We start from the raw sequence: 57,671 nt of genomic DNA, 5'->3' as shown, positions 1-57,671 counted from the left end.
AAGACCAATACTATGAACTGATGAAAGAGGCCAATTCGAAGATGAATGTAGCCTATCAAGAGGTTCTGAAAAAAGCTGATGAAGTGCTGGATGAACTTAATGAGTATGCTGAATACAATGAGTCGAAAATAGCGAAGACCAAAAGGATTAAGAAAAAGGCCTCTAATAAAATTATCGATTCCATAAATCTGGAATTCAGTATTTCAGATACCAATTCACACTATTCTCTTTCTGAAATTCAAAAGGAGACGAGACTTGCTCCCGGTGATATTTCGGATCTGGATATGCTGTTGGCACAAATGGCTACTGAGCCAGAGCCTGAACCAGAACCCGGAGGAGGTGACCCTGATCCAAAACCCAAACCGGCAAAGAAAATTACCCTATCCGTACCTGCAAATGAGGTGACGGCGAATGATTATCGACAGCTGTTACTGGATCAAATGAAGAATTTGCGCGGGCTGCCTGATGACGCTAAAGTTGAAATTATCATTGAAGAGACTACTAAAGCATGAAATTAGCGGAACACGTACAGCACATTAAGGGTGTTACCTATCAATCCTTTGACAATTTGTTCGCCCGATTGGGAATTCGCGCTAAAGAGTTGGCTGGGCAAGACCTGATTCCTAATCAGCAGCTTTCAAAGAGAGCTAAAATCCTGGAACTGATTGATAACCACAAAGAAGAAAAGGATGATTATGCTGGTGCCCGTGAGAGAGCTCTGGAAGAGCTGACCTTTACGCTGTTTAACCGCATTGCGGCGGTAAAGGTTATGGAAGCGAAAACCCTCTTCCCGGAAATCATTACTAAACGGCCGGAAAATGGAGATCGCTCGTTCCAGCATAAGGCATGGTTGGAGCAGAACCCGGACATGCGTTCAGAGGAGCTGGAGGGCTTGCGCGAATTCATCAAGCATGCTTTTAATAACCTTGGTGAAGAGTTGGCTTTATACCACAAAAGCTATCCCTATGCTCTGCTTCCCGATACCATTGATTTAAATGATATTATTGAAGCCTTTAATGCCGTTGAGAAAGACAAGGACATAGAAGACCGTATTTGGGCCAGTGATGATGTTTTGGGCTGGCTGTATGAAAGCTACAATAACGATAAGAAGGAGGCTTTTAAAGAGGACGGAGGCAAGACCGAATACGATAAAGTCTCACTCCAATCCCAGGTGTACACCCCCCGGTGGGTGGTGGAGTTTTTGGTAAATAATTCCCTGGGTAAGCTCTATTTGGAAATGTACCCCACCTCCGACATTAAAAACCGGAAGAAGATTGCCAATGCACCAAAGGAACAGCTTAGAGAACCGAAGCCACTGCATGAAGTTACCTTGGTAGATCCCGCTCTCGGTTCCGGTAACTTTTTGCTGTATGCCTTTGATCTGTTTTATGAGCTCTACATGGACCAGATTGATTTCTTTGGAGCGGATTATGAGGAAGAGGACATTCCCAAGCTCATTATTGAGAATAATCTCTTTGGCATTGACCTAGACGACCGTGCCGTGCAGCTGGCCCAGTTAGGTCTGTACATTAAAGCTAAAGGTAAGAACCGGAATACGCCGATACCCAGCTTTCATGTGGTCTCTTCGGATTTTTATCTACCGGATTTTGAAACGGTACGCCCATTATTTGAAGATGGCGGTGGGCTGGAAAGCGGCGTAACCGATCTGCTGAAAGAGATTTGGGACGACCTGCAAAACGCCCACAAGTTCGGATCTCTGCTTAAGATTGAAGACCGGGTAAACCGCCGTTTGGAGAAATTCAAGGAAGAGCCGATGGACCTGTTTGTGCAGGAAGAGATGGCTAAATACGGTGAATTCGAAGAGAAATTCTTTCCCCGCATTCGTAAAGCCGTGAAACAGCATGCTAACGGGAGTACTACTGCTTTTGTAAAGGAGAAAACTTTAGATGCTCTTACTTACCTGGAAGTCATTACTCAAAAATATGACGTAGCTGTAGCTAATCCACCTTATACTGATAGCAGTGACTTTGGACCAGATTTGAAAAAGTTCATTGAAGATAATTATAAGGAACCGCAAAAATTTCACACAAATCTCTATGCAGCTTTTATAAAGAGATGTAGCGAGTTAGCAAAAACAAACGGAAAAATTGCTCAAATACATCCGCTTACATTCATGTACATCTCAAGTTTTGAGGATGTAAGGAAATATATACTTGAGCAATTATATATTGATTTAATGGTAGAATTTGGATTGGGAGGCGTTTTCTTAACTACCAAGGTAGATGTAGATGTTGTTGGGTACGTACTTGATAAAGAACCTAAAGGTACTTATTCATTTTTTATGAACTTAAAATCATACAAAGGAGTAAGCAGGAAAAAAGAAATATTTCTAGATGCCTATGATGATCTTGGTAACGGAGTTAAAAATTCGCATAACTATAAACTTAGGCAAGAAAAACTTAAGGAGATTGAAGGGTACCCCTTTATTTATTGGATAAGTGATGGGTTTCGGCAAAAGTTTAGAGAGAAGACACTACAACATTTTTATAAAGTAGCGCAAGGTTTAGCTACAGCAAATAATGATAGATTCTTAAGGTTTTGGTGGGAGGTAGATCAATCAAAAATTTCAAATGATTATTATGAGGATCAAAAAAAATGGGTTCCTTATGCTAAAGGAGGCCCTTATCAAAAATGGTTTGGTAATGATTGGTTAGTTGTGAATTGGGCGAAAGACGGAAAAGAAATTAAAAATATGACTGATGAGGATGGAAACCAAAGGTCCAGACCTCAAAATAAAGAATTTTATTTTAGAGAAGGTATTACGTATTCCGCTTCAGGTTCAAAAGGTGTCTCTTTTAGACACCTGGAAGAGAATCATATTTTTGATGTAGGTGGGTCCTCAATATTTCCATTAAAGGAGAATGACATAAGTTATACTTTAGCACTTCTCAATTCTAGTTTAGCTTTTTATGCTGCTAATTGCCTTAATCCTACTGTTAATACACAAGTAGGAGATTTGAAAAGGGTTCCTTTTGTAAAACCATCCTCAAATCTAGAATCCAAAGTAGTTAAGCTCACAGAAAATAATATAGCCATAAATAAAGAAGTTCTAAGCTATAATCTTACTGAGAAGAACTATAATGGATCTCCAATTATGGAGTTTTCAAATAAAAAGGATTTAAAGGATCGTATTAAAGCATTCATAAGCTATAAGAATAAATTATTTACAATACAACTTCTTAGTGAAGCAGTAATTGATGAATTGATCTTTAAGATTTATGATTTATCAGAACAAGACATTGAACAAGTTCTTCAAAGTGAAGGAAAAAATGTCAGTGATTACCCTTTATTACCTGAAGCATTAGAATCTTTTACGGATTCTGTAAAAGATTCTAAATTCATCACGTATGAATTGAAGGAGAAGTTGAATCGGTTAAAAGTTGATGAATCTATTGAGAAGAAGGAGTCTAAAATTTCTAAAGATCTATCAAAACTCTATCAGAGTGGTTCATCATTAGAATCTTTTTGCATTAAAAATGAGATAAATCCTATAAATGTCTGGTTTTGGTTTAAAAAGAATAATGTGTTACCAGGAAGCCAGACAGAAAAAATTGCATTAGATTTTCTGATTGAACATGTCAGCGAAATCTTAATGAAAGATCAAGATGGCATAATACCGCTTGTTCGTCATGCTGGAGAGGATACATTGATTAATCGTCTTGAAAACCATATGAGAAACAAAGGTCTTAGCAATACTCAAATTTCTCAACTCGATATTTTGCTGAATGATTCAATAAATAACTATCTCAAAAATGATTTCTTTAGCGATTTGAGTGATAATTTGAACTTATTTCGACATTTACCTAAAACACCCTTTATATGGCACTTGAGCAGTGGCCCTCATAAAGGTTTTGAATGTTATCTGAGCATCTATAAATGGAGTAGGGACAACTTACATTCCCTCAAGTCGGTCTATATAGAAAAGCGTGAGCGGGCCTTAAAGAACCGATTAACCGATTTAGGCGACCGCTCCGATGCGGCTTCCCAAAACGAGCGGGATACCATCCAAAAGCAGCTCGAAGAGATCGAGGAGTTTAAGGAAAAAATAGATGACCTGATCGCTTCTGGCTATGATCCAATTCTAGATGACGGGGTAGGTAAAAATATCGCCCCGCTCCAAAAGCGAGGTCTGATTCCGTATGATGTGCTAACCAAGTCTCAACTCAAAAAATACCTAAACGCAGACTGGTAAATGATCCTTGCATTTAATATAGATGAATATTATCCCTACTTCATATCAGTTCATAATTGTCAACAGCATGAAAAGTTACGATGGAGTGACCAAGTTAATGACCAAGATGTGACCAAGCTACTGACCAAGATGAACGATCAGATAAAACAGTTAATATGATAGAAACCTGGTTTAAAGAAGACATTCAAAAAGCATTTGATGAATCCGGTGATCGGTTTGTAGTCTGTGATCCGAATAGGCTGGGTAAATACTTGCTGAAAAGCCTGCCATCAAACTGGAAGGTGTATGAGGCATCATCTAAGATAGAAGAGCTGAAGGCCAAGTATAAGATTGAAAAATCAGATAAGGGTAAAAAGGTTGTTGTTTATTCTACTATTCCTGCTGATGAGCTCACCTTTTTGATGGAGTATGCACAAATTAACGGATATTTGGATCTGGCACAGCTCCATCACTACATCAAGAAAAAAGTACACCAAAAAATTGGTCTAAACCTTGATCTGGAAAAAGATAAGTTATTGACAGCAGCTAAAGTCTCTGTTGGTGAAAAGAAAGATTACTGGCTGAATTTGAGCCGAAAAGGATCGGGAGAAATCTTTGATCTTTCTACGATGCTGGTCGAATTTCTGGATAATCCGGAGTCGTATGTAGGTGGAATGGACCCAGAGGTAGAAGAAGCCTTTTTGGAGAAGGTTCAGAAAGCAATTGGCCAGCAACCAATGTCGAAACCTGCAGAAACAGTTGCTGAAGAGACAGTTCTGTATATGCTTAACGGATTAGCCAATCATGACATTGATGACCTGATGCTGAATATTTACCGGCAATGGATCGACAGCACGACCTATAGGAAATCTTTCAATAGGTATTTAGACCATTTTTCACAGAAAGATATTACAGACATTTGGCCAGTTCATCCAGATCATCCGTTTGATAGGGTGGATAGAGAGCAGCTCAGACAAATCGTGTCGAATTTGGGAGACGAGGATTTCCTCGAAGAAAAAATTCCATACATTAAACGAAGAGCTAAGAACCAATATGCCCATCTATGTGGCATAGATTGGTGGTCAAGTGTACTTGGAGTTATCGACTTTGATTATTCTGGCATTAAGACTATCAACTCATTTGAAGAGGCTAAAGCATACTATACGGAAACCTTCTATAAATTAGACCGTTCGGTTCGCAACCTTTACGCAGAATTCTTGCACGATGAGGCTTTAATGCAGCCTTTGCAAGAACGTTATACCTCAATGGTCAACGAGCTGTTGGACAAATGGTTTAACTATTTTGAGGGCTATGAAGAAGAGCAAACGGGACTTTTCAAACAGCTGGTTGAGAAACATTCAGAATCTCTGGCAATTATTGTTGGAGATGGTATTACCTATGAAATTGCAGAGGATATTGTTGAAAGCGTAGATCACAGGCTAAAGGTTGAAAAGGATACGATGTTGGCTGATCTACCCTCAGTGACCGACAATAATATGAGCAGAATGTATATGTCGGACGGGAGCTGGACTAAAGAAAAAAGTAAAAGAGAAAAGTTCTTAAAGGAACAATTTTCTGATAAGCGTATTACCTTCGTTGATCTTGAGCATATCACCCTCAGCATATCAGATTTTGATGTAGCTGTTTGCAGTTACAAAGATATTGATGATATCGGTGAGAAAATGCAGCAAAAAGCCCTGAAGTATCTGGAAACAATTAAAGATACGCTTGCAGAAAAGATTGTAGAATTAGAAAAACTGGGTTTTCAAAACATCTACCTGGTATCGGATCATGGCTTTGTTTTGACAGGCATCTTAAAAGAATCTGATAAGATCGAGTACAATGCAAATGGAGACCATTCAAAAGGAGAACGTTATGTGTCGTTAAAAGAAAAGCCTCAGGAATCAAATAATCTGTTTACCATTGAAAAATCCTATTTAGAATACGATCACCTGGTAGTATCTAAAAACTTGCGATCTTTCAAAACAACCGGTGTATATGGCTTTGCTCATGGTGGGGCTTCCCCTCAAGAACTGATCGTACCCTGCTTTAAATTTTCGAGTGGTACCACAGTTGAGAAGCTAAAGGTTGAGATTACTAACAAAGCAGACCTTGACCAAGTTGAAGGCGAATACTTTGAGATTAAGTTAAGAACACCAAAAGGTGGACAGGATCTGTTTTCACTCGAAAGAAAATACAGAGTACTCATATATGCAGGTGAGGAAGAAATTGCTTCCAGTGATGTCATCAGTTTGGAATCTGGAGACAGTGCAAAACGAGAGTTTTCATTTGATGGGAATAAGGAAGTGCATGCCCAAGTTATTGATGATGAAACCAAAGAGTATCTAGATAAAGTAAAAGTAAAGAAATCATCTAGCCGAGATTTAGGCGGTTTATTATAAACGAAATACTATGATCACATTAGACAGTTTAGACGAAAAATTATTAGATCACTTTCGGGGATTTGTAGTTAAGAAAGATCTTGTCAGGCGGGTTAAAGTAGGTGCGAATGTTCCCGTTTTTGTATTGGAATACCTGATTGCCAACTCTTGCTCCACCAACGATGAAGAGAAGATCAAAGAGGGAATGGAGAATGTGAAAAACATTCTTTCTCAGCATTATGTGAACCCTGAGGAGAGCGATCTGATTCATTCCAAAATTCGGGAAGCTGGTAGCTACAAGATCATCGATAAGATTGAGGTGAAATTAGACCCCAAGAAAGATAAATATTGGGCGTATTTACATAACAGCAACATTAAGGACGCTGTAATTCGAGATTCGTTGGTCTTAGATCACGACAAGATGCTGATGGGTGGTATATGGGCCATTATGGATGTCGAATACGATCCAAATATTAAAGTGGGTAATACTATCTATCCCTTTGTAATCAGAGACATTAAGCCAATTCAGCTATCCTCATTTGACGTCTCAAAAGTAAATAATAAGCGAAAAGAGTTTAGCAAAGAGGAGTGGATGAATGTCTTGCTCAGGAGTAGTGGCTATGAGCCTTCTTCTGAAGGGATGACACATAGAATTAAGATGTTATTGTTATCCCGTCTATTGCCTCTTGTAGAGTCCAATTTTAACTTAGTGGAGTTGGGGCCAAGATCAACTGGTAAATCCTTTGTTTACAAAGAGCTTACCCCTTATGCAGTGCTTATATCAGGTGGCCAAGGTACTGTGGCTAAACTTTTTGTCCATGGTAATACAGGTAGAGTTGGCGCGGTAGGGCAATGGGATGCTATCTGTTTTGATGAAGCTACAGACCAATTATTTAAAGATAAGGATGCTACACCGTTAATGAAGGATTACATGGAATCAGGTTCCTTCTCAAGAGCTGGAGCAGGCGGTGAAATTACAGGTAATGCATCTGTAATACTTAATGGAAATATTAATCAGCCTGTTCAAACGGTTTTACAAACCTCTCACTTATTTAGCCCCCTTTCAGAGGAAGTGAACTCTGATACTGCATTCTTAGATAGAATCCATTTTTACTTGCCTGGCTGGGAGATCATGAAGTTTTCAAATAAGAACTTCACTTCTAACTTTGGATTTAGCACTGATTTCTTTTCCGAGGTACTTAAAAGCAAAAGGAGAGAAAACTATACCGATGCGCTTGAAGAATACTTTTCTTTGGGCTCCCATTTAAAGCAACGAGACACCAAGCCGGTTAAGAAAACTGTTTCTGGGTTTATAAAGTTGCTACATCCTGACGGTAATTATACGAAAGAAGATATTAGAGAATACGTAACCTTTGCTATAGAAATGCGGAGAAGGGTTAAGGAACAGCTTAAAAGGATTGGGGGAATGGAGTTCTGGGATACAAATTTCTCTTTCATAGACAAAGATAACCAAGAGGAGACGTTTGTTGGCTTGCCTGAACAAAAGGGAACTCAGCTCATAGAAAATACCCCACTAAAGCCTGGTATATGCTATACATGTACAGGAGATGGAGTAAATTTCTCCGTAGTAAGATTAGAAGTAGTAACAACTGAGGGGTCTGGCAAATTAAATATTTCAGGTACCTCAGATAGAGATGTAAAAGAGAATATTAAGAATACCTATCAATATATTAAGGCTAATGAGGATCAGATATTAAACGAACAGCATAGCCTTTCAAACTTCGATATTCATGTACAGATAACCAATTTGCTGGGTGATAAAATTAATTCTGGGGTTGGATCTGCAACTTATATTGCAGTCCTTTCAGATCTATACAATCAAAACCTTAAGGCTGGTTTAGCGGTGCTTGGTAATATTTCTATCGGTGGTGCTATCGAACGGTCAAATAATTTCACAGATAAAGTAACCATGCTTTCTGAAAATGGAGCAAAAACGGTGATTTCTCCAATGGATAATTTATCTGAGATGGCCTCTATTCCCCAAAGTGTAGTTGGCTCTACTGATGTGCCTTTCTACTCCAACAGTCAGATGTTGATGCAGAAAGCTATTTTGATAGATTAGTTCTAATTACTATGGGTTAAGTGGTTCAAAGTAAAAGTCTATACCAAACAAATCACCTGGGGAAGAATAATTTTGAACATTTGCATCGGTTGAATAAACCAGTAAACAAGAAGATGGGTCTGCGGGTACATTTTTTCTTGGCCATTTGCTAAATTTTGTTTGTTGAGGAGTGCTTCTTAAGAGACTCAATTCTCTTCTTATTCCAAGAATTTCTTTTAACAATCCTTTTTCATAACTGGTATTCTTGCATTCAACTCCTAACCAGATTTGATCATAGCCTGGGCGGCCTGATAAGTTTGGATCGAGAACAACAATATCAAGCTCATGATATTGACCTGGATCCGGTGAAGTGAAGCTTGAATCCTTAGCATAGCTAAGGGTTGTAAATTCAATATCAGTCCAAATCTCAGCTATACAATTACCTGACTTATATACATTAAATCTTGGTTTAGTACGATCAATTTTACCAGCTGAGGTTTTTAGCTTTAAATATTTGCTGTTTACTAATTTTAATTTTAATCCTTCTTTTTTTACTAGCTGCTCAGCGACACGACTAAGTATAAATGCTTCATAAAGCTTACCTGAGGTAAGTGAGTTAGTTATAACATCCGCTGCCTTTGTATTATTGGCCTTAGTATATTTTTGAAAGGTGCTAGTTATTTTCTTTTTAATATCTTCCTTGTCCATGTTAGGTGGCTACTATTTATTTGACCTTATTTCTTCTATTATTTCATTCAATTCTGAAATCATAGTTTCTTGACTTTTCATCTCTGACAGGTCAATGTAATCTTGTTGATATAGTTTTTTTTGTTTAGGAGATAACTCAACATGTATCCCATCAATTTTTTGACCTTCCTCAGTTTCTACAAAATTGTTCAAGTTTGTTAATACATTTTCGTAGGTATTTGAGGACTCTTGCTCTAACAACTCTATTAGCCTTTCCAGACTGTGGATAAGTATTTTGCGGGGATCTTCGTATTCTTCAATTATATTATTAGATATCTCTAGAAAGTTATTTGCCAATTGTGGTTCATTACCTGCCACTTCCTCTTGCAAGTGATACAATATTTCAAAATAATCTTGTTCGTTAAGAGCCATCTTTAACGTTATTTACTCAGAAGTTTAAAAATTATAAGGTTATAATCTATGGGTGCTACACACTACTTTCAAAGATATTCAAAACCAGAAAATTGGCTTACTAATAGTACACTCCTACTTTTTCAATATCTATATAACCATGATTCCAAGAGGTTCGAAGATTTTTTGGAAGGTCTTATAGGATCAGAAGAGAATATATCCATTTCTATCGGTCCTGATTTCGAACAACAAGTTAGGGAATATAGTAGTGTGCCTGATGGGCATATATATCAAAAGGGATTTAGAATATTAATTGAGGCTAAACCACATGGAGAACTTAGGGAAGGGCAATTATTAGATCATATTGAAGCTTTTACAGATAATAATAGTGAGAGAATTTTGCTGGCTCTTACAAAAGAAAAAGTGTCTGAGGCTAGTTCAAAAACGATAAAAAGTAAAATTAAAGAAAGGTATCCACAAAAATCTACCAACGTAAACTTTGCCACTGTAACCTACGAGGAGATTATATTAAACTTTGAAGAAGTCCTGCATGAGCATGAATTGACAATGAAAGAAATCATAGCAGATTATGATAGTCTATGCCAAGAAAAGGGAGTTATCTCTTTAGAAAAATATAGAATGTTGGTAGCTCCTACTGGTGATTCGTACCAAGAAAACCGAAAATATGATGTGTACTACGATCCAATTGATAGAACTCATACAAGGAATTTTAAATATTTAGGTTTATACAAAAATAAAGCTATCAGAGGAGTCGGAGAAGTAAAATATATTGTGGCCTGTAATTTAATTAATGGGAAACTAACCGCAGCAGAAGGCTACGAGGAAGTATTTGAGAACTTATCAGATGAAAATAAAATGGCTATCATTGGTATTATTAGAAATACAGATTATTATGATTTAAGTAGGGGGAAAAGATTTTTTGTAGTTGATAAATTTCATGATACTAATTTTCTAAAAGTCTCTCATGGGGGATTGAGAAAGAAAAAGTATATGCTACTTAAAGAAATTGATGGATTTGATGTTGAAATAAGTAGCCAAAAGCTTGCAGACTTGTTAGGTGGGAAACAGTGGAATTAATAAATCAATATCACTTTGTATTTGGTAGGACTAACGACGAAACCAGCTTACTAAGAGGTGGTTTATAGTGAATTTCCTAATATTGGTTTTCTTTTGGAGGCATTGATTAATAATTCCTTACCATAATCTATATTTCCATTAAATTTTGAGATAACTTCATGAGCTTTATCCCATTTTGGTGTTACATCTAATGGGTGATCAGTTCCAAGTGAAAAATTAATTACTTCAGGCATAGAGACCTTGATTTGAGCATCCGTCAAAAAATACCCTTGAACCATTAACAAATCAGTTACTTCTCGTTGATAAGCATCTAAATCAGTTCTAACCCGAGCTAATTCCTTAACTAGAGGTACACTTAAGCCACGAAAATTCTCGGGAACGTCATATGGTGGATCAAACTCTGCATATCTATTGGTTGCTAAATCTGTTTTAATGAGTTGGATAGGAGCATATTTCTTAAATTGATGCCCTCGTGGCGGAAATCCAACCTTGGATAGCTCGTTGATCGATTTGGACACTTTATCCAGTTCAGAGTCATGATGTTCTGTTGCTTTTTCTGAGAGAATCTTTGATATATCTTTAAGTTTTTTATTGGCTTTAGATGGGTCATAGGCGTGGGTCATTTCGTGAATATGTTGCTTAGAAACATTTCCAAGCCGTTCGTGAACGACTCCTATCTCTCTTAATAATTCAGTTATTAGATTACTTGGTCCATAATACTTTTGTAAAGTTGAAGAGGAAGAATAAATAGCATGTGTAACTCGAGAAGATTGTAAACTATTGAGACCTAGGTTATCATATAATCCACCATCAACAATTGGAAGTGTAAGTTTTCCTTTTGCTTTTCCAAATCTCTTCCTCCATTGGCTGGTATTTGTTTTTTTATTCTTTGGGGGCTGTCTCCATCGATTATCCAATAAGCTGAATTTCAAATCCTCCCAGTTTGTTTTAAATGGGTAAGGATCAACCATAATCGGATATGCCGCTGAAGAAGCTACAGCCTCAGCAAGTTGGATTTTTCCAGTCTTATCAGTTGCACCAATTAAGTAATCTCCAACTCGATCAGAGAAAAATTTCCAATTTTTCCCGGTCGTTAAGTTGGTGGCATTTATTAGGATCCAATCTGGAAGTTTGTCGAGTGTTTCGTAATTGAATAACTGATTATTGAGTTCATTAACGAAATTAGTATTTCGATAAGTGTTTTTTGAAACAAATGATTTAAGAGTTTTTAAAGTTCGCCCTGTTGAACCCCATAAAAAACTCCTCCTTAAATTCATTTCAAAAACTGGCCTCAAATCTCGAATCAGATTGTTTATAGGATAACTTCCGGGATGCCCATTACCATGATTTGCACATTTTAAAGCGTATAAACCACCTGTTATTGCTCCTCCCGATACTACAGAAACATTACTGAGATGAGGTAATATCTTCAATTCCTCAAGTCTTTTTAAGACTCCGAGATGAAAAGCTGAGGCCCGAAAACCACCACCCGAAAGAGCTAGGCCAATTTTAATATCCTTATTAGGCATATAGTATTTCTGAGTTTGTCACTTCTTCTACTAAAAAATTTAGTCTATTATCATCACCGACTATAAGCATAACAGGCGGAAGGGAATCGATCTCCCGGTATGTTTTTAACCATTCGAAAAGTTTTTTGTCATCTGGACTTGGGTCCACGCTGCAATTATCTGGATGTGAATGCCATTCACCAATGTAAGTAATCTGATTTGCCGTAACCTTATCATACTTTTCTAATTCCTCTAAAAGGTTGTTTTTTCCCCGAGTATATGAGTCAGGATATTCAATGCTGTCAGAAGGTGATTTTAGACTATCAGATATATAAATGATTTCATCCTTAGTATTTATATACCCAACTAGTACTCCACCGGTCTCATTTGGTAATTTATTACTTCGTTCATCATAGATTTTTTCAAGGATTGATGACGAAATCTTAATTTCCCAATTTCTATGGTTTATAGTTTGGTATTTATGGCATGCTAAATCAAATCGGTTAGTTTCCCCCTTTTGGTTAGTTCGCCATATCGATATTAATGGGCAGTTTTTATTATAAGAGTTAATTATGGATCTAGATAATATTGCTGAATGTTGAGCAACATTAATTTGAGGCATTTGTGAAGATACATCCCGACAATTATATGCATAGCCAATTCGAGATTGAGAGATATCTAAATGATTGTGAAGTTCTGAACGCCTGTAGATTCCCCTATAGTAATCTAATTCTAATGTATCTAATTGATAATGCCTGTCTAAATCTTCTTTTATCAGTATAGAATCTTTTCCATTTGGGTTCAAAAAACAGGAAATTCTGGGAGCGTTACTTACTATATTATTGGATATATATTTTGAAACAATATTAGAAGCTGAAAAGTCTAAAATTAGGTCAGAGTTTTCTAACTCTTGTTTTAGATCATCCGACAATTGATGTAAAACATTTTCAGTAAAAGTTCTCAATTTATTATTCTCAAATATTGATGATAAAGTATTCTTCATACCTTTTACTTTGAACTCACCTAGATGAGTCCCATCTAAAGTGTGTCTAGCTAAGTTATGAGGTAACAATTTATCATGATCAATTAAACTTAGTTTATTAAAGCCTGATCTATAAATGTTATCTGCAATTTGAGAACCAAGTGCGCCTAAACCAATTAGTGATATTCTTTGCTCAATATCTTTTTCTAATCCGTTATGTTCTAATGCTTTACTAGGTGTTAAGTACGGGGTAGGATTTAATGGTAATAAACTCAAATCTAAAAGATTATTAGGGTCATAATCTCCTAAAACGATGTTACCATGATTTGTTTTCAATCCAAGAATTTTGATTGTTTCTTTAAGGTTCTTTTCCAAGAAAAACGCTTGGAGCTCATATTCTTCAATTTCACTATCTATATCTCTTTTCTTTGGTATTCTTACAAGAAGAATAAGTCCATTTCCAGGATTTAGTTTTTCAAGCTCAGCGTAGGCAAAAAGTTTAGTAGCTAATTTTGAGGCAAGGTTAAAGTTTATCTTTTGTAATTCTTGATGAAGAGATCCTAACTTGTAGGAAGGAATTTGTGGAATAGAATGTACTACTGGTGGGGTCTCAAATATGAAAATATTTAGTAGCTTTTGATCAGGGTTTTTATCAGGATTATCTAGTAAAGCAATTGTCTGATTTTTTTCTTGATACAGTTTTCGACAAATGAAACCCTTATCAATTTCATCTACGTTATTATCGAAAAATAAATTGGGCAGCAATATCCTGTGGGGAGATTCAAAATAGAATTCTTCTAAAGGTTGATCTTCTTCATGGAGAATACCCTTTGAAGTTTTGCTCAACCAATTAAATATGGATTTTAAGAAACCAGAAGCTGTCCAATAGTACTTTTCCTCGATATATGGTTCAATAGTTAAGCATAATTGTTTGGCGCTGTCTCCTTTTGGATTATAAATATGTTTGACTTCTGGAAAATCTTTTCTGAGTACGTAGGCTCCAGGACGCTCTTTATCTTGCTTGTGAAAATGTGTAGCTATTCTTTCTACACTTCTTATATCATTTGATGGTTTCTGCGGAACTTGGGGAAATATATCAAATACTATTACATCGAAATCATCATTTGCCTTAACCTCTACCAGAAAAAAATTATCCAAATTAGGATTTTTAATTAACTCTAATACAGCTTTTGCTTTAGCACTGGACAACTCCTCTTCTGATATACTATTACCATCAGTTGTATAATATTCCTGTTCCATATTTTAATTACCAGCTCTTCGAGCTTTACTTCCCGCTATTGTCGCAGCCCCCGTAGTAACTTCTTTTTTGATCTCATAGCCATGATCTGAAATTTCAATTTCTATAGGTTCGGGAGATGAAATATTGGGATGCTCCATTGTAACTAAGAACTTACCACTATTATCAGATACGATTTCTCGATAATAGTTCGCAGCTTCTTTATGTGGAGGCTGATCTGAATCATTTTTTTCAGTGGGTTCACTTGAAGAAATGATCAATGGATTTATTTCATAATAATCCTCAAACAATTTTTGCACTTTTTCAGTAGGCGTTGTCTTCTCGTCTCCCTTTTCTTCATTCAGGGCTTTATAACTACAGTGATGGGGTAGATGGAAGATGTCCCATTCTAAGCGATCTTCATTCTCATGATATTCAGAAATATTGATTATTCGCTCGATATCATCATACTCTAAATCCGAAAACAAGTTGACAGAAGTTGTAGATTGATTTTCTGTATAAAATCGAGCGTTTATCGCTATAGAATCCTTATTTCGATTAATTAGCTCTCCTTCTTCATTCCGAGAAGCAAAAGGGGAATGAGTAAAAAACTCTATTAAATCATCTTGTTTATTAAATGTTTTAACTATGGTTCCCGCATCCACAAATAAATTGGAGTATTCATCTAAATCAACGTTCTCTTCTTCTGCCCATTCTTTTAAATATTTTGGGTTCGAGAAGATCTTTATACCAAATTTATTTTTTAGTCGGTGTCTAGCTTCCTGTCGTACTATTCTAGCATCACCTGTCAAACCTTCTTCAGTAAGGGCAGCTGCTGGGACCCAGAGTTCATTGATATGAATTCTATCTTCATCCTGATATTTATCAGCATACTCCAAATAAAAGAAATCTGAAAAACCATAAACATGATCTTCATCAAGGTGAGTAAGTGTAACAACAGTTATTTCATTTTTGTCCCCTAATTTTTCCCTTATCTCTTTTGATAAGTCCGAGTATTTGTTGTCCTCATCATCTTGATCACCCCGATTGGCAAAATCGACAAGTATTGTTTTATCATTATCTAATTGAATAAAAGAAGTGTCAGCATTTCCTAGCGGAAAACATGAGATATTGTGAACAGCCATAAGTACATTGGTTTAATTTGTAATTAATTAAATCTCTCCAGAAAGAATCTTACTAGAAGCCTCACAAAAGACCAAAAATAAACCTGTGAAAAATTTGGCTTACAGAAAACTTCTAAGACTTTTCTAAATAAAAAGTACTTCTGACAACATCATGTCACCCCTTTCTCAAATCTCCTTTCTAAGAGCTTTAAAAGTCAGAAAATTCCTCTATCATCCTTAATTTGGTCGCTAAAGTCAGACCAAATTAGACTAAAGTCCAAGTATATGAACATTGAAACCTATTTAAGGGAAACTATTGAGGAAGCGGTAAGGAAAGTCATTCGAGAAGAGCTTAAAGACTTCAAAGAAGAAATTTCGAATTCTATTACATCTAAATCTAAAAATCGTAATGTCACCAAAGATAGGAGGCAATCACAAAGCAAAATAATCAGGCCTAAGGAGTTGGCCAATATGCTTTCGATAAGCATATCGACTTTATATAAGATGCAATCTGATGATCAACTCCCGGATAAGGTTAAGATCTCAAGTCATGCAGTCGGTTGGCTTAGGTCAGATATAGAGGAATGGTTGGTGAGTAGAAAACAAGATAAATAGTAAACTTTCTCCCAGTTAAGGCCATCATATATTTACAAACCTTCCTCTAAGGATGGCTTTTCCAAGTGAATATTAATCCGATGGACCCCATTTTCAATTTCATGGGTTACACTTTCTACCCTTAAATACCTAGCATCCCATAGTTCGCAAATAAATTCAAGGGTGAAATCATCGCCTTTACTGGGGATAAATTCTAAGCCTTTGATTCCAATAGGCCAATAATCATCACGGGTATTAATAAATAGCCAAACCTCAGTATCGAAAATTGGATAAGCATTAGGGTCAAATAATCTTTTGTGAAAGTCCTCATATAATTCTTCCATTAAATTCATGAGTTTCGCTCGAGACACTCCCAAGTTCTCTAAGAGATCTTTTTGAAGAGGTAAAGGTTCGTCATCATTCATATGATATTTCATCAGTTCTCGTAGCAGCTTGGTGTATCTTTTATTTCCCTCAAAAAGTTTATGAAGTACTTTATTCTCCCATATCAGATTCATTAGCAAATCCCGGTACTTTAATTTCTTTGCAGGTTCCATAATGATTGGTATTTAACTTAGGAGTAAGAGAAGCAATAAATTACCTATCATCGATTACTCGGTTGAAATAAATGATAGTTAAATCCAGACTCTAAAAACTTGCTAAAAGGTCTAGAAAAAAACCTCATAACAGGAATAGATAGCTTCTTAGAATCAATATTTAAGAATGGCTCTGAAAAGCAAAGGTGAAAGCGATTAATCGGTGCAAAGATTTATATCGGGAAAGCTTAAAAGGATTTTTATTTAAGAATAGTCCTTGAATCTTAAATAAAGCATTACTTATTAAAGGTTTTTCTCCGTTGCTTAATTTGTTCATTTATTATCTATGTTCACGTTCCGTGAACAGCAAGTATTAGTGAACAAATGGTTTAAAAAAATCAATTTAAGTCAATGTTTAATTGACTTATCTGCGAAAATTTAAACCCGCATGCTGCAAGAGTGTCCAAATTATTGTCAAATTATTCTTATATTTGACAATAATTTGAAAATAACTATGGCTGAAACATTCTATATAGAAGAATTAGAAAATCGATTTAGGGACCAAAAAACGGTCTCAATAGAAGAGTTATATCAATTTTATAAAGAAAAAGAGCCAGACCTACCCCGAAGCACATTAAGATGGCGTATTTACGAATTAAATAACAAAGCTATTCTTAGCAGGGTAAAAAGAGGTGTGTATAAGCTTGGATCAGAAGTTAGGGAATGGAAGCCAGATATATCTAAAGAGTTAAAAACTATTACTTCCAAGCTCCAAAATGAGTTCCTATACCTCACGTTTTGTATTTGGTCAACAAAGTGGCTTTTAAACTTTACGCAGCATCTGCCCACGAAATATTTTACTCTCGTCGATACTGAGCGAGATACTGAAGAGTCCGTTTTTTATTGCCTGCAAGATATTCGAAAAGATTCCGGGGTGTTTCTTAATCCCAGCAAAGATGAAGTACATAAATATTTAGGTAGTTCAGAAAATCCTTTGGTAGTCCGGTCGCTAATCAGTCAGTCTCCCTTAATGACGGTAAATGAAATCCAGGTCCCTAAGTTGGAAAAAATAATGGTTGATCTGGTAGCGGACGAGGTTTTATTTAATGCCTTTCAGGGAAAAGAGCTTAAAAACATCTACAGTAATATAGTTAACAAATATGATGTAAATCTAAGTACCCTGAAAAGATATAGCCTACGCCGTAATAAATGGGATGAAGTAAAAGAATTTTTAAAAGAGACTAATGAACAGATTTTAGGTTGATAATGATTTCAGAAAAATGTTACCAGGAAGATTGGATTCAAAATGAAGGGGCTTGTTAATATCAATCAATAACTCTTATTGCTTAATTCCTTGTGCCACTTCTCTCAATATTTTTTTGGATTGCTCAACAGTAAGCTTTGCATTTTGGGCCATTAATTCGGGAATTCTGTGATGATACTTTTCAGATAGCGATAGAATATCTAGTACTCGGTTTCTCAAAGTTTCATTATCAGAAATAATAGCATTCAATTCTCGGCCAATCACGTAAGCTGCAATATCGATCAATTCAAAATCTCCCTGGGTAAACAAATCGTTATGTTTGTCATATATCAGCCTACTCTCTATATGAAAATAGTGGTGGATTATAATGCCAACATCTTTAATATCTTGAGTGCGTTTTTCCGGGCGGTCATCAAAGGCGATTAATTTTAGTAAAATAATGGATGCAAGGGAGGCAACTTTAAAAGTAAGGCCCTCATCAGTTAAGATAGGTGCCAGGCCTTGTTGGTAAATTTCCTTAAAGCCATTAACGTGAACCTTTGTTAGTCCGCCTCCCTCTACTTCGACTGCTTCATCAATTTCTACGGATCCAAATGGGAGCAGATCAACGGGATAACCATAAGGTGTCAGTAAGGCAAAGGCATTCGTTGAGACTTCTTTAAAATCATGTTCTTTAATTAGTGTAGACTTGATTTCTTCATAATCTCGCGACTCCGAAATAAATATTGCTAAATCGACATCTCTCGTAGCTCTGGTTTGAACTTTCTCTTTTGACAGCCACATATCTTTAGCTAATGCTCCAATGACATAAAAATCTACATCAAATTTTTGAAAAACTGTTTCAAGTATTTGTATAACATCCTTTAGCCCTTCTTGGTTAAAACTAGATAACTTAATCTTGTATGAACTCGCCATATATTTTTTCAGCTATTTTAAAATTGCGTTCATCGCCCGTTAAGATTAAGTCTGCATAGATTGCCAAAGGAGGAGCAGTTTCTTTTCCCACTTCAATTTTCCAGAATGGCTCGTAAACTTGAACGGTACCATCAGGGTCAGGCTTTAGCCTAAATTTCTTCATTATATTACCTTTAGTGTGAGTTGTAAAAAGAGTCAGAGTCTGTGGCTTTAACATTCCAGTAAGTAAATCTGCACCAGCCTCTCCACCCCATACTGTTTGGGCATCAAGTTCCATCTTTTTCCAATTAGTAGCCTCTTCTTTATCAATGAAGGCAAATGTACCTTTGTGTAGCTTAGGTTTTAACTCTTGTTCATAAGCACCGATCCATTCATCAATTAATGCATCTTTACCGACTAACTGATAGTTCTTTTCGTTCTTTTTAACCAGATACTTTCTTTTCTTAAGTCCATTAATGACATAACCAATGGTACCCAATGCTACATCTGCAGCTTTGGCAATTTCTCTATACGTTTTTTGAATCCACTCTTCATCGAGAAGAAATAAAAAGACTACTTTTAATCCCGTTTTAGTAAAGGCTCGATCTCTCTCAGTTTTAAGATGGAATGTCTCGTTGTGATCTACCAAGAGGAAGTGATCTTTGGTTCTGATGTACATATTACCAGCACCATCAATCCAGTTGATCCCTTTGTTTTTCAGCTTATCTTTTATATTCGGGAAAATTTGTCCTCCAATTAACAGAAATGGCTTATTGGTTTTGGCCAACTCATAAATTTTGGGTAGCTGGTGGGTTCGGACTTCTTTCTTTATTTCTGTAAAAAACTCCAATGTCTCATCTGGAAGGTGTAGCTTCACCTTCGCATCTACTTGATGTCCATCCTGGATATACTTCTCTCGTCCCTCAATTTCTAGCTTAAATTGAGTAAGCTTTTTAAGATTTTCTTGTGCTATGGGAAGTATATCGGCTTCCATTTGTTCATTTTTTATTTATGTTCACGTCCCGTGAACAAATTAAATTAATGAACAATAAGGGGTTTTCCAATTAAATAGGGCGGTATCATTGTAGTGCACCAAGGCTTTGTAGAGTGAGATCGGTTTATTCAAGGTTCAAGTCTCTGGGCAATGAAATATATTATGTAGTTGATCTGCCAGTTCACATTTTTTTCTTTCCAAGCCCTCCCTTACCATGAAATTATGCAGCGTTATTAAATCTTACCTGGAGACCATTGCACATAGTTTACCATGGATACCTAAAACAGAGAAATTAGAAAATGAGCCTCAGACAATTCAAAAATGCATTTTTGTATAATTCCAGCTGTTCAAAAGTCAAATGTATATTACATATAAACCGGCAACAGTATCGGTCAATAAGCTGGTCATATATCTACCTTTTTGGAATGAAATGATTTTTATAAGTATCTGAATAAGCTAAAGTTAGTGTAAAAAAATAACCGGTGAAAAGAGTCAAAGTATATTTTAACAGAAGTGATTGTACTCAACCATAATAGAACAATTATTAATAGTTGAGGAAATCCTTTTTAGTTAATGAGTAAATTATCAGCAAATTTTAATCAAAGATTTATTCTTGATACTTCAACTAAAAAACGGGTTATTTCTCATCAGGCATTCACTATGGCAATTGCTTTTTTGTTGTTGATACTGCAACAAGCTTAAATAAGCTTACTTTTATACGCTTTGCAACTTAACTTTAATGTTTTAGTTGTGTCCGTTTGAGTAATATCCATTGGATATTATATTAGAGCGCGATAAGTAGAATTGCCAAGTGGGTGCCTTTTTTATGGATGTAGAATTAAATTATTCAAATAGAGAGTTAAAACAGAAGTTTGCTAATCTTAAGAGTCTCAGGGAAGTTTCTGATTTACTTGAGATTTCTTCTGATAAGCTTAAGTACTATTTATACATACTGGATGATGAAAAGAAATACAACGAGTTTAAAATACCCAAGAGATCAGGTGGTACTCGTAGTATTTCAGCACCTAATGATTCTTTAAAAATATTACAGCAAAAACTTAATCATATACTAAGACTTTTTTATAACCCTAGAGTTTGTGTCTATGGTTTTGTTAATGATCGGGATATAGTAGAAGGCGCCTCTAAGCATACTGATAAAAAGTATGTTTTAAATGTAGATATTAAAGACTTTTTTCCTTCCATCAACTTTGGAAGAGTTTGGGGATTATTTCAGGCTAAACCATTTAATCTTCCTGAAGAAGCAGCAACAGTTTTAGCCCAGATTTGCATTTTTAAAAATTCATTACCTCAAGGTGCCCCAACCTCACCAGTTATTTCTAATTTTATTTGTGCAAAATTGGATTCTGAACTGACTCGCTTAGCAAAGAAACATAAGGTGACCTATACTAGGTATGCTGATGATCTAACTTTCTCAACTACAATACCTGTATTTCCCAAATCTTTAGCTAAAATAAATGATGCTGGGCAAACAATAGTTGGCAGTGAATTGGAAGAAATTATTAATGACAATGGTTTTGAAGTAAATCATGATAAGGTCAAGTTGATGAATTCTTCTCAAAGGCAAGAAGTCACGGGTATAACAGTAAATGAATTTACAAATGTCAATCGTTCATATGTACGAAAGATTCGAGCTATGTTACACGCATGGGAAAAATTCGGCTATGAAAATGCTGAAGATACGTTTCACAGAGAATACTGTAATCCAGGCATAAACCCAGAAAGAAGTAAGCCACCACTGGACAAAGTTATAAAGGGAAAGCTTGAGCACTTAGGCAAGGTAAAAGGTAAGCATGATCCAGTTTTTTTGAAGTACTATCATAAGCTCGTCAAACTTGATGATAAATATGAAAGAGAACATTACAATAAAAAATATCAACTCTTAGATCATAATGAGTATCCATTTATTTTAGATCGGCTCAATGATAGATTTCAGGACATAAAGAAACTTAAGCCACATCCTAGAGGATATGCTTTTGAGGACTTTCTTAATGAATTATTTAAGACCTATAGCTTAGAGCCTAGAAAGCCATTTAAAAACGTAGGCGAACAAATTGATGGAAGCCTTAATTTTGAAGGTAATGCGTATCTCATTGAAGCTAAATGGCAGGATAAAAATATTGAAGCAAAACACCTCAATAATTTCCAAGTTAAAGTAGACAGCAAGGCCTCTTGGGCAAGAGGAATATTTATTTCAATATCACCATTTACTGATGGTTGTCTAAAAAATTTTCGAGAAGGTAAGAGCACCAAATTATTAGGTATTTTGGGAGATGAAATTGAAAGTATGCTCAAGCATAAAATTGATCTTAGAGAAGTATTAAAATATAAGGCTAGAAAATCAGTAGAAACAGGAGATTTTTTCACTCGCATAGAAAATGAGCTCAAATAGCAAGTATGATTAGTTATGAATTTCTTTCACCAGTGATACTTAAAGTTGGTACATTAGTGGGTACACAGTCGTCATAAATCGGCCTATATAACCCATATAGTTAATTCTAAACTACACTCATAATCGATTGGTCGCAGGTTCAAGTCCTGCCGGGCCCACTTTTTTAATACTGTTCATTTAAAAAGTTTGTAAGCTTTTCAAAATAGTAGTTAATATAGCTCCCAACTACTTATGCTGCACTTTGGTCGACAAGCTTTCCTTCGTTCTTTTTAGGCAGAAATTCTTTATGATTCCCTCCCATCGATTGCACCAAGAATCTCCACAATTCTATTATAAATTGGTTAAAACCGGTGAATTGGCAAGCGTAAGTCATTTCCAGGTTTTTATTTCGAGGGAAGGGGCAAATCGATGTTCATAGATTTTAAAAATGATGAACAAGAATCTTTAATTTGAGCTGATGAGCCAAAAAATGCTATCATTTTTTTGCTCTTACTTTAGTATCATAAAGAAAACTGAGGGATGTAATCCAAATCAGTCTTCATTATTTCGTAAAAATTGATATTGCATGATTACTATTCGTGAATTAAGTGCTCATGATGAGCTTTACGATTTTGTTCACTTCCCATTTTTGTTATTTGGTGATAGTCCATACTGGGCACCGCCTATCATAAGTGATGAGCTGCAAAATATGAATTCCCAAAAGAATCCGGTATTCAACCATGTGGAGGCAAGGTATTTTATAGCCTATCGCGATGAACAGCCGGTGGGGAGAATAGCAGGAATTATAAACTGGCTTGAAGTACGCGAGTTAAATATCCCCAAAATCCGTTTCGGATATTTTGATTGTATCGATGATCCGGAAGTTTCCAAAGCACTCTTGGGGAAAGTCCGCCAGATGGGAAAAGAAAAGGAGTTGGAATTTATGGAAGGTCCTCTTGGCTTTTCCAATATGGATAAGGCAGGTATGCTTGTGGAAGGATTTGACGAGCCGAATACAATGATTACGTGGTATGGGTTGCCTCATTACGCAGCTCATTTGGAACAGCTTGGTTATAAAAAAGAGAAAGAGTGGGTAGAGTATGAGATACAGATCCCTGATCGTTCGCCACCCAAAGTTAAACGGTTTTCAAAGCTCATAAGAGAACGATATAACCTTCGGAATGTCCGATTTTCGAATACGAAAGAGCTTCTTAAACATACTGATGAAATGTTTGATCTCATCAACAAAACCTATAGCGATTTAAGTACTTATATTCCTATAAAACCTGATCAGATTACCCATTATAAGGATCGCTATGTGAAATATCTTCATCCCGATTTTATAAATTGTGTGGCAGATGAAAAAGGTGATCTGATTGCCTTTGCCATTACGATGCCCTCTTTCTCCAAAGCGTTGCGGAAAGCTAACGGCAAGCTCTTTCCTTTTGGATGGTATCATCTTTTGAAAGCACGATACTTTCCCCAAAAAGCAGCGTTCTATCTTATTGGGATAAAACCCGAGTACCAGAATAAAGGGGTAACTTCCATTATTTTTGACGAGATGAATGAAGTATTTAATCAGAATGGAATTACAACCGTTGAGACTAATCCTGAACTCGAAGATAATGAAGCCATACAGGCGCTTTGGGAAAAGTATGAAAATAGGCTTCATAAAAGACGCCGAACCTACCGAGATAGTTTATAAGTAAAACCCACGGTTGTTATTTTCGACCGACCAGTAGGGAGCGGAAAAATCCATCACACTATCTAACACGGGTAAGCTTCTGTAGATCTCTCCGCTCCATCTACCTGTCGGCAGATTCCGGTCGAGATGACGCCACCTGTGATATAATAACCCCATGACGTCATTTCGAGGGAAGTAATGTGGTGTTCATTGCGCAGTCGAGAAATCTATCATGCTTAATAATAAGATGCTCTGATAGTTCTCTCTACTCTCTCCCAAATAGTCGAGATTATGGGAGAGATGATGTTCTTCTATAGCTTTCAATTTAATTACTTCTATCAAAATACAGCTCTTTAGATAAATCTTTCCACCCCGGATTAATAGATTCAATTAATGTGACCTTCTTTTCTCGTCGCCAACGTTTGAGCTGTTTTTCTCGCTTGATAGCTTTTTGAATACCTTTAAAATCTTCAAAATAAACCAATCGATTCACATTGTATTTTGCTGTAAATGATTTGGGATTATTGGCTTTTTTGTGTTCTTGAATGCGTTTGTACAAATTTCCTGTGACCCCAACATAAAGTACTCGGGATAAACTGGATAAAATATAAATATGATACATTGTTTAAATGAGTAGTGGCAGATGTACTTTATAAGTAAGAGTATAAAAAAGGAATCTATTGTGGCAGTAGATTACTTTGTGAGGTATGATAGATCCCTCGGCTACGCTCGGGATGACACCTTAAAGAGAATTGGAATAATTACGTCATTTCGAATGAAGCGTAGCGAAAGCGAGAAATTTATCTTTTCTACTTCAAAAACAAGGATCTCTCCCTGGCGGTCGAGATGACAGGTTAGGATTGTGGTATTTGGATTACGAGTCAAGAAAGCTCACCAATGTTGTCATTTCGAACGGAACATCGTGAAGTGAGGAATCTGTGTTTTGTGTTGTTCGGGATAATAACAAGGTTCTCTCCCTTGCGCCTGCCAACCGTAGCCTTGTGTGGGGGTAGGTTGGGTCGAGATGACGCCAGAAAGAGAATCAGTCACTACCAACGAGAGACGGCTGTTTGGGGCTCTGATTCACCCCATCCTCTTTTATTTTCTGCTCGTTATCTTTAAACCATACTTCCACATCCGTATCGAAAGTTACAGCTAAATGATGAGCCCGAAGGTTTGTTATAGGCAAGTCGCCCTCCATAATACCGTGGACTTCTGTTTCAGGCATGCCCGATATTTGAGAAAATTCCTGAGGGCTGATATCCTTCTTGCGAAGGTATTTCTTAAAAAGTTGAATTGGGGATTGATGCATAGTTCGTTATAACAAAGAATTTCGGTTGCGTCGATGTCTCAATGATTATTAGATCGTACTATCAAAAGTAATTTCAGAAAATATAGATACCGTGTCGTCTATCTTAAACTCGAAATGGGGGTTATTGTTTCCATGATATCATCAGCAATAAGAGCACAGAAAATAGAAAGGATTTTCAATTTGTTTTCTTTAAGCCAATAAAAAAGCCCGCTAAAAAGCGGGCTCTAATATACCAAAAAATATTGGCTAAAACTTACTTATAATCAAGGCTGCGTACTTCGATAGCACTCAAGCCTTTGTCGGTTTCTTCAACGTCGAATTCTACATTTTCTCCGTCTTCAAGACCTTGATTATAGTCCAAATTTTCTACGTTATTGCGGTGGACGAAAACATCTTTCGTTCCGTCCTCAGGTTCGATAAATCCATATCCTTTTTCAACATCGAACCATTTAACTTTACCTTGTTGTGTCATGTATACTAAGTATTGTGTTTTATACACCTTAGGGTAGGATCGTCAAAGAAATGTATCGTAAGATAGTTCTATCTTGGATCTCAATTCTAAGGTGGGAATTAAAATTATGTCTAAAGATACAATTCTGTTTTTGGAATGTCCATACCCAGCACGCATTTTAAGTTTTTCTGATTTCAGTAGTATTACAATATTATTGTTTTATTGACTCCACATAATCACAGCAATTTGGATTATTTAACCACAGTAATCAGGGGATTTTGAACTATTCCAAAATGGCAATAATCGGTTCAGTCTATTTCTGTTGGCACTCGGATGGTATCTGTTGTCGAAAGATTCAAACCACAGTCTATATCTGTTTACAGTGATAGTATTTCTACTCCAGAAAGACCAACATTTACAGCACAAGAGGATACTATTGAAGAAAATACAGCCGAAGAGTATAGAACTCCTTCTGCCACACCAGAGGATTTAGCTCCCGGGACGGTGTTGGTAAAAGCAGTAGTTATTTCTGCTGATCTTGATAGGGAAGCAAATAAGGAACTTACCATAAAATCAGAAGAAATACTTGGATATGCGTCTGCAACATCTCCGATTGCTGTTGAACAAGAATTAACGGTTAGTGCTGATTGGTTTTGAAAAATTATCCGGACCGTAAAAAGACACTGAAAGAGGGAAATACCATTCAAATTGTAATAACCTCCCAGAAAAGATTAAGTGTTGGCGAATCCCAAGGCACAAAAAAGTTGAGGGAACCTTTAAATTGCAGAAAATGACTCTTATAAAATAATACTCGGCATTCAGAGATATTGTCTCATCTGGTTTGATATTATCTGATTTTAAGCAGATAAAAGGTCTTGTTTATAAATCTAAAAAAAACTGATTTCAGCGGACGGATACATCACAGGCCTGCCGCATTTGTCAGTTATCGACTAATACTGCAACTCATCGAAAATAGTCATTAAAATAGGATGCAGTCTTTTACTTTTTGGAGTCACATTAAAGTAAAAAGTAAGAATAGCGTCCGATGACTCATTTGCAATGTCATATTAAAAGAGCAGTTTCGTTTATCATTTGTGGAATAGTTGTTATTGCAGCCGTTATTCCCATGCAGGCGCAGCAAAGGGGACAAACGGTGATCAAAGGCATTGTCCTTAATGAAAAGGGCAAGCCGTTGCACTTGGCTCATGTTATGGTTGAGGGAACTTCGAATGGAGATGTGTCCAACCGAGAGGGACGATTTCAAATAGAGATGCCTTCTTCGGGTTCCGTTGTTATCGTTGTTTCAATGGTTGGGTATGCTCCTGCTAAAGAGGAAGTAAATGTAGAGGCCGCGAAAACAGTTGAAATCAATTTTCAGTTACAGCGGAAGCAGGCTAAACTGGATGAGACAACAGTAACGGCCGATGCTTTTACCACTGGTGATACTGAAGGGGTTACCCTGTCTCCAACTGAAGTGGTCACAACACCGGGCGCCGCCGCAGATATTTTTCGATCATTACAGACTTTTCCTGGGGTCTCTAATATGGATGAGGGATCGGGTTTATTTGTCCGTGGCGGTGATGTGAGTGAGGTTTCATTTGTGCTGGATCAGGCTCCGGTTATACATCCTTATAAATATGAGAGGCCGACTGGCGGAGTGTTTGGAACGATTCCGCCTTTCTTGGTTTCGGGAACCTATTTTTCGACCGGCGGATTTTCAGCTAAATATGGTAATGCGATGTCGGCAGTGCTGGCGATGGAATCGAAGGGAATGCCCGATGCCAACCAGTTCGATGCGAATATTGGCATGGCGGCGCTGTCGGCCGGGGGCGCCGTTCCGATTGTGCCGGATAAGCTGGGGGTCCGATTTTCGGGGAATCGAAGCTTATCTCAGTTTATGTTTAAAGTTAATGGCTTGGCCGATGACTTTGAGCAAGCACCAATGGGCGCCGATGGGAATTTCAGTATTATTGCCAAGCCATACCAGGGGACTACCATCAAGTTCTTTAATTATGTAAATAGTAGTCGGGTTGGCGTTCCAGTGCCCCAGCCGTCGTTCGATGCAACTTATCGGAGTAAGGAGCAAAATCGTCTCCATAATTTGCAGTGGAAACAGCTTTGGAGCAATTGGCTTGTGAAAACCAGCGCTTCGGTAAATCGCTACCAGAACGACCGGCAGCTGGGCGGCCTCGACCTGAATGAAGCAGACCGAGCATACAAACTACGCTCAGACCTGGAGTTCTCTGGATTTGAAAATATGATATGGTATGCCGGTATGGAATGGGGGCGCTTTGGTAACGAATTTACGGGCCAGTTACCTGGCGACGAAGATATTTTAGATCCCACTGCAGATTTTTATACGATCGATGAACAATACTTTACCAAGCGGTTAGGAGGATATCTGGAGTCGGAATATCAGTTGCTTCCTCAATGGAAGCTCCGCTTGGGCGTACGTATGGATTATGAGAATCATGCTAAGGAATGGACGATTGATCCACGAATATCATTGCAGTATCAGGTAGCAAATCACAGCAACATTCGTCTGGCCAGCGGACGCTACCATCAGTATGCCGAACCTTTTCAATATAATTCTGCAACAGGCAATAGAAATCTGGGCGTTCAGCAAGCTTGGCACTACATAGCTGGATATGAATTCAAAAAAAGTCTATTTCATGTCCGAATGGAAGGCTATTATAAGTCGTATGATGATTTAATTATTGAGGATGAACAGCAAAACCTCAGTAATACCGGGTATGGTGAAGCGTATGGGGCTGACTTCTTTTTCAAGTATTCTGATTTTATGCGTACGCCTTTCAATGGATGGATTTCGTACAGCTTTCTGCGATCCAAGCGATTGCATCCCCGCCAAAAATCCGGAAGCATTGACTATGAATATGCTCCTTCGGCTTTTGATATCACACATAATCTAAATGTGGTTGCCAAAGCTCGTCTGGTTGATATGTTAACCGGCGGGTTTACCTACCGGTATTCTACGGGACGTCCTTTTACACCTGTCATAAGTGCCGAACCGGCTTCCGGAGGATACTATCTACCGGTAGAGGGATCCGTACACTCGCAGCGGTTGCCACATTTTCATCGCCTGGATTTGAATTTGAGCTATTACTGGGTTCCGAAGCAGAACTGGTCGGTCATATTTTATACTTCCGTTTCAAATGTACTCGACCGAAAGAACGTAACAGATTACACTTATAACAACGATTATTCACAACGCAGACCTATTTATAGCGATTATAGCCGGTTTGTTTACGCCGGTGTCACCATTAATCTTGAACTCTAAATCACCAACAAAATGAAATATTTAATAACGTTATTTTTCTGGTTGTTGCTGATCCCTATGTCGCAACAGGTATCGGCGCAGGATTCTACTCAATTTGATGAGATTCGCCAATCTATTGAAACAGCGGTGGATTCTCTCCAGCCTGAAAGGTTAATTGGGGTGAATACAAAGCTAAAAACATTGATTCAAACAGGTGATCCTGAGATAAAAAAATTCGCCTATTATTATCGTGGTTACAGCAACTATCGGCTGCAAAATTCCTTTCCTAAAATCAATGAAGATCAGCAAGAAGAATATCTCGACGAAGCTACGATAATGTTTGAGAAAGCTGTGGAGATGGATCCGAAGTTTGCTGAGGGCTACGCCATGCTGGGAAGTTGCTATGGGATGAAAGCCAGTGGATTCTTTTCTGGGATGAAATACGGTCCTAAATCAGATAATGCCATGGGTAAGGCCAAGGAACTGGCTCCCGAAAATCCCCGGGTAGTGATGCTTGATGCCATTGGGAAACTATATAAGCCTTCGATGTTTGGTGGAAGTACTGAAGGGGCGATTGAAGGTTTTAAGCGGGCAGCTGAGTTATTTGAAGACTGGCAGACGCCAAATAGATATGCTCCCCGGTGGGGTGAGGCTGAAGTTTATGCATGGCTTGGACAGGGATACGTACAAGCCGAGAAATACGAAGAGGCTCGGCAAGCATACGAAAAGGCGCTTAAAGTTAAACCCGGTTATCCGTGGGTTGAAAATGTGTTGATTCCCGAATTAAAAGAAAAATCCCAGTAGCGATATGGATAAGATGAGTCTCTCACCCTTAACGGAAGGAGTACGGTTAAGATATCGCAATAAGATATTGGCCATTAGCGAGGTAATACTGGCGTATATCAGTATTATTGGGCTTATGTGGATAACAGAGTTGATACCGGGATTTGAATCTTGGCAGCAGACCTTTTTAGGTCGGTCAATCTTGAGTGCCATAATATATATGGTATTACCGGCTGTACTGCTCGTTTATTGGCATGGTCGGGCGGGATCGAAACGGGAAGACAAGCTGGTTTTCGAGGAAAAAAAAGATTTAAAAGTCGGTTATTTTAGGCGCAAAAGCCCTTGGCATTATGTTTCCCGCCACTTTTGCTTTCCCCATTGCCGAGATGTTTGGCTTTGGATTTACGGACTGGGGTGGGGCCGGAATCATAGCTTCTTTTTATCTGGTAGCCATATTGGTATTGCTCTGGTTCTTTAAGGAAAACAAGGTAGTCGAAGAAAAAGGGTTTTCGAGCAGTGATGCTCGCATATCAGGATGGGTTTTTGCGGTTGGGCTGTTTCTGGTTGGACTTTTCTATGCTCTGTATCCTCCGGTATCCAATGTTGTAATTGCACTTGTGTTTATAGGATTTATGGAAGAGTTCTTTTTTAGAGGTTATATGCAGCCAAGACTGAATTTTGCTTTTGAAAAACGGTTTAACTTTCTGAATTTTCGATTCGGATGGGGACTCATTATAACTTCGGCATTTTTTGGACTCATCCATGTGATTAGTCCGGGAGAGAACCCAATGGAGTGGGCATGGGGATTCTGGACCTTTGTCGCCGGAATCAGCTTTGGCGTGATTCACGAAAAAGGCGGCTCATTTTTGGCTCCGGCCATAGTGCACGGTGTTACGATGATACTACCACTAATTTTTTCCTAAATACAGCCGACCATGAGTACGGATTTTGATAGCTTGGAATTGCGATTAGAAAAACCACAGTTATCGACACGTGGCGTTGGCCTGGCTCTGTTTGTAGCATTCTTATATCTACTGTTTTATACCGCAATTATATCCAATGTAGAGGAGGTACCTTTGTTGGCCGCTTTCCTAAGCTCTACATTAAGTACCTCCATTAAAGTGCTGCTGCTATTTGGAAGCTGGTATCTTATAATCCGTGAATTATATGAAGTTAGCGGTTGGGTTAAGCTGATGATTCATGTATTTACCGGATTAGTTTTTACAGTGGGATGGTTTTATAGCTATTTATGGATTTTTGACCTGTTATTCGGGTTAGAGTTTCTGGAAGGCAGTGGCTTTTTGGAGGAAAAGGTGTGGATTATGTCTTCTGCCTACTTTGAATATGCCATTACGTTTTCGGTAATCCACATCATGGATTCCATGAAAAAGCTGCGGCTGCGGGAGCAACAGGCTGCAGAGCTACGTGAACTTTCCAACCGGCAGCAGATTGCCAATTTAAAAGCACAGCTAAATCCTCACTTTTTATTTAATACACTTAACAGCATTAACGCAATGGTCTCGAAAGATGTGGACCAAACGCGTGATATGATTACCGGACTTTCGGATATGCTGCGCTATTCTATCCGAAGTTTTGAAAAAGATCGCGTGGCATTATCCGAAGAGCTGGATTTTGTGAGGCAGTATCTGGAGCTCGAAAAACATCGTTATGGTGATCGCCTGAAATATTCAATTGCATTAGATGAGGATTTGTCGAATGTAGAAATTCCGCCGATGATTATACAGCCTATTGTTGAAAATGCGGTAAAACATGGGATTGCTCCCACCGAGGAGGGTGGGGAGGTAAACATCAGTATTAGTCATGATGGTAAAGAAATGATGATTTCGGTAGAAGATACCGGTCGGGGATTGGATGATCCCGAGGAGATAAGATCCTCGGATGGTATCGGCGTTCGAAATACCGACGAACATTTGCAAAAACGATATGGCCACCAATCGAAATTACAGTTTAAATCTCTGAATCCACATGGTACAAAAGTGTGGTTTAAAATACCGTTGGGGGGACAGCATTCATGAAAACGTATCAGGCAGTTATTGTAGATGATGAACCTCCGGCTCGAGAGGTGGTGGCAGAGTACCTCGAAGATGTGGATTGGATATCAGTTTCAGGATCATTTGGGAATCCCCGAAAAGCACTCACATTCTTGGAAGAAAATCAGACCGATTTGCTCTTCTTGGATATACAGATGCCACAGATGTCGGGTTTTGATTTAGTGGATCAGCTTGATACCCTTCCTCATATTGTTTTTTCGACTGCTTATGATGAATATGCTATTCGGGCTTTTGACATCAATGCGGTTGATTACCTGCTCAAACCATATACCCAGAAGCGATTTTTGGAAGCCTTGCAACGGGTTCGTCAAATTGCGGGTGATGAAAATCAACAGAAACGAATTCGTGCTTTGTTGCAGCAGGTTAAAGAGCAAGAAGATTATCCAAAGCAGCTGTTTGTCCGCAGTCGTGATCGTATTGTCCCGGTTTTCGTAGATGATATTCTCTGGATTGAGGCGGAAGGGGACTATGCGCGCATTCATCTTGAAGATGAGACCGTATTTTGTGGCATCGGATTGGGTAAGCTAATGGCAAGAGTTGATCCGGAGCACTTTGTCCGGGTGCATCGGTCGCACGCTATTGCATTTTCAGCTTTGAAAAATTTAGAGCCGGACGGTTATGGGGGCTTTACGGCTACATTATTTGATAACACCGAGGTTAAAGTTAGTCGACATTATGCAGAACGAATCAAGAATTTTATTATTTAATAAATAGTAGATGGTTATCTGTGGACTTATAGCTTTTTTAATATTGTACTAATTCAGGCTCATAAATCTATCTTTTAAAAATATTCCAAAACTCTTATTTGCATAAAGTTTTTTACTATCTTACTCTAAGTCCATGACACAAAAGTTAGAATCAATAATAAGTAAGAGGAAACGATTATGAAGGTTAAAAGAATATTAGCTGTACTTGCTACTTTTGCGTTGATGTTTAGTATGATCCCCGAAAAGGCGTCAGCCCAGTGGAGCTTAGGCGCTTCCTATGAAATAAGAGATGAGGATCCCCAGAATGGTTTTGGTGTTCGTCTTGAACGGGAAATTTTGAATAAGATTCCAGTGGTAAATTTTAAACTTCGAGGCCATTTCAGCTACTTCAGTGAAGATAATTATGTAGGAGAAAACCAGGCAACATACGGACAAATTGAAAATTATGATTATGGTTTAGCTGCTGTAGGTGGAATCCCATTAGGTTTGTTGTCGCCATATGTAGGTACAGGGCTTGGTTCAACAACTACTGATTTGCAAAATCCGGAGGGTGCATTTGAGGAGGGATCCGAAAGTAGCGTTTTCTGGAATGGTTTTGTGGGAGCAGAAGTGAGTCCAGTTCCTGCTTTAAAACCTTTTGTAGAATATCGTTTTCAATCAGCCGAAAGTTTTGATGAATTAGAGAATTCTGTAAGTACCAGCAACGGACGGCTTATTTTTGGAGTTTCACTGTCATTCTAAAAGATATAACTTGGTACAAAAGGCGGACGTTATTAAGGCGTCCGCTTTTTTACTTTAAATCATTTTAGCGATTGCTAAATAAGCTTACAGTTCCTTTTTTGAATGTAAAGAGGCTTTGTCTTGTTTTGCTATCAATGAAAATGCTTCAATATTTCTTCATGTAACCATATGGCAGATACAAAAACGACATACGATATCGATCTGGACGGCTATGTTCTGGATCCCCCTCAGCAAGAGGATCTTGATGAGCTGTTGAGAGTATGCCGTAAAAACCTGGAAGAGGTTGACGAGAACCTTGTTTCACGTGCATTTAAGCTCTGCTATGTGTCGCACGAGGGTATTGAGCGTGCCTCCGGTGAACCCTACTATTATCATCCGGTGGCCGTGGCTAAAATTGTGGCATCAGAAATTAATATTGATGACGTTTCAGTAGTTGCTTCGCTACTCCATGATACGGTCGAAGATACAGAGGTTACGCTCGATGATATAAAAGAAAAATTTGGCGATACGGTTTCACATCTCATTGACGGGGTAACCAAAATTTCGGGCGTATTTAAGAGTCGCAACACCAAACAGGCCGAAACCTTTATGAAGATGCTTCTGTCGATGGCAGAAGATATCCGCGTGGTGTTGATAAAGTTTGCCGATCGCCTGCATAATATGCGTACGATACAGCACCTGCCGCGCGAAAAGCAGATGCAAAAGGCGACCGAGACCATGGAGCTGTATGCCCCATTGGCTCATCGGTTTGGGCTTTTCAATATCAAAAGCGAGTTGGAAGACCTCTGTTTTAAAGTGATTGACCCCAATTCCTATAAATTTATTGCCCGCAAACTTCGGGAAAAGAAAGAGGCTCGTGAGGCTTTTATTGAGGAGTTTATGGACCCTATTGATGAGGAATTGGACAAGCAGGGTTTTACGTTTGAGATGAAGGGGCGCCCCAAGCATATTTATTCGATTTTTCGAAAAATGCAGCGTCAGCAAAAGCCGTTCGAAGAGATTTACGACCTTTTTGCTATTCGCATCATCCTTGAAGAACCCCATACAAAAGAAGACTGCTGGCGGGTATATTCGATTATTACGGATTGGTATACGCCTATTCCCAAGCGGTTTCGCGATTTTATTTCAGTTCCCAAAGCCAATGGATATCAGTCGCTGCATACGACGGTAATTACGAAGAAGGGACGCAAGGTGGAGGTGCAAATACGTACACGGCACATGGATGATATCGCTGAAAAAGGGGTGGCTGCACACTGGAAGTATAAGGAAGGCAAAGAGGGGGGCTCCGAAACGCTGGAAAAATTTGTCCACTGGGTACGCGATGTGCTGGATAACCCACGTCCCGATGCGGCTACCGAATTTGTTAAAGATTTTCAGCTTAACCTGTATCAGGATGAAATTTACGTATTCACCCCCGATGGTGAACTGCGGACGCTTCCACAGGGGGCAACACCTATCGATTTTGCTTTTGATATCCACAGCGAGATTGGGGAACGAGCTATTGCTGCAAAAATAAATGGTAAAATGGCACCGCTTCGCCAAAAATTGGATATCGGTGATCAGGTAGAGATTATTACGGGAAATAAAATAAATCTTAATCCCGACTGGATTAACGATGTCGTTACTCACAAGGCCAAGTCGCGCATTCGGCAGTACATCAAGCAAAAAGAACGTCAGACGGCTGATGAGGGACGAGAGATCTGGGAGAAACGAGCTAAGCGTGGAAATATTGAAATTTCGGAGCAAGACCTTACCCGCATAGCTCAAAAGCTAAAATTCGATTCCACCCAGGATCTGTTTTACGATATTGGTAAAGGCAGTTTTGATGTTAATGAGCTTTATGATGTTGTTAAGCAGTTTACCAGTAAGGGGCGTATTGATGAGAAAGAAGATGAAGATAAACCGGCACCCGTAACGGAAGAGGAAATTCAGGAAACGTATATCAATGCTGCGCGTTCGATTAGTGATGATAAAGCGCTGGTTATAAATGGTGAGCTTACCAACGTTAAATACAGCTATGCCAATTGTTGTAATCCCATTCCCGGTGATGATGTGATGGGATTTATTAGCCGAACCGGTGATGTGAAAGTACATCGGTCAAACTGTAAGAATATTCATCACTTGATACAAACCGACGGCGAACGTATAGTGGATGTCTCCTGGGCGAAAAATATTGATTCTAAATTCCTTGGTGCTGTTAAGGTTATTGGTGAAGACCGCGTGGGTATGATTAATGATATTACTGATATTCTTTCAAAATCGCTTGAGACAAATATGAAGAGCATCAACGTAAACAGTGACAGTGGTATGTTTGAGGGAATTCTCACGGTCTACGTTGATGACATTGATCACCTGGGACGTATTGTTAATAAATTACAAAATGTGGGAGGCGTAAAAAGCGTATTCAGGTACGAATAAGTTGTTGTTTTCATTATTACTTATCGAATAAGATTATTTTTATCTCTGGGATAAAAGTAATATCATCAACCAGATAAAAAGTTAGGGCTTTTCACTATTACAACCCCAGGACACTGTAAGAATAGTGTTGAAATACAGAGTTAAAAGATCATTTACAGATTTATATTTATGATAACCTATACAAAAAGAGACATAATAAGACGTGTTGCTGAGGAGATGGATGAACCCATGGTTCAGGCTGATCCATGGGTAAATGCAGTATTGGTTGCATTGCGCGAAACGATGATGGACGCAGATCCTACATGTCGGATTGAATTACGCGATTTTGGTGTTTTTGAAGTGAAGAAGACCAAGGCGAAGCCGAAAGCAAGAAATCCGCGCACAAATGAAGAGATTTATGTGCCGGCTCATCGCAAAACTCATTTTAAACCCAGTAAATTGTTAAAAGAATTTTTAAAGCAACCTCTTGATGAAGAGGAAGTAGAAGAAATGGAAGATTAGCCGTGGCAGAATATGGAAGAATAATCGGTATCGATGTAGGAACAAAATGGATTGGTTTAGCCCGTACCGACTTATTAAAAACAGTAGCCAATCCTATCGGAACCTACTATGTTGACGACGTTTTTGAAGCGCTTGAAGAGCAGGTAGAAAATGAAAACGTCGAGAAAATTGTAGTAGGCTGGCCCCTTACTCCCGAAGGCGAAGAGGGGAGAGCCATCAAGATGGTAGAGGAATTTCTGGCTAAACTTGAGGCAAGATTTCCCGATATCGAAGTCGCTAAAATTGATGAGCGGTATACTACGAAAGAGGCTGTTCGGGCAATGGTTGAAGCAGGAGTTCCCAAAATGAAACGCCGTGAATCTGATCGCGTTAACCAAGCCGCTGCCGCTATAATCCTTCAGAAATATATTGAACTTGTAAAAGCAGATAATGTCCGTATTACCGATCGTTACATATGATGATGAGGTGCTTCACAAAGAAGCAGAACCCGTCAAAGAAAAAACCCCCGAAATTCAGCAGCTTATCGACGATATGTTCGACACCATGTATAATTCTGATGGAGTCGGACTTGCTGCCCCGCAAATAGGGGAGCTGCTTCGAATTTTTGTAGCTGATGCCGGTCCCCTGACAGAAGAAGAGGGAGGGAGTAAATATGGTCCCTTGGTACTTATCAATCCCGAAATTACCTTTGAAAGTGAAGAAAAGGTTGACATGGAGGAAGGCTGTCTGAGTATTCCGGGCGTTAACGCATCAGTAACTCGTCCCGAAAAAATTGTAGTACATTACCTGGACCGGGATTTTAATGAGCAGGAGTTGGAAATAGGCGGCTGGCTGTCAAGAGTGATACAGCATGAAACCGATCATCTCGACGGCATTTTGTTTTTGGATTACCTGTCTATGTTTAAGCGCAAATTGTTGAGTTCTAAGCTCAAAGATATTGCCAAAGGACGTACCGAAATAGATTACCCTATCGTTCCCAAAAAGCAAGAGACCAAGTAAGAGGTTCTTATGCGTATTGTATTCATGGGATCTCCGGATTTTGCCATTCCCAGCCTGGAGAAACTGCACCAGTCTGATCATGAAATTGTATCGGTTGTAAGTAATGTTGATAAACGGCGCGGTCGACGTGCGAAACCATCGCCGACAGCTGTTAAAAAGAAAGCGCTTGAATTAGACTTACCGGTCATTGGGGTTGAGGAACTTGATGATTCCGATTTTTATGATAAGCTCAAGGCATTGAATGCTGACCTGTTCGTTGTTGTTGCCTTTCGAATTTTGCCGCCGGAGATTTTGGACCTGCCTGAGAAAGGATCTATCAATCTTCATGCCTCGCTACTCCCCAAGTATCGGGGGGCTGCTCCTATCCATTGGGCTATTATGAATGGAGAAGAAAAGACAGGGTGTACGGTTTTCTTTCTGGATGAAAAAGTTGATACCGGGAATATTATTGAGCAGCGGGAAACAGATATTGGTCCCAATGAAACGACCGGTGATCTGTACAAGCGTCTTAAAAAGATGGGCAGTAAATTGTTGATAGATGCCGTCGATCAGATTGAACAGGACTCGTATGAGCTGCAGCAACAGGATCACGATAAAGCGACCCCGGCCCCTAAATTATTTACCGAGGATTGTAAAATCGATTTTAGTGAAACAGCTGAACGGGTTCATAATAAAATACGTGGTCTTAGTCCGTTTCCCACAGCTTGGGCAATGCTCGATGATCTGAAATTTAACATGTACCGGTCAGAGGTTGGACTTTCCAACGATTTGGCTCCGGGACGCCTTCAAATGCATAACGATGATCTTATTGTGGGATGTAAAGACGGGGCTGTTGTATTGAAAAAAGTGCAGCTGCAAGGTAAAAAGAGAATGAGCGGGAAAGATTTTATGAACGGTTATACTGGTCATGGCATGCTTCATTAAAATATCCCAAAAGGAAATTTGTATTGACAAATAATCAGATAATTGTCATATAATCACTTTCATTTATATCCTATAAAAAACGAATTGTTGATATGGAGTTATCACCACTGTTGGATGCTGCCAAAAAAGGAGATTTGCCTCAATTAAAAAAGTTTAGTGAGGAGGATCATGATATCAATGAGACTGCTAAAAATGGGTTGACGGCTCTAATTCTGGCAGCTGAAAATAATCACAAAGATGTTGTTGACTTTCTGTTGGATGAGGGTGCTGATGCCAATGCTGCAACGGCTATGGGAGGCACCGCTATCAGCCGGGCGGCCGAAAATGGACATGTTAATATTATCCGGAAGCTGCTCGACCACGGTGCGAAGGCCAACGATGTAGCTCTGATTGCCGCTTCTCGGGAAGGAGAGTTAGAGGTCGTTAAAGTGTTGGTTGAAAATGGTGCTAATGTCAATGCGGAGCAGAGATGGGGGGTAACTCCCTTAATGCTTGCTGCCAGAGAAGGTCATTCTGATATTGTCAGTTATTTGTTGGCAAACAAGGCAAAGATAAAAGTAAAAGATAAAGATGGTCATTCCGCCTTGTCACTTGCTCTGGATAACGATAATGCTGGAATTGCGAGTCAATTACGGCGAGCCGGGGCAAAGGCTGATGCTGTTCGGAAAGAACAATCTGATTTGGATGATGAAGAGGATGATGTTCTGGATACGGATGATTTTGATGATCTGATTGATGAAGAAGAAATCCCGGAAGATATTGATTTGGATGAAGATTAGCGGCAAATTAATTCAGGAATTGTTTACAAAAGAGCGTTTGAACTCTTATTTTTAGCTGAAAGAAAATAACACGCGGTTTTATATCGTGAGAACTTTAACGAAGTAACTAAAAAGGTTACAATTTATGAGTAAAATTAATATTGGAATTAATGGTTTTGGACGCATTGGAAGATTGGTTACCCGATCTATTATGGCGTATCACAAAGACGACATTAATATTGTTGGCGTAAATGATTTAATGGATGCGGAGACGCTTGCCTACCTCTTTAAACGTGATTCGGTACACGGTACTTATCAGGGTGATGTAAGTTATACTGATAACAGTATTACGATTGATGGAATGGAAATTGGAATTTCATCCGAAAAAGATCCTGCAGATTTAAAATGGGGTGAACGCGGAGCTGATATTATTGTTGAATCAACCGGTTTATTTCGAACAAAGGAAGCTGCTTCCAAACACCTCGAAGCCGGTGCTGAAAAGGTGATTATCTCAGCTCCCGCTAAAGGAGACGGTGATGTAAAAACTGTTGTGTTGGGCGTTAATGAAGAAATAATTGATGACAGTGCACAGATCTATTCCAACGCAAGTTGTACGACCAACTGTCTGGCTCCCATGGTGAAAGTGTTGAATGACGCTTTTGGTCTTGAAAAAGGATTTATGACGACGACCCACGCTTATACAGGCAGCCAAAATATTCTGGATGGTCCGCATAAGGATCCTCGTCGTGGACGTACGGCAGCTCAAAACCTGGTTCCAACCACTACGGGAGCTGCACAAGCGGTTGAGCTTGTATTACCGGAAATGGAAGGAAAACTGGACGGAAGTGCTATTCGCGTTCCGGTACCAGATGGATCACTTACTGATCTGACTGCTACACTTAGTAAAGATGTTACGGTGGAAGAGGTTGATCAGGCGTTCAAGGATGCTGCCAATGGTGTTATGAAAGGGGTATTGGGCTACTCAGAAGAAGAGTTGGTCTCGACCGACATTTTAGGCGATCCTCACTCCTGTATTTATGATAGCGGCTTTACCAAAGCAAATGGTAACCTTGTTAAAATTCTTGCTTGGTACGATAACGAAGCAGGATATTCTGCTCGTACCGCCGATTTAATCAAGAAAATCGCATAACGTTATTTTTGCTGATGGAATCATTTTATATGATTCCATCGGTATTTTTTTAATTTAAGAAATAGGGGGCGATTCTTGGAAATTGTCCCAATAACCAAGGTCAGATTAAATCTCTGGCCTTTTTCTTTTTAATGGAATAAGAGGAAGCCTATGATTGATTGGAAACAGGTAAATGAATATGCGGGAAAAGAGAATCCTGAACCACCGAAAAGAATTGAAAAGTCTGACAAAGAGTGGAAGAAACAGCTCACTGACGAACAGTTTTATGTGACGCGAAAACATGGGACGGAGCGACCGGGAACGGGTGAATATTGTGAAAGTCACAAACCGGGTTTGTATGCTTGCGTCTGTTGTGGAACAGAATTATTTGATTCTACCGAGAAGTTTGAATCAGGATCCGGATGGCCCAGTTTTGGAGAGCCGGTAAAAAATAATGTAGTGAAATACGAGGAAGACTATAGCCACGGTATGCAGCGTATTGAGGTGTTATGTAATGTCTGTGATGCCCATCTTGGTCACGTCTTTCCGGATGGTCCTGGGCCCACAGGATTACGATATTGCGTTAACTCTGCTTCTTTAGAATTGGTGGAAAACGCATAGAAACCGTAAACTATTTACATAAATATTTTGGTTACACCTACAATTTTATCCATTTAAAGCTTGTTCAATATCGGCTTGAATATCTTCAATGGCTTCAAGACCCACGGCGATTCGTATCATACCCGGCGTAATGTTTACAGTTTCTCGTTCTTCTTTGGTTAATTTTGAATGAGTGGTAGAGGCTGGATGCGTGGCAATGGTCCGGGAATCTCCCAGATTGGCCGACAGTGATAACATTTCCAATTTATCAAGGAATTCGGTAGCCGCTTCGTATCCGCCAGTGATATTAAAAGCAACTACTCCACCGCCTTGACGCATCTGTTTTTTTGCCAGCTCGTACTGCGGATGACTTTTAAGAAATGGATATTTAACCCATGCTGTATTTTGTTGTTCTTCTAAGAATTGGGCTAAGGATAGTGCATTTTGGCAATGACGATCCATGCGTGCCGGAAGGGTTTCCAGGCTTTTAGAGAACATCCACGCATTAAAAGGAGACATTGCGGGTCCCGAGTGACGCGTGAAAGTACTGATTTCATCGATATAGTTTTCTTTGCCAACGATCACGCCGCCAATGCCGCGTCCCTGTCCGTCGATAAATTTCGTAGCCGAATGCAACACAATATCTGCGCCGTATTCCATAGGCTTCTGGAGGTATGGAGTGGCAAAACAATTATCCACAATCATAATTAAATTGTGAGAATCAGCGAGTTCTCCGGCCCATTCGAGGTCGATGAGATCGAGTCCCGGGTTCGAGGGCGTCTCCAAAAATAATACTTTAGTTTTATCCTTAATAAGGGATTCCCATTGTTCCGGCTTGTCAATATCCCCATAAGAATAATCAATACCCCACTTGGGTAAGATGTTATTTAGAATCTGATGGGATGATCCAAAAAGCGAGCGACAAGCCAAAATATGATCGCCTTGCTCCAGCAGCCCCGCCAAACTTGAGAATATAGCAGACATCCCCGAAGCGGTGGCAATGCCCGCATCAGCCCCTTCAAGCCGACACATTTTTTCTTCAAACTCGTTGGTATTTGGATTAGAATAGCGGCTGTACACATTCCCTTCTACTTCTTTGGCAAAAAGGGCGCGTGCGTGTTCGGCCGAGTCGAACACAAAACTCGAGGTCATAAACAATGGAGTGGAGTGTTCGTGTTCTTCCGTGCGTTTTGTTTGCGTGCGTATGGCTTTCGTTTCTGACTTTTTGTTACTCACAATATCAGTTGGATTTTATTTCGTAACTGTGGGTGATTTTGGAGGTTTTTTCCAGCGTTTTTGTTACCGAGCAATATTTATCGAGCGAAAGGTTGATAGCACGTTCTACCTTCTTTTCATCTAAATCGCCTGTAAAAATATAATTGATGTGGATGGTAGTGAACTCCGAATAGGTGCCTTTGCTTTGGCGGTCTCCGTCAACTTCTACTTTTAGATCTTGCAAATCTTGCTTCTGCTTTTTAAGGATACCAATAATATCGATGGCACTGCATCCGCCAACACCTGCCAGCAGAAGCTGCATGGGACTAAATCCGCCTTCAAGTCCGCCAATTTCGGTGGTGCCGTCCATTCTAATAAGCCCTCCCTCATCATTTTGGGCTTCCATGTGCAGGTCATCAAGATGGTCGATAGTGATTTTCATAAAAAGTCTTTTTTACCTAAAATTTGCTGCTAAAAGTACAAAAACACCGTTAGTTAACAAAGCATGGGATACAATTTAAGATGATAATCTGCGACTTGCTTTCTTCTTTAGTTCTTTTAATTTGAAGCGAATCAATCTAAAGCAACGGGGAATATTTTGAGTGACGAAACCAAGCAATTTGTGCCGTATGTTCGAGCGGAGGACGATTATCCGCAAATAACATTTAAAGCTGTAATTCTGGGAATTTTATTGTCGGCCATTTTAGCCGGGGCCAATGCCTATCTGGGATTAAAAGTAGGGATGACTGTCTCCGCCTCTATTCCGGCGGCCGTAATTTCGATGGCGGTATTGCGACTTTTTAAGGAGTCAAATATACTGGAAAATAATATTGTTCAGACCGCCGCTTCGGCGGGAGAATCGTTGGCCGCAGGGGTTATCTTTACGCTTCCCGCTTTGATTTTACTCCGTTATTGGTCAGACTTCCCTTTCCTCGATACCATGGCTATTGCGATGTTTGGCGGGGTGCTCGGAGTGCTGTTTACCATTCCGTTACGCCGCGCATTAATCATAGAAAAAAAGCTAAAATTTCCGGAAGGAGTTGCTACCGGTGAGGTACTAAAAGCCGGAACCGAAGGTGGAAAGGGTATCAAATATATTGGTCTGGCCGGTATTGCTGCTGCTCTGTATAAATTAGGGCAAACGGGGTTAAAGATTTTTTCGGGATCGGTAAGCGGTTCTGTCACAACAGGCAGATCCATTTTTGGAATGGGAACAGAGTTGTCGGTTGCCCTGCTTGGGGTCGGTTATATAGTAGGATTAAATATTGCAGTACTTGTGTTTGCCGGTGGCCTTATTTCGTGGCTGTTTGGCATTCCGTTGTATATGGCTTTTACCGATCCGGCTGAATTGTCTCAAGTGGTCGGAAATATGAGCGGCTATGATGCAGCTCTTGAAGTGTGGAGTCAGAAAATTCGCTACATGGGGGTTGGAGCCATGGTTGTCGGTGGCATATGGGCACTGATATCATTGGCCAAGCCGCTTAAGGATGGTATCGTTTCGTCTTGGGAAGCAGTTCAGAAAGCACGATCGGGCAATAGTGCAGACATCCCGCGTACCGAACGGGATATGCCTATCAATTATGTCTTATGGGGAATATTGGGTTTAGGTATTCCGATTTTTATTGTTTTTACGCAGGTTATTGATATGGCTCACCTGCCGGTGAGCAGTGGACTCTATTGGACAACAATGAGTATTGGAGCTGTATTTTCTCTGGTGGCCGGTTTTCTGTTTGCCTCAGTAGCCGGATATATGGCCGGTCTTGTGGGATCCTCCAATAATCCCATATCAGGAGTAACAATTGCAACGATATTAGCAACTTCCCTGATTTTATTAGCACTGCTGGGGACGCAGATCGACTTTTCTGTTGATACCGAACGCGCCCAGGCGGCGGCAGCTGCAGCCATTGTAGTGGGAGCGATGGTTGCCTGTGCAGCGGCTATTGCCGGTGATAATATGCAAGATTTAAAAGCAGGTCAGCTGGTGGGAGCAACGCCCTACAAGCAGCAAATTATGCAGATTGTAGGAGTCGTTTCGGCCGCGCTGGTTATTGCTCCCATTCTAAGTTTGCTATTTAATGCTTACGGATTGGGTGGCGTGCTACCGCGGGAGGGAATGAGTTCGTCCGAAATGTTGAGTGCTCCGCAGGCAACGCTGATGCAGTCGGTGGCCGAAGGCGTATTTGCCCGTAACCTGGAGTGGAACATGATCTGGATCGGTGCAGTGATTGCCGTAGCTATTATCATTTTGGATAAAGTATTAGAGGCTAAAGATTTCGAATTTCGCACTCCGGTGCTGGCAGTAGCAGTAGGCATCTATCTGCCTCTGGAATTAACGGTACCAATTTTTATTGGAGGAGTACTTGCATGGTATGTGGGACGAAAAGTTGTAAATCGTGCAAAAAATGAAGGGGCCGATCCTGAAGAAGCAAAAACGAATGCCGAACGCAAGGGACTTCTATTTTCATCGGGTCTTATTACTGGTGAAGCCTTGATTGGTATAGTGTTAGCCATTCCGTTTGCCATCCAGGAAAGTACAGATGCTCTCCGATTAGTTCCGGAATCATTTGCTCCCTATGCCGATTGGCTCGGAGCACTGGCCGGTGTATTCTTTATCATTTGGCTGTATAAAGTTGCGGTAAGAAAGTAAAAACAATGATTATTTCTTAATCAAAACAAAAGGGGATACAGGTATGAAAAAAGTAGCAGTTTTATTCGGATTGACAATTTTGTTCATCCTGTTGGGGTGTGAGCAGAATGCAGAAGAAAATGAGGAATTAACTTCAGTTCCCGAGCCCGGCTATACGCTTTCGGCTGACCAGACACATAGTTATTGGAGCAGTACGATTGAACCGTTAATTCGAGTAGAATCGGGATCGGTCATTGAGGTGAATACCGAGGAAGCATCCGATAAACAGTTGAACCATAAATCGACGGTAGAGGATATTAAAAATCTGAGTTTTGATCCTATTCACCCACTTACGGGACCGGTTTATGTTGAAAATGCTGAGCCCGGGGATATCTTGAAAGTGAAGCTCCACAAAATTGAATTGGGCAGTTGGGGATGGACGGGAATTATCCCGGGATTCGGGTTCCTGTCTGATGAGTTTGATGAGCCGTGGATTAAGACCTTTGAGTTTGATGAAAATTCGAATACTGCTGCCTTTTCTGAGGATATCAATATACCGCTCAAACCATTCCCGGGTGTGATGGGCGTAGCACCGGATACCGAAGAAGAACTTTCAACGGTACCACCCCGAGCTAATGGCGGTAATATGGATGATCCCAATATGACGGAAGGCACTACGGTCTACTTTCCTGTGCAGGTAGAGGGAGCACTGTTTTCAATAGGCGATGCACATGCTGCGCAGGGTCACGGTGAGGTTTGTGGGACGGCTATTGAAGCTCCTATGCGGATTGTATATGAAGTGGAAGTGATTAAGGACGGTCACGAAATCCAGGAGCCGCAGTACGAAACCGATGATTATTATGCCGTTACCGGTTACGGAGAAACTATCGACGAAGCGGCAAAGAAAGCGACCCGCTATATGATTGATTATCTGGAAACCGAGCACGATATGGATCGTAATGATGCGTATGCCTTGGCTTCTTTGGCTGGAGATTTGAAAATTGCCGAGGTCGTTGATGTGCCGCACATGCTGGTTTCTATGCACATGTCAAAAGAGGTGTTAGGCGTTAAGTGATTTTTTTATTTCATCGGATGGCTGGTTGGTTTTGCTATCCGATGAATAATTTAAAATCCTGAAACAAGTTCAGGATGACATCCCGTCCTTTTTTAAATGAATCGACCATACCCTGAAGATAAATCATCAGGCACTAAAGAGTTTATAAAGAAGACTAAAACGGCAATAGTTTGAGCGTCCGCTCGGGCTATTATTTACTTCTTACTTACCGTGACGCTCTTCAAGATTTTGGACTATTGTTTGTAACGGCACACCTTTAGCAACTAACAATACCAATAGGTGATAAATCAGATCGGATACTTCGTCAACTAAGTTGTGATCTTCATTTTTGGCTTCAATAACCGTTTCTACAGCTTCTTCGCCTACTTTCTGGGCAATTTTATCGATTCCATCCTCAAAAAGAGAGGTAGTATAAGAACCTTCCGGCATCTGTTCTTTTCGACTGATGATAAGCTCTTCCAAATTATTAAGAAAATTCAGGTTTTTTTGTGGCTTAAAATCCTTTCGGTAAAAACAGGATTGCTCACCGGTGTGACAGGTGGGGCCGTGCGGTTTAGTTAAGATCAATAAGGTGTCATCATCGCAATCCTTTTGTAGGTCAACCACATCAAGGTAATTACCAGAGGTTTCTCCTTTGGTCCACAAGCGTTGCTTGCTGCGACTAAAAAAAGTAACGCGCTCTTCATCCAGCGTTTTTTGCAGGGCTTCTTTGTTCATATAGCCCAGCATTAATACCTGAAATGAGTCGGCATCCTGAATGATGGCTGGGATAAGTCCGTTGCCTTTTTCAAAGTCGAGAGCGTTAATATCAATCATAATAGAAAATCTGGTAGTAGGTCAATTAATTTGTTTTACGAACAGGTATTTCAGCAGTTTCCAATTCCTGTTTTAAATCGCTGATTGCAATTTCTTGGAAGTGAAAAATGCTGGCGGCTAAAACTGCATCGGCATTTCCTTTTTGGATGGCATCAATGCAGTGCTTTTTGGAGCCTGCACCGCCGCTGGCTATAATGGGAATAGTCGTGAACTCGTTGACTTTTTGGAGCAGTTCCAAGTCGAAGCCTTCTTTGGTACCATCCTGATCCATGCTGGTAAGAAGAATTTCGCCCGCCCCGCGCTCCTCAACTTCCTGAATCCATTCAAGCGCATCTTTTCCAGTGTTTTTGGATCCGCCCGAAATAAAAACAACCCACTGGTTGTCGATTCGCTTGGCATCAACGGCGGCAACAATGCACTGCGATCCGAATTGGGCTGCCGCTTCGTTTATAAGGTTTGGATTGCGTACAATGGCACTGTTGAGCGAAACTTTGTCGGCTCCGGCATGTAAAATTTCGGCTATCTGATCGGTACTGCCAATACCACCACCAACGGTAAAGGGGATATCAATTTCGAGTGCGATCTTACTGACGAGATCAACCAGCGTTTTTCGTTTTTCTTTGGTAGCAGTAATATCCAAGAAGACAAGCTCGTCGGCTCCCTCGTTAGAGTATCGGCGTGCCAGTTCTACGGGATCGCCGGCATCGCGCAGTCCTTCGAAGTTAACACCCTTCACTGTTCTGCCGTCTTTAATGTCGAGACAGGGAATAATTCGTTTTGCAAGCATAGGCTGGTATAATACAAATCAATAATTTGATTAGACTCGAAATATAGAAAATCTTATGGTAATAGGTTAGAAATCACTTCTTATAAAATCTGCTAAAAATAGATAGTCTTATTTAACTTAGACCGAATATAAATTTCGATTCTAAGGATCATATTATCTCCAATGTTTGTATAGTTAAATGAAGGTTAACTAACAAAAAGAGGATAATATGCCTAAACCAACTGAATGTCCGCAATGTGGTGCTACTGCAGTAGATCCTTGTCAAAAAGAACCCAAAATTGATTGTGAACGGGAAGACTGATTTTACTCACAATAAATTTAATGAGCCGCGGTATTTGCCGCGGCTTTTTTATTTGGTCTAGTAAAAGCACGTCTCTTAAATTTTAGGGCAGATACACGAATATTTGTACCTTTATGTCTTTAAAAAAATATCATTTACAGTAATAAAAAAGACTTTCAATGGGTTTTAACGGAACGAAGGAGCAGTTGTTTAAAAGGACGAAACAAGAAGTTCAGGAGTTAGGCTTTACCATTATTGACCAGGATGGGCAGCGACCCTGGGGCGGTTTTTTTGTGATTGATGAGGAGCAAGCTGCCGATTTTGCCAAGCATTATTTTGGTGATATTGATATTGATGATCTGAAAGTTGCCGGAAAATTAAGTCCCAAAATATTAGTTGTTCAGCCTGGTAAGCGTCTATCATGGCAGTATCATCATCGCCGGGCCGAAATTTGGAAAGTGGTTGAAGGTCCGGTGGGCGTTATTACCAGTGACACTGATGAACAAGGAGAAGTTGAAACCTTACAGCCGGAAGAGTTTATTACATTAAAGCAGGGGGAACGTCATCGCTTAGTAGGATTAGATGATTGGGCTATTCTTGCAGAAATTTGGCAGCACACCGATCCGGAAAATCCTTCTGATGAAGATGATATTGTGCGCGTGCAGGATGATTTTGGTCGGTAGCGAAGCTACCCTGAATGGTAGGTTAGCATTTCCTCAAGAGAGATTTTTTCTTCATAATAAGCGCGTCCTACGACTACTCCGTATTGGTTTTGATCTTGGAGGGTTTTTAAGTCATCGGCATCCGAAACGCCACCCGAGGCGATAAAATTAAGGTCCGGAAATTGTTCTGAAAGTTCTTTGTAAAGGTTCACGTTAGGTCCTTCGAGCGTACCGTCTTTGGATGTGTCGGTACACAAGACGGTGGAAAGCCCACGATCAATCATAGGGGCAAGGAAATCCTCCAGTGATTTGTCGAGCGTTTCCAGCCACCCGCCATAAGCAACTTTCCCATTTTTTAGATCCATCCCCAGAATAGCGCGGTCACCATATTTATCAAGTACCTTAAGCCATTCTCCGGGACTTTTAACAGCCATTGAGCTGCATATTATATTGGATAATCCTTGATCTAATAACATCTGGGCATCTTCGAAACTGCGAATGCCACCCCCGGTTTGTACAGAGATATCAAGAGAATCGATGATCTGTTTAACATGTTTGAGGTTTACAAACTTTCCTTCCTTAGCACCATTCAGATCAACGATATGGATATGATTAAAGCCGGCCTCTTTGAATTTTTGGGCTTCTTCAACAGGATTGTGATTGTAGATTGTGGCTTCATCATAGTCGCCTTTGTGCAGGCGAACTACATTGCCGTCAAGAAGATCTATCGCAGGAATGACAATCATATACTAAAATAAATGGAGTTAGAATTTAGCAGTTTGAAGGTACGGAAACCGTATTACAGTGTACAGTGATGAGTACAAATAGTAGTGTTTTTGAAAGTTGTTAATATGACCACTTCAACCGAAAGAAAAAGAGGTTGGGGGTTTCAACGGCATCCCGAAAAGTCGCTCCCTTCAAGAGCTGGGATAACAGAAGCAAGTCAGCATCCTCAGTTATAGATATGGAAAGCTGGGGGATGGCAATAAAAACAGATCGATCAAAACTGCTCATAAAGCCGATATTTCCGCTGACAAGAGGATGGATTTGATACGAAGCGTTGATAAACAATCCTGATTTGGCGATGAATAGATTATCTGCTGATGGCGGTTGTACCAGGGTATTCAGTGGATCTCTGCCCTGGTTATATCCTCCGTTATAAAGCAGTTCCCCCTGGAGATATAAACCATTCGAAAGCATATAATCAGTTCCGGCGGTAGCTGTAAAATGTCCTGTTTGATCGAAAAAATCATCTTCGGGATGAAAGTAGGAGATTTCGCCTTTAAATCCAGCATCTCTGACGTAACCGGCCCATCCGCCACCGATTACGGCATAATCCCGGTAATGTCCGCCAATAAATTGCAGATCATAATTGCCCGTGCTCACCCGTACCATACCAGCGATTACCGAGCGGTCAAAACTATCCGCAATTTGATAGCTGAGTTCGGCACTGGATGCATAGCTCCAATTATATTGAGCTGTAAGGGCGTCTACGCCGGGACGTTCTTCATAATCGAAATCGAGGTAGGCGTAATTGTTAAACAGGTCATTAGGACTCCATACCAGTGTTCGTGACCAATTGATACGCTGGCGGCCGGCATGGGCTTCCCATGGCCCGTTTATATAGCTGAGATGGACTCGGTCTATGGTAGAATGCATCAGGGAATGATCGGTTCCAAACCAAACCCAGGAGAGATCAAAATAGTTAGAGTCTTGTTGATAGAATTGTTCAAGTGCGGGCGTATTATTTACGGTATAGCCGTTGAGGAGTCGCGTGCGAAGGTCGGCCCGGAATTCGAAATGTTCAGATAACGTCCAATCACTTTCGATGCGGTGGTGGAGGATATTATCGTAGTGGACAGTGCTAAAATCATTATTAGCACTGATCTGTCCGAGCTCTTTGACATATCCACTGTAGTCTACATCAAATGGAGATTGTGCAAATAAATTTTGAAATCCAATTATGACAAAAAATACTAAAAGGAGTAATCTTTTCAGGTCTCTTCCGTGCTCTTTTGCGTATCCTTCTTTGAGTAGCTTTGTGGTATAGATCGTATACATGGGATTTAATCTTTCACTTCGTCCTTGTCAATTTGCCCATCCACGAGGGTGACTATGCGACGGGCACGATCAATTACCCGCTGATCATGAGTAGAAAATACGAAGGTCATCTCTTCCTTTTTGTTGAGGTCGGCCATCATATCCAGCAAGTCACCGGACGAAACAGAATCCAGGTTTGCCGTAGGTTCGTCGGCCAGTACAAAATCCGGTTTGGATGCCAGTGCTCGTGCTACAGCTACACGCTGCTGCTGTCCGCCCGAAAGTTCGGAGGGGCGTTTGTGAATTTTATCTGCCAGTCCCACCTCTTCCAACAGTTGCTCGCTTTTAGCATTGTATTCTTGGGCGGGTTTCCCCTGCATCTGCATGACAAAAGATACGTTTTCAATAGATGTAAGAACTGGAATCAGGTTGTAGGCTTGAAATACAAATCCGATGTGATGGAGTCGAAAGTCTATTAACTCGCTGTCGGATAGTGTGCCAAGATCAGTTCCCTGCACGATTACACGCCCGTTGGTGGGGGCATCTAATCCGCCGATAATATTAAGCAAAGTTGTTTTCCCTGAACCCGAGGGACCGACAATGGCAGTAAACTCTCCTTTCTTTATTTCCAGATCTACGCCACGCAGCGCATGCACAGGAACCTGATCAGAGTTATAGACTTTGGTAACGTCTTTAGTTGTAATGACAGCCATAAGTTTGGGTTATGTGTTTCGGGTTGCGGGATTTCGGGTTGCGGGTTTTGTGGTGCGAGTTAAGTTTTCCAGCTTTTTTCAACGCACTGTATGAACTTGTTTAGCTTACGTCCTAATTTGTCGTACTTCTCAATAATATTCTGCGATGGATTGTCTTGAAAGTGAATGTCACTTATCATATTTAATTGAGAGATTTTTTCATCACAGGAAGAATGTGCAAAAATTAGAAAACGAATAAATTCATTTTTATATCTTCGTCTGCCATAACCTTCAGCAATATTGTTTTTGATGCTTTTTGAAGAGCGCCTGATTTGGCTGTCTTGTTCATACAATTCATGGTCAGGTAAATCCATTGTCAGTTGATGAATTTCAAGTGCATAGTCATATGCGAGCTTATAAATTTCTAAATCTTTATAACTCTTCATGATTTTCGTGTTTTGTGTTCCGGGCTTTGGGTTGTAGGTGGTTTTAACGGATTTTTTAAAGAGGTTTACGCGTAACGCATCATCTTGAAACTCGATTCAATTAAGTTTTCTAATTGCTTCAACAGGATTCAATTGCAGGCTTTTCCAAGCCGGATATAGCGCAGAAAGTAAAGCTGCAGCAGCAACCATTAGCATAATATTGAAATAATACATCCCATCAAGAGTAGGATAAACGACGGTTCCAAATCCATAGATGCTGAGACCTTCGGCAAAGGCACTCAAGTTAATACCGGTAGACTCAAAATAAGAGATCGTTCCCCATCCCAGCAGAAGACCGGCAGGAGAACCGACTAACGTTAAAAAGACTGTTTCCCATATCACCATACTGAATGTGCGAGCTTTATTCATGCCTATGGCTCGAAGCATGCCCAGCTCTCGGGTACGTTCCATAACGGCCATGAGCATCGTGTTAATGATACTGAAGATAAGCCCGATGATGATTATGATCATCACGATATAGAGCATCATATCCATCATGTCGAACATATATCGGAGGTCAGGGGCAAGATCTCTCCAGGTTTTCACTTCGAGTGAGGGGAAAGTAGCGCGCAGTGAGTCGGCATAGGTTTCGGCTTTAGCCATATTATCGGTATCGATTCGGATGTTGTGAATGGCATTTTCCATTCCCTGTAAGCGATTTAAGTCATCTCTTTGTACAAAAACAGTGTTTTCGTTATAGTTACTGCTAAAAGTTTTAAAGATGCCGGCTACTCGAAATGCGCCTCCCGTAATTTCTCCATCTACATCCTGGAAGCTTAAAACCATTCTGCTTTTAAGGTCTAATCCCAACCGCTCCGCCAGCTTGTTGCCGATTAAAATGCCATTACGGTCGTTGGGCTGCAGCATTTGTCCTTCGGTGAGATACTGATTGATGGCCAATGTGCTCTTTGGCTGGGGATTAATGCCATTAATGGTAACCCCAAAATTACTGCGTGTGCTTTGGGCCAGACCCGATGCGATGCTTTTAACTGAGATATCAGTCACATAAGGTTGCCCCTGCAAATGCTCGAAAACCTGATCGCTATTATCAACAGCGTACTTTGGATCATAAAGGTCTTCAAACTGGGGATGCATAATCTGAATATGCCCGATAGAGAGCTCAATCTGATTGTCGAGCACATCTTGTACCATCCCGTTAAAAAAGCCTGCTGAAAAAATACCCGCCCATGTACCTAACATTACGGCAATGATAACGACCCCGCTTCGGGTTGGGTTACGCCAAACATTTTTCCATCCGAGCCTGATAATATTACCTATCATATTATGACCTCATAGCTTTTACGGGGTGCAATCGGCTGGCACGAATCAGCGGAATAATGCTAAAGACGATAGTAATGATAAAAATGATGATCGCCTGCATATAAAAGAGCTCCGGATCCAAAGAGAAGGGGAGGTAGGGTTCCAGGCCGTATGATTCCATAACTTCGACCATGCCTCCCGAAAATTCGATGGGATTGACATTAAAGTACCAAGCCACCGGAATAGATAGGGCGATACCCAAAAGGGAACCAAGGAAAGCAATGAATAAAATTTCAAGAGCAAGCATCAGAAAAATAGCAAGCCGCGATGTGCCGATAGACAGCATTACCCCAAATTCGTAGGTGCGCTCGGTGATCATCATTAATACGGTGCCGAGGATGCCAAAGCCCACGATAATGTATAAAATGAGAATGATGATTACCCCTCCGCCGCGGTCGGCCTGGATGGCTTGTTGGAGCTCCGGCATCATCTGTTGCCAGCTCATAATTTCGTATCGGGTAGTATCAACGTTTGAGTTTAGCCGGTTGACTGTTTGCTGTACACTGTTGGGATCATCGAGAATGAGCGCGAGGGCAGAAAGTCGATTGGGAGCTGCTAAAAAATTCTGGGTAGTGGCAAGCGGCATCATCACCACGTTTTTATTCATTTCAGGATTGGGAAATGAAACGACGCCTTTGATTTCATAAAGTCCCGTAGCACTTTGCCCTCGAAATCCCTGTCCGATAAGTACCAGGCTGTCACCAAGCTGTACACTAAGTCGCTCCATCATATCAGTACCCACGAGCACAGCCTGCTCATCAGCGCTTTCAAAATATGATCCTGATTCTATGCGCTCCTTTGGATTGCTTAGAGATTGTTCTTTATCTGGATCGATACCCATGATCATAGCGGGTCGACTTTGTTGCTTTCCGGCTGCAAGGGCGTACGACTGGAGTCTGGGCACCGTTTCTATGACTGCACTTGGTTTTGCCGCATCTTCAAAAAGTGAATCCGACGCTTCAAAGCTATTTTCGAGCGTCTGATCGTCCCAGTATCCCTGCTGGTGGATTTGAATGTAGCTGGTAAATGTGCCGACGGTGCTGTTAACCATGACATCATATTGACCCTCTTGCATGGATCGCATCACCGAAGCCAGCAACACTGCTATCACAATGGAAAGCATGGTGATGAATGAGCGCCGGCGATTGCGCCAAATATTTCGCCATGCTAATCTTAGATATAACATGTGTTTTCTTTTGAAACGCTAATAGCCCTACAGTGCTTCAAGATCTATCAGCATATTATTTAATCCAACCGCTTCATATTTTGGATACTAAAAAACTGCTCGCTAATATCAATATCAAAGTCGATCTGTTGATAAGTAATGATCGTTTTTTTGGCTGATTCTTCAACGGGATTCATCTCCATTCGTGCAGGGAGCAAGCGTCCCCCCATTTCTTTAATGTCTGATCCATTCATGACCCGCACGAGCGTGTCATCTTCATCATAAAACTCCCCGCGCAACTGCAGGTATTCATCTTTTGATATATAGGTCACCACCCGTGACCAGACGACCGGCGCTTCTGGTTTGGGATGCATCTCAATTTTATAGCAGTCATATTCGCTTATTGTCGTATCGGCAAGTAGGGTGTGGGTATAATCCGTTACGATAGATGATTCTCGAACGAGATCATTATTTGAGAAGTCCGATCCCATCCAGGATTGGCTCATCATAGATGGAGGCATTTTAACAGTTCGATTAACGTTGGGAATCCAGTTCCAAATTTCATTTTCGCGCATTAAATAGGCAGAACCTTTGTCGCGAGCGGGAGCCGTAACCAGTATCATGCTGAAATCTTCGCCCATGCTCCATGCTTTCATAGAGATACTCCGTTCCCAATTGGGGCGTATGATCTGCATTGTCATTTCTGCAAGGGACTGTTCACCCTGCATTTTTTCATGGGCTTTGGTGACAATTTCAGTAGCGTCTTGTCCGAATAGGATGGAGGGGCAAAATATCATTAGGACCAGACATGGAATTAGAAACGTTTTCGTCCATTTCCATAGTGGATCTTGGTCAACAACTAATGACTGTTCAGTCTTATAAATTGGAAAGATCATCACATATAATTGAATGCCTGTTCATTCAAAATGTACATGCTGAGGAAGCTGTATGCAACAACTATTTGTTTGGTTGGCAAATAATTATGGCATCAAACAGGAGGGGAGGCGCAAAAGGTAATGAGCTTATTAATTCACAAACTGCAAAAAATTCTGCAGCAGTAATGAGCCTACTTTTCCGGATTTTTCGGGATGGAATTGCACGCCGACAAAATTATTTCGTGCTACAATCGCTGAAAAATCCTCAATATAATGGCAGGATGCTACCGTAAAATCATTGACCGGAGCATAGAAGCTATGCACATAGTAGAAATATTCTTTTTCACTGAGATTTTCAGCAATAGGATGATCAGATATATTGTCAAAGGTGTTCCATCCCATGTGTGGAACCTTTGCTTTAGAAGAATCAAACTTCTTGAGACGTCCGGGAATAACGCCCAGTCCTTTTGAGTCTCCTTCTTCAGACGATTCAAAAAAGAGCTGCATCCCCAGGCAAATACCCAGCACCGGTTTTTGAGTCTGCTTGAGCCAAGTGTCTAACTCATTTTTTTGGAGGGATTTCATGGCTGGTTCAGCATGGCCGACTCCGGGAAATATTATACCGTCAGCCTGATTAAGTTCATCCTGTTTGTCGGTAATGATATGTTCTTCATCAAGTCGTTTTAATGCGTTTGATACTGAAGCGAGATTGCCCGCCTCGTAATTGATAATTGCGATCATCTTATAATAAATCTTTAGTACTGGGTAACACGTTTAGGTTTCGTTCATTGCGACTAACAGCGGCGCGCAGGCAGCGGGCAAACCCCTTAAAGCATCCTTCAATTTGATGGTGATCATTCTTTCCATCAACAGAAATATGCAGGGTTGCTTTGAGATTAATAGCGAGAGAGTAGAAGAAATGCTCTACCATTTCTGTAGGAAAGTCGCCCACCATTTCACGTTCAAAGGTACCATCAAATTTTAAAAAGGGGCGACCGGAAAAGTCCAGCGCCACGGTTGCCAGCGTTTCATCCATGGGCAACGCAAAAGAGTACCGTTGGATTCCAATTTTTTTGCCGAGTGCCTTATTAATGGTTTCACCCAGTGTGATTGCCACATCTTCGATCGTGTGATGTTCATCGACTTCCAGATCGCCATCGCAAGTTAAGTCTAAATCGATTAGTCCGTGCTTGGCAATCTGTTCCAGCATATGATCAAAGAAATCAAGACCGGTAGAAATATTACTTTCTCCGGTGCCGTCCAAATTTAAGCTTATGCTGATATCGGTTTCTGCTGTTTTTCGTTCTTGAGAAGCTTTTCGGGTGGGAAAACAGATTTTATTGCTGAGGGCGATCCAATCGGAAGCTGTTTCAATTTCTGACCCGTTATTATTTAATGCTTTAAGGTCATCATTTTCGGTAATAATCTGCAGGTCAACGATATCCGGCAATGTTTGTATGGATGCTATCTTTTCGTTCTCCAGAAGTTGTTGCTGCTGTTTAGATAAATCCTCAATCAGAAAATAGAGTTTATGGTCAAATTCCTGCAGTTGTTTTAGTCCATAGAGAGCGCCACTCCAGAGTATATCGGGATCAGTGCCGGACAATGCTTCTATAGAAATTCTGATATTCATTAGCCTAATTTTTTTAAAGCTGAAATTAATCGTTCATTTTCATCCGGGGTTCCCACGGTAATGCGTAAACAGTTTTCACAATGCGGTTGATCCCCTCGATATCTGATGATAATATACTGTTCAGCAAGTTGGTTATAGACCTCTCGGGCATCAGTGAATTTTGTCAGTAAAAAGTTAGCATCACTTTCATAAACGTGATGTACTATTTTCAGTTGTTTCAACTTGTCGGCAAGCTGCTTTCGTTCCTTTTTTATAGCATCAGCTCGAAATTGGACGGTCTCCCAGTTTTGGAGTCCATCAATTGCCTTTTCCGCAGTTAATTTATTGATGTTATAGGGCGCTTTTACTTTCATCATATAATTGATGATGTCTTCTTGGGCATAGGTAATTCCAAGCCGGATTCCGGCTAATCCGAATGACTTGGAGAGGGTCTGAAGCACTACTAAATTCGGATAATCTGCTATTTTTGATGCCCAGCTTTCTTGATCACTAAAGTCGATGTACGCTTCATCAAGGATAACAATGCCCCTAAAATTTTCAACCAATGTGCGGATTTTTTCCGGTTTGAAAGTATTTCCGGTAGGATTATTGGGAGAGCAGAGAAAAAGTATTTTCGTATTTGGTTTTACTGCCTCCAGTATCTTATCTGCTGGGGGTTGAAAATCCTCCTCATCCAACAGCACTTCATCAACAGCAATATCATGAATATTTGCGGACACATTATACATACCGTAAGTAGGGGGAGTCGTCAATACGCGATCTTGGCCTGGCTGACAAAAGATACGATAGAGTAGATCAATTCCTTCATCACTGCCTACACCAGTAAATACATTCTGAGCTCGAACGCCGCGCCATTCGGCGATAAGCTCTCGTAGTTTTGTCTGTTTCGGATCGGGATAGCGATGCAGCTGCTGATCATCGGGAAACGGAGCCCCCAGACTATTTTCATTGGCATCGAGCAGTAGCCCTTTGCCAAAATCTTCGCGGGCGCTGTGGTATGGAACCAATTTTTTTATGTTGGGACGAACGAGTTTTTCAAGATCAAAAGAGCGATTCATAATATGCTAAATAAATCTTTAAATATTTTTCTTTATTTCTTTTAGGCGGATAGAAACGGCATTTTTATGGGCTTCCAATTCTTCCAGTTCCGCCAGTTTTTCAATGACAGGGCCCACATTTTTTAATCCATTTGCTGTAATTTGTTGCATCGTGATCTGTTTTAAAAAAGAATCCACCGATACACCGCTGAACATCCTTGCATAACCGTAAGTTGGGAGCGTGTGATTAGTTC

The 57,671-nt window shown here is 40.0% G+C and carries 52 protein-coding genes and 1 pseudogene (2 of these 53 only partly in view); 27 read left to right on the top strand and 26 right to left on the bottom strand.

All coding sequences use genetic code 11. The features are described 5' to 3' along the window. The 4 genes from brxC to brxL form a co-directional block, all read left to right on the top strand. On the top strand, positions 1-512 hold the final stretch of the coding sequence (gene brxC / locus CK503_RS11215) for a BREX system P-loop protein BrxC (RefSeq protein WP_095606906.1). 3,130 nt of this gene lie to the left of the window's left edge; only the last 512 of its 3,642 coding nucleotides appear in the window; its start codon lies beyond the left edge, outside the window; it ends in the stop codon at positions 510-512. Next, positions 509-4,213 carry a BREX-1 system adenine-specific DNA-methyltransferase PglX gene (gene pglX, locus CK503_RS11210; protein ID WP_095606905.1) on the top strand — a complete coding sequence of 1,235 codons (3,705 nt, stop codon included), beginning with the start codon at positions 509-511 and terminating at the stop codon, positions 4,211-4,213. The genes brxC and pglX overlap by 4 nt, the downstream gene beginning before the upstream one ends. A 155-nt stretch (positions 4,214-4,368) precedes the next feature. Then, positions 4,369-6,594: a PglZ domain-containing protein gene (locus CK503_RS11205; RefSeq protein WP_095606904.1), complete on the top strand. Its 2,226-nt coding sequence runs from the start codon at positions 4,369-4,371 to the stop codon at positions 6,592-6,594. Between the two features lie 10 nt (positions 6,595-6,604). After that, positions 6,605-8,656 carry a protease Lon-related BREX system protein BrxL gene (gene brxL / locus CK503_RS11200; RefSeq protein WP_095606903.1) on the top strand — a complete coding sequence of 684 codons (2,052 nt, stop codon included), beginning with the start codon at positions 6,605-6,607 and terminating at the stop codon, positions 8,654-8,656. 9 nt (positions 8,657-8,665) lie between these two features. Here brxL and CK503_RS11195 read toward each other — a convergent pair whose 3' ends face one another. Continuing rightward, a complete protein-coding gene (locus tag CK503_RS11195; protein ID WP_095606902.1) occupies positions 8,666-9,343 on the bottom strand; it encodes a hypothetical protein in 678 nt (225 codons plus the stop codon). A 12-nt stretch (positions 9,344-9,355) separates the two neighbouring features. Further along, complete coding sequence (locus CK503_RS11190) at positions 9,356-9,754, bottom strand: hypothetical protein (protein ID WP_095606901.1); 399 nt, start codon at positions 9,752-9,754, stop codon at positions 9,356-9,358. 48 nt (positions 9,755-9,802) lie between these two features. On the opposite strand from CK503_RS11190, the gene CK503_RS11185 reads away from it, so the two are divergent. Then, positions 9,803-10,831 carry a hypothetical protein gene (locus CK503_RS11185; protein WP_095606900.1) on the top strand — a complete coding sequence of 343 codons (1,029 nt, stop codon included), beginning with the start codon at positions 9,803-9,805 and terminating at the stop codon, positions 10,829-10,831. 62 nt (positions 10,832-10,893) lie between these two features. Here CK503_RS11185 and CK503_RS11180 read toward each other — a convergent pair whose 3' ends face one another. From CK503_RS11180 to mblB, 3 genes are read right to left on the bottom strand one after another with little or no spacing between them, the layout of a single operon-like run. After that, positions 10,894-12,360, bottom strand: a complete 1,467-nt coding sequence (locus tag CK503_RS11180) for a patatin-like phospholipase family protein (RefSeq protein ID WP_095606899.1) — start codon at positions 12,358-12,360, stop codon at positions 10,894-10,896. Next, positions 12,353-14,581 (bottom strand): anti-phage 6A-MBL system cap2_3 protein, encoded by a 2,229-nt coding sequence (cap2-3, locus tag CK503_RS11175; RefSeq protein WP_095606898.1) that lies wholly within the window; start codon positions 14,579-14,581, stop codon positions 12,353-12,355. The genes CK503_RS11180 and cap2-3 overlap by 8 nt, the downstream gene beginning before the upstream one ends. A gap of 3 nt (positions 14,582-14,584) precedes the next feature. Continuing rightward, positions 14,585-15,703 (bottom strand): anti-phage 6A-MBL system MBL-fold protein, encoded by a 1,119-nt coding sequence (gene mblB / locus CK503_RS11170; protein WP_095606897.1) that lies wholly within the window; start codon positions 15,701-15,703, stop codon positions 14,585-14,587. Positions 15,704-15,967: 264 nt separating this feature from the next. Here mblB and CK503_RS11165 point away from each other — a divergent pair, with 264 nt between their 5' ends. Next, a complete protein-coding gene (locus CK503_RS11165; protein ID WP_095606896.1) occupies positions 15,968-16,297 on the top strand; it encodes a helix-turn-helix transcriptional regulator in 330 nt (109 codons plus the stop codon). Positions 16,298-16,329: 32 nt separating this feature from the next. On the opposite strand, the gene CK503_RS11160 is transcribed toward CK503_RS11165, so the two are convergent. Next, the gene (locus CK503_RS11160) at positions 16,330-16,833 is read right to left on the bottom strand and encodes a hypothetical protein (protein WP_095606895.1); all 504 of its coding nucleotides are present in this window, start codon (positions 16,831-16,833) and stop codon (positions 16,330-16,332) included. 493 nt (positions 16,834-17,326) lie between these two features. On the opposite strand from CK503_RS11160, the gene CK503_RS11155 reads away from it, so the two are divergent. Then, the gene (locus CK503_RS11155; protein ID WP_095606894.1) at positions 17,327-18,076 is read left to right on the top strand and encodes a DUF6577 family protein; all 750 of its coding nucleotides are present in this window, start codon (positions 17,327-17,329) and stop codon (positions 18,074-18,076) included. Between the two features lie 75 nt (positions 18,077-18,151). Here CK503_RS11155 and CK503_RS11150 read toward each other — a convergent pair whose 3' ends face one another. After that, complete coding sequence (locus CK503_RS11150; RefSeq protein ID WP_095606893.1) at positions 18,152-18,991, bottom strand: nucleotidyl transferase AbiEii/AbiGii toxin family protein; 840 nt, start codon at positions 18,989-18,991, stop codon at positions 18,152-18,154. Continuing rightward, a complete protein-coding gene (locus tag CK503_RS11145) occupies positions 18,969-19,964 on the bottom strand; it encodes a type IV toxin-antitoxin system AbiEi family antitoxin (protein ID WP_095606892.1) in 996 nt (331 codons plus the stop codon). The genes CK503_RS11150 and CK503_RS11145 overlap by 23 nt, the downstream gene beginning before the upstream one ends. 826 nt (positions 19,965-20,790) lie before the next feature. Here CK503_RS11145 and CK503_RS11140 point away from each other — a divergent pair. Both CK503_RS11140 and CK503_RS11135 read left to right on the top strand, forming a co-directional pair. Further along, positions 20,791-22,374: a reverse transcriptase domain-containing protein gene (locus CK503_RS11140; RefSeq protein WP_095606891.1), complete on the top strand. Its 1,584-nt coding sequence runs from the start codon at positions 20,791-20,793 to the stop codon at positions 22,372-22,374. 565 nt (positions 22,375-22,939) lie between these two features. After that, positions 22,940-24,058, top strand: a complete 1,119-nt coding sequence (locus tag CK503_RS11135) for an N-acetyltransferase (RefSeq protein ID WP_095606890.1) — start codon at positions 22,940-22,942, stop codon at positions 24,056-24,058. A gap of 304 nt (positions 24,059-24,362) precedes the next feature. Here CK503_RS11135 and CK503_RS11130 read toward each other — a convergent pair whose 3' ends face one another. The 3 genes from CK503_RS11130 to CK503_RS11120 all read right to left on the bottom strand — a co-directional run bounded on the left by CK503_RS11130 (position 24,363) and on the right by CK503_RS11120 (position 25,821). Beyond that, positions 24,363-24,659 carry a GIY-YIG nuclease family protein gene (locus CK503_RS11130; RefSeq protein ID WP_095606889.1) on the bottom strand — a complete coding sequence of 99 codons (297 nt, stop codon included), beginning with the start codon at positions 24,657-24,659 and terminating at the stop codon, positions 24,363-24,365. A gap of 420 nt (positions 24,660-25,079) precedes the next feature. Continuing rightward, positions 25,080-25,349 (bottom strand): hypothetical protein, encoded by a 270-nt coding sequence (locus tag CK503_RS11125; protein WP_095606888.1) that lies wholly within the window; start codon positions 25,347-25,349, stop codon positions 25,080-25,082. A 253-nt stretch (positions 25,350-25,602) separates the two neighbouring features. Beyond that, positions 25,603-25,821: a cold-shock protein gene (locus CK503_RS11120; RefSeq protein WP_095606887.1), complete on the bottom strand. Its 219-nt coding sequence runs from the start codon at positions 25,819-25,821 to the stop codon at positions 25,603-25,605. A gap of 312 nt (positions 25,822-26,133) precedes the next feature. Here CK503_RS11120 and CK503_RS11115 point away from each other — a divergent pair, with 312 nt between their 5' ends. The 15 genes from CK503_RS11115 to msrB all read left to right on the top strand — a co-directional run bounded on the left by CK503_RS11115 (position 26,134) and on the right by msrB (position 40,730). Next, positions 26,134-26,457 (top strand): hypothetical protein, encoded by a 324-nt coding sequence (locus tag CK503_RS11115; protein WP_095606886.1) that lies wholly within the window; start codon positions 26,134-26,136, stop codon positions 26,455-26,457. A 388-nt stretch (positions 26,458-26,845) separates the two neighbouring features. Next, the gene (locus CK503_RS11110) at positions 26,846-29,098 is read left to right on the top strand and encodes a TonB-dependent receptor (RefSeq protein WP_095606885.1); all 2,253 of its coding nucleotides are present in this window, start codon (positions 26,846-26,848) and stop codon (positions 29,096-29,098) included. A 12-nt stretch (positions 29,099-29,110) separates the two neighbouring features. Continuing rightward, positions 29,111-29,881 carry a tetratricopeptide repeat protein gene (locus CK503_RS11105; protein ID WP_095606884.1) on the top strand — a complete coding sequence of 257 codons (771 nt, stop codon included), beginning with the start codon at positions 29,111-29,113 and terminating at the stop codon, positions 29,879-29,881. Positions 29,882-30,210: 329 nt separating this feature from the next. Continuing rightward, positions 30,211-30,783, top strand: coding sequence for a CPBP family intramembrane glutamic endopeptidase (locus CK503_RS11100; RefSeq protein ID WP_095606883.1), 573 nt, complete (start codon positions 30,211-30,213; stop codon positions 30,781-30,783). Positions 30,784-30,795: 12 nt separating this feature from the next. After that, positions 30,796-31,896, top strand: coding sequence for a sensor histidine kinase (locus tag CK503_RS11095; RefSeq protein ID WP_095606882.1), 1,101 nt, complete (start codon positions 30,796-30,798; stop codon positions 31,894-31,896). Continuing rightward, positions 31,893-32,639, top strand: coding sequence for a LytR/AlgR family response regulator transcription factor (locus CK503_RS11090; protein WP_095606881.1), 747 nt, complete (start codon positions 31,893-31,895; stop codon positions 32,637-32,639). The genes CK503_RS11095 and CK503_RS11090 overlap by 4 nt, the downstream gene beginning before the upstream one ends. 177 nt (positions 32,640-32,816) lie before the next feature. Beyond that, positions 32,817-33,380 (top strand): outer membrane beta-barrel protein, encoded by a 564-nt coding sequence (locus CK503_RS11085; RefSeq protein WP_095606880.1) that lies wholly within the window; start codon positions 32,817-32,819, stop codon positions 33,378-33,380. Between the two features lie 168 nt (positions 33,381-33,548). Continuing rightward, entirely contained in the window at positions 33,549-35,798 is a 2,250-nt protein-coding gene (locus tag CK503_RS11080) for a RelA/SpoT family protein (RefSeq protein ID WP_095606879.1), read from the top strand. A gap of 168 nt (positions 35,799-35,966) precedes the next feature. Then, on the top strand, positions 35,967-36,299 hold the full coding sequence (locus CK503_RS11075; protein WP_095606878.1) for an HU family DNA-binding protein: 333 nt from the start codon (positions 35,967-35,969) through the stop codon (positions 36,297-36,299). A gap of 2 nt (positions 36,300-36,301) precedes the next feature. Beyond that, positions 36,302-36,757 (top strand): Holliday junction resolvase RuvX, encoded by a 456-nt coding sequence (gene ruvX, locus CK503_RS11070; RefSeq protein WP_095606877.1) that lies wholly within the window; start codon positions 36,302-36,304, stop codon positions 36,755-36,757. Continuing rightward, complete coding sequence (gene def, locus CK503_RS11065; RefSeq protein ID WP_095606876.1) at positions 36,729-37,298, top strand: peptide deformylase; 570 nt, start codon at positions 36,729-36,731, stop codon at positions 37,296-37,298. Before ruvX ends, def begins: the two co-directional genes overlap by 29 nt. Positions 37,299-37,307: 9 nt before the next feature. Next, positions 37,308-38,222, top strand: a complete 915-nt coding sequence (fmt, locus tag CK503_RS11060; RefSeq protein ID WP_095606875.1) for a methionyl-tRNA formyltransferase — start codon at positions 37,308-37,310, stop codon at positions 38,220-38,222. 92 nt (positions 38,223-38,314) lie between these two features. Then, positions 38,315-39,001 carry an ankyrin repeat domain-containing protein gene (locus CK503_RS11055; protein WP_095606874.1) on the top strand — a complete coding sequence of 229 codons (687 nt, stop codon included), beginning with the start codon at positions 38,315-38,317 and terminating at the stop codon, positions 38,999-39,001. A gap of 124 nt (positions 39,002-39,125) precedes the next feature. Continuing rightward, complete coding sequence (gap, locus tag CK503_RS11050) at positions 39,126-40,130, top strand: type I glyceraldehyde-3-phosphate dehydrogenase (protein ID WP_095606873.1); 1,005 nt, start codon at positions 39,126-39,128, stop codon at positions 40,128-40,130. A 150-nt stretch (positions 40,131-40,280) separates the two neighbouring features. After that, a complete protein-coding gene (msrB, locus tag CK503_RS11045) occupies positions 40,281-40,730 on the top strand; it encodes a peptide-methionine (R)-S-oxide reductase MsrB (protein ID WP_095606872.1) in 450 nt (149 codons plus the stop codon). Between the two features lie 45 nt (positions 40,731-40,775). On the opposite strand, the gene CK503_RS11040 is transcribed toward msrB, so the two are convergent. Together CK503_RS11040 and CK503_RS11035 are read right to left on the bottom strand one after the other, a co-directional pair. Beyond that, on the bottom strand, positions 40,776-41,945 hold the full coding sequence (locus CK503_RS11040; protein WP_095606871.1) for a trans-sulfuration enzyme family protein: 1,170 nt from the start codon (positions 41,943-41,945) through the stop codon (positions 40,776-40,778). A gap of 4 nt (positions 41,946-41,949) precedes the next feature. Next, positions 41,950-42,366 carry an OsmC family protein gene (locus tag CK503_RS11035; protein ID WP_095606870.1) on the bottom strand — a complete coding sequence of 139 codons (417 nt, stop codon included), beginning with the start codon at positions 42,364-42,366 and terminating at the stop codon, positions 41,950-41,952. 180 nt (positions 42,367-42,546) lie between these two features. Between CK503_RS11035 and CK503_RS11030 the strand changes: the two are divergent. Together CK503_RS11030 and CK503_RS11025 are read left to right on the top strand one after the other, a co-directional pair. Continuing rightward, positions 42,547-44,427, top strand: a pseudogene (locus tag CK503_RS11030) (OPT family oligopeptide transporter); the annotation flags it as partial. Positions 44,428-44,614: 187 nt separating this feature from the next. After that, positions 44,615-45,625, top strand: a complete 1,011-nt coding sequence (locus CK503_RS11025; protein ID WP_095606868.1) for an acetamidase/formamidase family protein — start codon at positions 44,615-44,617, stop codon at positions 45,623-45,625. Positions 45,626-45,826: 201 nt separating this feature from the next. Here the strand turns inward: CK503_RS11025 and hisIE are convergent, their stop codons facing one another. Both hisIE and hisF read right to left on the bottom strand, forming a co-directional pair. Next, positions 45,827-46,441 carry a bifunctional phosphoribosyl-AMP cyclohydrolase/phosphoribosyl-ATP diphosphatase HisIE gene (gene hisIE, locus CK503_RS11020; protein ID WP_095606867.1) on the bottom strand — a complete coding sequence of 205 codons (615 nt, stop codon included), beginning with the start codon at positions 46,439-46,441 and terminating at the stop codon, positions 45,827-45,829. A 25-nt stretch (positions 46,442-46,466) separates the two neighbouring features. After that, entirely contained in the window at positions 46,467-47,228 is a 762-nt protein-coding gene (gene hisF, locus CK503_RS11015; RefSeq protein WP_095606866.1) for an imidazole glycerol phosphate synthase subunit HisF, read from the bottom strand. A gap of 459 nt (positions 47,229-47,687) precedes the next feature. Between hisF and CK503_RS11010 the strand changes: the two genes are divergently transcribed. Continuing rightward, positions 47,688-48,191 carry a cupin domain-containing protein gene (locus tag CK503_RS11010; protein WP_095606865.1) on the top strand — a complete coding sequence of 168 codons (504 nt, stop codon included), beginning with the start codon at positions 47,688-47,690 and terminating at the stop codon, positions 48,189-48,191. Positions 48,192-48,196: 5 nt separating this feature from the next. Here CK503_RS11010 and hisA read toward each other — a convergent pair whose 3' ends face one another. The 11 genes from hisA to hisD form a co-directional block, all read right to left on the bottom strand. After that, positions 48,197-48,916 (bottom strand): 1-(5-phosphoribosyl)-5-[(5-phosphoribosylamino)methylideneamino]imidazole-4-carboxamide isomerase, encoded by a 720-nt coding sequence (gene hisA / locus CK503_RS11005; protein WP_095606864.1) that lies wholly within the window; start codon positions 48,914-48,916, stop codon positions 48,197-48,199. Positions 48,917-49,016: 100 nt separating this feature from the next. Continuing rightward, positions 49,017-50,231, bottom strand: coding sequence for a hypothetical protein (locus CK503_RS11000; protein WP_095606863.1), 1,215 nt, complete (start codon positions 50,229-50,231; stop codon positions 49,017-49,019). A gap of 5 nt (positions 50,232-50,236) precedes the next feature. Continuing rightward, complete coding sequence (locus CK503_RS10995) at positions 50,237-50,923, bottom strand: ABC transporter ATP-binding protein (RefSeq protein ID WP_095606862.1); 687 nt, start codon at positions 50,921-50,923, stop codon at positions 50,237-50,239. 59 nt (positions 50,924-50,982) lie between these two features. After that, positions 50,983-51,348, bottom strand: coding sequence for a four helix bundle protein (locus CK503_RS10990; RefSeq protein WP_095606861.1), 366 nt, complete (start codon positions 51,346-51,348; stop codon positions 50,983-50,985). Between the two features lie 96 nt (positions 51,349-51,444). Further along, positions 51,445-52,668, bottom strand: a complete 1,224-nt coding sequence (locus CK503_RS10985; RefSeq protein WP_095606860.1) for an ABC transporter permease — start codon at positions 52,666-52,668, stop codon at positions 51,445-51,447. A gap of 1 nt (position 52,669) precedes the next feature. After that, complete coding sequence (locus CK503_RS10980; RefSeq protein ID WP_095606859.1) at positions 52,670-53,893, bottom strand: ABC transporter permease; 1,224 nt, start codon at positions 53,891-53,893, stop codon at positions 52,670-52,672. Positions 53,894-53,952: 59 nt separating this feature from the next. Beyond that, positions 53,953-54,768, bottom strand: a complete 816-nt coding sequence (locus CK503_RS10975; protein WP_255233396.1) for an outer membrane lipoprotein-sorting protein — start codon at positions 54,766-54,768, stop codon at positions 53,953-53,955. Between the two features lie 129 nt (positions 54,769-54,897). Further along, positions 54,898-55,488: an imidazole glycerol phosphate synthase subunit HisH gene (gene hisH, locus CK503_RS10970; protein ID WP_095606857.1), complete on the bottom strand. Its 591-nt coding sequence runs from the start codon at positions 55,486-55,488 to the stop codon at positions 54,898-54,900. Between the two features lies 1 nt (position 55,489). Further along, positions 55,490-56,380, bottom strand: a complete 891-nt coding sequence (gene hisB, locus CK503_RS10965) for an imidazoleglycerol-phosphate dehydratase HisB (protein WP_095606856.1) — start codon at positions 56,378-56,380, stop codon at positions 55,490-55,492. Next, a complete protein-coding gene (gene hisC, locus CK503_RS10960; protein WP_095606855.1) occupies positions 56,380-57,438 on the bottom strand; it encodes a histidinol-phosphate transaminase in 1,059 nt (352 codons plus the stop codon). Before hisC ends, hisB begins: the two co-directional genes overlap by 1 nt. 18 nt (positions 57,439-57,456) lie before the next feature. Beyond that, positions 57,457-57,671, bottom strand: the final stretch of a protein-coding gene (hisD, locus tag CK503_RS10955; RefSeq protein WP_095606854.1) for a histidinol dehydrogenase. It continues 1,081 nt past the right edge of the window; the window shows 215 of its 1,296 coding nt (coding positions 1,082-1,296); the start codon falls outside the window, past its right edge; its stop codon occupies positions 57,457-57,459.

Source organism: Fodinibius salipaludis (genome assembly GCF_002287075.1).
GTDB lineage: Bacteria > Bacteroidota > Rhodothermia > Balneolales > Balneolaceae > Fodinibius > Fodinibius salipaludis.
This window is presented reverse-complemented; position numbering and strand designations above follow the sequence as displayed.

Bases quoted from the DNA above. Each gene is read 5' to 3' on its own strand.
- pglX (WP_095606905.1), top strand. From the start codon at position 509: ATGAAATTAGCGGAACACGTACAGCACATTAAGGGTGTTACCTATCAA.
- CK503_RS11205 (WP_095606904.1), top strand. From the start codon at position 4,369: ATGATAGAAACCTGGTTTAAAGAAGACATTCAAAAAGCATTTGATGAA.
- brxL (WP_095606903.1), top strand. From the start codon at position 6,605: ATGATCACATTAGACAGTTTAGACGAAAAATTATTAGATCACTTTCGG.
- CK503_RS11195 (WP_095606902.1), bottom strand. From the start codon at position 9,343: ATGGACAAGGAAGATATTAAAAAGAAAATAACTAGCACCTTTCAAAAA.
- CK503_RS11190 (WP_095606901.1), bottom strand. From the start codon at position 9,754: ATGGCTCTTAACGAACAAGATTATTTTGAAATATTGTATCACTTGCAA.
- CK503_RS11185 (WP_095606900.1), top strand. From the start codon at position 9,803: ATGGGTGCTACACACTACTTTCAAAGATATTCAAAACCAGAAAATTGG.
- CK503_RS11180 (WP_095606899.1), bottom strand. From the start codon at position 12,360: ATGCCTAATAAGGATATTAAAATTGGCCTAGCTCTTTCGGGTGGTGGT.
- cap2-3 (WP_095606898.1), bottom strand. From the start codon at position 14,581: ATGGAACAGGAATATTATACAACTGATGGTAATAGTATATCAGAAGAG.
- mblB (WP_095606897.1), bottom strand. From the start codon at position 15,703: ATGGCTGTTCACAATATCTCATGTTTTCCGCTAGGAAATGCTGACACT.
- CK503_RS11165 (WP_095606896.1), top strand. From the start codon at position 15,968: ATGAACATTGAAACCTATTTAAGGGAAACTATTGAGGAAGCGGTAAGG.
- CK503_RS11160 (WP_095606895.1), bottom strand. From the start codon at position 16,833: ATGGAACCTGCAAAGAAATTAAAGTACCGGGATTTGCTAATGAATCTG.
- CK503_RS11155 (WP_095606894.1), top strand. From the start codon at position 17,327: ATGGCTGAAACATTCTATATAGAAGAATTAGAAAATCGATTTAGGGAC.
- CK503_RS11150 (WP_095606893.1), bottom strand. From the start codon at position 18,991: ATGGCGAGTTCATACAAGATTAAGTTATCTAGTTTTAACCAAGAAGGG.
- CK503_RS11145 (WP_095606892.1), bottom strand. From the start codon at position 19,964: ATGGAAGCCGATATACTTCCCATAGCACAAGAAAATCTTAAAAAGCTT.
- CK503_RS11140 (WP_095606891.1), top strand. From the start codon at position 20,791: ATGGATGTAGAATTAAATTATTCAAATAGAGAGTTAAAACAGAAGTTT.
- CK503_RS11135 (WP_095606890.1), top strand. From the start codon at position 22,940: ATGATTACTATTCGTGAATTAAGTGCTCATGATGAGCTTTACGATTTT.
- CK503_RS11130 (WP_095606889.1), bottom strand. From the start codon at position 24,659: ATGTATCATATTTATATTTTATCCAGTTTATCCCGAGTACTTTATGTT.
- CK503_RS11125 (WP_095606888.1), bottom strand. From the start codon at position 25,349: ATGCATCAATCCCCAATTCAACTTTTTAAGAAATACCTTCGCAAGAAG.
- CK503_RS11120 (WP_095606887.1), bottom strand. From the start codon at position 25,821: ATGACACAACAAGGTAAAGTTAAATGGTTCGATGTTGAAAAAGGATAT.
- CK503_RS11115 (WP_095606886.1), top strand. From the start codon at position 26,134: ATGGTATCTGTTGTCGAAAGATTCAAACCACAGTCTATATCTGTTTAC.
- CK503_RS11110 (WP_095606885.1), top strand. From the start codon at position 26,846: ATGACTCATTTGCAATGTCATATTAAAAGAGCAGTTTCGTTTATCATT.
- CK503_RS11105 (WP_095606884.1), top strand. From the start codon at position 29,111: ATGAAATATTTAATAACGTTATTTTTCTGGTTGTTGCTGATCCCTATG.
- CK503_RS11100 (WP_095606883.1), top strand. From the start codon at position 30,211: ATGTTTCCCGCCACTTTTGCTTTCCCCATTGCCGAGATGTTTGGCTTT.
- CK503_RS11095 (WP_095606882.1), top strand. From the start codon at position 30,796: ATGAGTACGGATTTTGATAGCTTGGAATTGCGATTAGAAAAACCACAG.
- CK503_RS11090 (WP_095606881.1), top strand. From the start codon at position 31,893: ATGAAAACGTATCAGGCAGTTATTGTAGATGATGAACCTCCGGCTCGA.
- CK503_RS11085 (WP_095606880.1), top strand. From the start codon at position 32,817: ATGAAGGTTAAAAGAATATTAGCTGTACTTGCTACTTTTGCGTTGATG.
- CK503_RS11080 (WP_095606879.1), top strand. From the start codon at position 33,549: ATGGCAGATACAAAAACGACATACGATATCGATCTGGACGGCTATGTT.
- CK503_RS11075 (WP_095606878.1), top strand. From the start codon at position 35,967: ATGATAACCTATACAAAAAGAGACATAATAAGACGTGTTGCTGAGGAG.
- def (WP_095606876.1), top strand. From the start codon at position 36,729: ATGTCCGTATTACCGATCGTTACATATGATGATGAGGTGCTTCACAAA.
- fmt (WP_095606875.1), top strand. From the start codon at position 37,308: ATGCGTATTGTATTCATGGGATCTCCGGATTTTGCCATTCCCAGCCTG.
- CK503_RS11055 (WP_095606874.1), top strand. From the start codon at position 38,315: ATGGAGTTATCACCACTGTTGGATGCTGCCAAAAAAGGAGATTTGCCT.
- gap (WP_095606873.1), top strand. From the start codon at position 39,126: ATGAGTAAAATTAATATTGGAATTAATGGTTTTGGACGCATTGGAAGA.
- msrB (WP_095606872.1), top strand. From the start codon at position 40,281: ATGATTGATTGGAAACAGGTAAATGAATATGCGGGAAAAGAGAATCCT.
- CK503_RS11035 (WP_095606870.1), bottom strand. From the start codon at position 42,366: ATGAAAATCACTATCGACCATCTTGATGACCTGCACATGGAAGCCCAA.
- CK503_RS11025 (WP_095606868.1), top strand. From the start codon at position 44,615: ATGAAAAAAGTAGCAGTTTTATTCGGATTGACAATTTTGTTCATCCTG.
- hisIE (WP_095606867.1), bottom strand. From the start codon at position 46,441: ATGATTGATATTAACGCTCTCGACTTTGAAAAAGGCAACGGACTTATC.
- hisF (WP_095606866.1), bottom strand. From the start codon at position 47,228: ATGCTTGCAAAACGAATTATTCCCTGTCTCGACATTAAAGACGGCAGA.
- CK503_RS11010 (WP_095606865.1), top strand. From the start codon at position 47,688: ATGGGTTTTAACGGAACGAAGGAGCAGTTGTTTAAAAGGACGAAACAA.
- hisA (WP_095606864.1), bottom strand. From the start codon at position 48,916: ATGATTGTCATTCCTGCGATAGATCTTCTTGACGGCAATGTAGTTCGC.
- CK503_RS11000 (WP_095606863.1), bottom strand. From the start codon at position 50,231: ATGTATACGATCTATACCACAAAGCTACTCAAAGAAGGATACGCAAAA.
- CK503_RS10995 (WP_095606862.1), bottom strand. From the start codon at position 50,923: ATGGCTGTCATTACAACTAAAGACGTTACCAAAGTCTATAACTCTGAT.
- CK503_RS10990 (WP_095606861.1), bottom strand. From the start codon at position 51,348: ATGAAGAGTTATAAAGATTTAGAAATTTATAAGCTCGCATATGACTAT.
- CK503_RS10985 (WP_095606860.1), bottom strand. From the start codon at position 52,668: ATGATAGGTAATATTATCAGGCTCGGATGGAAAAATGTTTGGCGTAAC.
- CK503_RS10980 (WP_095606859.1), bottom strand. From the start codon at position 53,893: ATGTTATATCTAAGATTAGCATGGCGAAATATTTGGCGCAATCGCCGG.
- CK503_RS10975 (WP_255233396.1), bottom strand. From the start codon at position 54,768: ATGATCTTTCCAATTTATAAGACTGAACAGTCATTAGTTGTTGACCAA.
- hisH (WP_095606857.1), bottom strand. From the start codon at position 55,488: ATGATCGCAATTATCAATTACGAGGCGGGCAATCTCGCTTCAGTATCA.
- hisB (WP_095606856.1), bottom strand. From the start codon at position 56,380: ATGAATATCAGAATTTCTATAGAAGCATTGTCCGGCACTGATCCCGAT.
- hisC (WP_095606855.1), bottom strand. From the start codon at position 57,438: ATGAATCGCTCTTTTGATCTTGAAAAACTCGTTCGTCCCAACATAAAA.